Below are 45,127 nucleotides of genomic sequence, written 5' to 3'. Positions count from 1 at the left end.
CGGCAGGCGCGCGCCGCCAGCGCCCGGGCGCCCGCGCGGCCCGCGCCGGCATCGGCCGCGCCCGGCACATGCCGCGCATGTGCCGACGGCTGCCGCGGAACCGGCAGCCCCAGGCGGGCGTCGCCCGCCCAGACGTCGCCGACGAGCCGCGACAACGTTGCCTCCAGGCTCCCGCCAGGCAGCCGCCCGCCGGGCCAGCGCGCCGCGACCTGCAGCGCGTGGCCGAGCGGGAGCGGCACCGGCCACGCGACCAGCCGCACCGCCTCGCCGCCCGCGGCGTTCCCGGACCGGCCGGCGAGCGTCCATCCAGCCCCCTCCCTGACCAGCTCCGACTTCATCCTCTCCCCATCCTTCAATCCGTCTCCGAACCGGTCGCTCGGCGTCCCGCCCGCTCTTTGCTTCTCTATGCCGCTGCGCATCGCCGCCCGTTCCGAGCCGCTCATCTCACGGTTAGCCGCTCCTGCCCCACGATGCCCCTCAGGCGCCCAACCCGCTCCTTGCATACCCATCCCTTCCTCGGCCGGCCACCCTGCTCCATTCGCGCCCCGCTCATCCTCCCAGCGCCTCGCCGCCCGCTCCGCTTCTGCCCGATAGCCGGCATCGAGCCAATACGCTGCATCCACCTCGGGCGCGATCGACCAGCCCGCCCAGGAACCGGCGGGCGTCGCCGCTGCATATACCGTTACATTCATCGTCATGATCCTCCTCCATCGGCCGTCTTCCCGCAAACGCCAAAAAAGCACACTCCGGCTGCCTTCCGGCAGTCCAACGGGTGTGCTTCACGCGTTACGGTATTCAGTTGTGTCGATTATACCTCGCCCTCCTCCGGCGCGCAACGGTTCGAGCTCCGTCCCGGCATATCGCCCGTCCCTCGGCTGCTCCCGCCTCAGAACGGCAGCTTCGACAAATCCGCCGGATCGCGCAAATCGATGAGCACCGCATGATCCTTCTCGGAGACGATACCTTCCGCCTGCAGCATCCACAGCAGATGTGTCGGCTCGAACGGCTTGCCCGCCTTGGCCGCCGGCTCCCCGGCGCCGCCGGACCCCGATCCTCGCCGCCATCTCGGACGAAACCGTTTCCATTTTCCGGAGCGTCCAAATACGGTTGACGCTTCTTTCCCCAATGCCGGCGTATCGGCAGCCGCGCCTTCCGCCGCTTTCGCCGCGCTCGCCTCCAAGCCCGCGTCGCCCGCGAGCAGTCCGCTTCCGCCATGCACCTGCACGTTCATGCCCTGCTTCGCGAACGCCCGCGCGATCTGTATCGTATCGTCCTGCGACCCGTTATCCACGACGGTGACCTTCACGTCGGTCCCCGTCAGGTGCGAGAATCGGCGAAGCGAACGCATGTACCATTCCATCCGCGGCTCTTCGTTGCCGGCGATAAGCACGTAATGCTTCACGCTGCGCTCGCGGCCCAGGCGAAAGGCCGAGCACGCGTAGACGACGATCGCCGCCAGCACGTAGCAGCCCACGATCCATAACAGCACCGATATCAAAGGCGTCCACCTCCTTTTTACGACATCATATGCCGCGCCGCGCCCAGAGGTTACGAATGGCCCCTCGGGCGAATCGGCTTAAAACCGCGGGAGGCGCCGCCATACCGTCGTTCCGCCCGTTCCTTTTCCTACGCCGTCCGCTGCTGCCCTCTTCCGGTCATCGTTTGTACCCCCGGCACCGGCCCTTCCCCCGTATGAAAAAAAGGCCCCCGCCGAAGCGGAAGCCTTCCTCGCGTATGTATGCCTGACTTAAAGCGTGACCCAGCCGAACTTGATGGAATTGATAACCGCCTGCGTGCGGTCGTCGACTTCCATTTTCTGCAGGATGCTGCTGACGTGGTTTTTAACGGTTTTCTCGCTGATGAACAGGAATTCACCGATCATCTTGTTGCTCTTGCCTTCCGCCATCAGACGAAGCACTTCGGCCTCGCGGCGCGTAAGCGGATTGTCCTCGCTCGGGATGAACTTGACGCCGGTTTCGCGCGCTGCCGCCGCGCCCGAGGTCGAACCGATCTCGTCGAGGTACGTCATGCGGCGAAGCTGGTTGATCAGCTTGCCCGTTACTTTCGGATGGATGTACGCATAGCCGTTTACGACGGATCGAATCGCATTCGCCAACGCTTCGGCCTCCATGTCCTTCAAGAGATAGCCGCTTGCTCCCTTGCGAAGCGTCTCGAAGACATAGCTCTCGTCATCATGAATCGACAGAATAATCACTTTCACATCCGGGAAAATATCCCGCAGCCGTTCCGTCGCCACCACGCCGTTCTCGATCGGCATGTTGATGTCCATCAGGACGACTTCCGGTTTGGTCTGGTTGCAGAATTCCAGCACCTGGATGCCGTCGTTGCATTCGCCGATGACTTCCAGGTCGTCTTCCATATTCAGAATCCGCTTAAGCCCTTCGCGGAACAGCTGATGGTCGTCCGCGATCAGGACCTTGATTTTGCGCTTGCCGCTCGAAGCTTTGAATTCCATTCGTTAGTTACTCCTTTCTTGATTCCGCATTGATGGGGATATGAATCGTGATTTTGGTACCTTCGTTGATGGCGGATTCGATCTCCATCCTCCCTTCGAGCAATTCAACCCGCTCTCGCATGCCGATCAACCCGAAATGCGCGCTGTTCTTCGCCTTGGATTCGATCCGGCCCGGATGAAACCCGACGCCGTTGTCCTTGACGACAATTTTCACCATTTGCGCCTGATAGGTCATTTCCAGCGTCACATAGGTCGGGTTCGCGTGTTTGAACGCATTGCTGAACGCTTCCTGAACCATGCGGTAGATAGCGGCCTCCATGGCCGACGGGAGACGCAGCTCCTTGCCGAACGTTTCGAACCGCGTTCGAATCTTGTTTTTTTCCTCGTAATCTTGAATATATTTGCGAAGCGTTGGCACCAGACCGAGATCGTCCAGCGCCATCGGCCGCAGGTTGAAGATGATTTTGCGAATTTCTTCGATGCCTGAACGCACTTGGCTCTTCAAATCTATTAATTCGTCCTGTACGATTTGAAATTCCTGCTTCATCAGCATGCGTTCGGCAATTTCCGTCCTAAGCACTATATTCGCAAGGGACTGGGCAGGACCGTCGTGAATCTCCCGCGCGATCCGTTTGCGCTCTTCTTCCTGGGCCAAAATAATCTTGAGCCCGATTTGCTGTCGGTTCTTAGCGGATTCCAGAATGCGCGTCACCTGGTTCAAATCTCCCGCCAAGTACTCCAGCACCACGTTGATTTTGGACGCGATGGATTCCGCCCGCTCGATGGACTTCTCCACGTTGCGGACCCGCTTCTGCAATTCATCGCGCCGGGCCTTCAGATACGCTTCCTTCTCGCGGAACATCATCAGCTCCAGCTGGAGCTGCGTCGCTTTTTCGTACGCCGTTTTGATGTCCTCTTCTGTATATCGGACGAAGTCCCGGCTAACTTCAGTCAGCCGGATCCTCGCCCTGCGGTAGTCGAGCTCGAGCTTGTCGACTTTGTCGATGATGTCCCCGGTTTCGGCCAGTACCTGGTTCAGTTCCTGGCTGAGGGAATACATCTCCTTGCGCGCCGACTCGCAAATCTCGAAAATTTGATACTTGCTGTCCTCCATGACCAGGACGGCATTTTTGATGACGCGATCAAGATCGTCTACGCGAAAATCCATCCGATAGCGGCCCACTTTCTGCTTAATCTGCTAAATCTATCATATCATAGATTCAGAGACAGGCATCCCTATCATTCGACGGTAATCGTGCCCATTTTTCCATCCCAATTTACAACTAGGCCCAATTGCTCGGAGACGAGCCGGATCGGGACCAGCGTACGACCGCTGCGGGTCATCGGTGCGACTTCGGACTGCTTGCGCTCCCCGTTCAGCACATACTCCTTGCTGCCGACCCACATGTCCATCAGCTGGCTGCCGCGCAGCACGGAGACGCGCTTCAACGCGGCGTCCCAATCGACTTGGGCGCCCATCGCCTCGGTCACGAAGCGAAGCGGCAGGTACGTCGTGCCGTTCAGCAGCAGCGGCGCCACGTCGAGCTTATAGGCTTTGCCCGCGACCGTCGCGTTCTTGGAGCCGATCTTCAGGGCGATCTTCGCGCGCGGCGGCTCCGGCGCCAGCGCCGGGTATTGGAACGCGATGTTGTCGAATCCGATCGCGCCCGTCAAGGCGCGCTCGTCCTGGCCGTCCTCCAATGATGCGACGTACAGCCGCTTCAGCGTCACTGGCCCCGGCATGCCTTCACCCGCCAGGTTGACCTTGATCGTCTTCCAGCCGGTCCAGTCCACTTGCTTGGCCAGCGTGATCAGGTGAGCCGCTCCCTTGCCGTCGATGAATTCGGCGCGTACCCAGTTCAGGCTGCCGTCGCCCATGACGTCGATGCTCATGCCGGACGGGCTGCCATCCACTTTCCGGCCCGTGCCGTTCAGGACGGCATACGCGGCCTTTGTCCCGCTTCCGTTCGTAAAATCGTACTGAAGCTGCACGACGCTCGTACTATTGGTGCCGGGCAGTCCCGACACGACCGAGGCCGTTCCCCCTACACCATTCGTACCTTGGAACGAAATTGGATAGGTCTGGCTCTCAAAATCGTCAAACTTTTTATCCGCGCCCGTCGCGAGCACGGCCATTGTCGAAAATCCGTCGTAGCGGGCGATGACGTAACCGGCTTTCGCGGACGGACTCACCTCGCCGATTGTCAGCGTGCCGTCCTTCACGGTGCCCGTAAAGCCTCTCAGCTCCCACTTCACCGAGGATGCCGGAACGGACAGCTTGCGGCCGTCCTTCAGCGTCGCGCTGACCGGCAGCGACATGGACTTGCCCGCCTCCAGCACGAGCGAGCCCGCGCCGATCGTCATCGAGGCGATGTCGCTCCCGCTCACGATCTCGATCGGAAGCTTGTCGCTGATCGCGCCGGACTTGACCGTGATCGTCGTGGAGCCCGCCTTCGCCGCCGTGAACGTATTGCCCGAGAAGCTGCCGAGCGCGGAGCCGGCCTGCCAGGTCGGCTGCAGCGTGCCGGGATCGATCGGGTTGTAGTAGTTGTCGTATGCCTTCATCGTATAGGACGCTTGCTGGCCGACGAACAGCACGCTGCTGCCGCTGGCTTTGATGCCCATCAGCGAGCCGGCCGGCGCCGTCGAGAAGACGCCGAGCCCGTTCGCGACTTGCCGCTGCGTCGCGCCGTATTCCGTCGGGAACGCCAGCAGCGGCGCCGTCTCCCCGAGCGGGCGCGCGATCATCGTCGTGGAGCCGCCGCCGTCCAGATTCATCCCTTTCCAGACGCCCGCCTGCACCATGATCTGCTGCAGCTCCGCCAGCTTCACGCCGAGGCTGCTGTCGCTCGCTTCCACGGTGACGATGAACGCCTTCTTGCCGTCCTTCGAATACCCGAGCGCCGTGCGCGCGCGGTCGCTGTTCGGGCTGATGCTGCTCGTGCTGCGGGAGAAGGCCGCCGCCGCGCCGTTGTTGACCAGAATCGTATGGCCGCCGATCAGCATCTGCAGCTGGTTCGGATCGATCTTCTGGCCGGTCGACTGCGCGATCAGGTTATAGTTGACCGCGACCTGCGCCCCTACTTGCAGATGCGCGCGCGCATACTCGGCCGCCTTGCCGTGCGTGCGCAGAATGATGCCGTCCGCCGGAATGGCGCCCTTAATCATCGCGTTGTCGGCGAACTGCGTGACCACGCCGTTTTGCACGAGCACCTCCGTCGGCGTCGTGGAGCTGTCGCTCACGTCCGGCCTCGACTGCGTCCAGGCGCCTGTGTAGATATACATCGCGTTGGCGTGGCTGAAGCCGTTGCCGGGCTCCGTCTTGTACGCCGCCTTGTTGATGCCGGACAGCGGGAAGGCCGACCCGTCGGCCGCCGTCACCGCCCCTTCAAACCCATATGTATCGATCGTCGGCCTATGATCGTTCGTCAGCGCGAACGCGTACATGCCCGTCAGCTGCGAAGGGCTCGTCACGAGCTGCCCGCCCGTCACCTCCGCGCCGATCGGATTGCCTTTGCCGTTCGCCGTATTGAAATAATCCCCGTTCACGCCCGCGACCGCCCCGGTCTGGCTGACCATGCTGCTCACGGAGCCCACGCTCGTCACCGAACCCGCCTTGCCGTTCATGACGTCGAGCTTCACGTATGGATTCGTCAGATCCACCTCGATGACGTGTACGTACGACGGTTTCGCCCCTGCCTTGCTTACCCATGTATAATCGACGCGTTTCGCGCCGGACGTGATCATTTCCGCGTTCGTCTGCACCAGCTGCTTGACCGCCGCCAGCACCGCGTTCGCTCCTGTTCCGCTCTCTGCGGCCGCCGCGAAGGCGGGTACCGCGATCGTCAGCGGCTGCGCGAGCAGCGTCGCCCCCAATGTCCATATCAGCAATCGTCTGCCGGCTTTGCCCGGCGTCCGGTTCGGTTTCTGTTCGTCTCGCATGTCCCCTGCAACTCTCCCATCTCAAAGTCTAGTAATGTAGACTATGAAACTGCTGGAAAAGTTACGACTGATAGAATAGTCCTATCAGCAGGATTCGACCGACAAAAAAAAGCTATCCGAGCCGATTCGACCGGATAGCTGAAAATGTGCTAGATATCGAGAAAATCCACGTTGGCCAGCAGCCGCTTCACCATAACCGCCGCTTCGGCGCGCGTCGCCTTGTTCTTGCCGCCGAAGGACGTCGCCGTCTGCCCGGCGATGATGCCCGCTTGGACCGCCTTGGCGACGTCCGCCTGCGCCCAGGTGCCGATCTTGCCGCGGTCGGCGAACTTCTTCAAGGTATCCGCCGCGGTGCCCTTGAGCGCGTATCGGACGCCCGCCGCCGCCGCCGCGCGCACCATCATCGTCGCCATCTCTTCCCGGGAGATCGGATTGTTCGGCTTGAAGCTGCCGTCCGTCATCCCCTGCACGATGCCGGACGTCGCCGCCGCGCCGATGTACGCCGCGAGCGCCGTCGACGTGTTGACATCCTTGAACCTCGCCGCCGCCGACCGGTCGCCGCTGAGCCCGAGCCCTTTCGCGATGAACATCGCGAATTCGCCGCGCGTGATCGCTTTGTTCGGGGCGAAAGCCGTCAGCGCGCTGCCTTCGACGATATACTTGTTCGCCAGCAGCTGAATGTCGTTGCGGGCCCAATGCTTCGTCAGGTCGGTGAATTTGGCCGCGCCTTTCACGACGGCGTAGACGCTGTTGCCCTTCCGCTTAAACGTAACGACGGATTGACCGTTCGCCTGCGTCACCTGCGTCGGCACGTAGGACAGCTTGTTCGTCTGCGGATCCAGCCAGACGACCGCGACCTGTCTGCCGTCGAGGTTCGCCGAGGTCTTGATCGTGCGCGTGACGTAACCGCTCAGGTTGTCGACGGGCTTCGTCTGGCCGTTGTTCGTAACCGCCAGCTGGAAGCTGACCGGATTCACGTACGACAGGGCGCCCGCGCTGCTTAGCTGCGCGTTCAGCGCCGAGGCGAGCGTACCGGCGTTGGTGTCGATGGAGACGACGAGCTGGCCGACCGCCCCGGCCGCGTTCATCATCTGCGCCAGCTGGGCGAAATTAAGCGCGCTGAGCGGAATGTCGTACGTGACTGACTTGTAGGCTACGCCGATCGACGCGTTAGAGGCCTGCTTCTTGGCGTCCTCGAGCGCGCCGAGCGGCAGCGCGACGATCGCGGCGTTCTCCGTGCTCGGCACGGTGAAGACCACGCGCGGCACGGTGCCGCTGACGGAGCGGACCGCGTTGTACGCGGCCGTGAGCTTCTCGGCCGTCAGAGCGTATTGGTTCGCGGGAATTCCGGCCGGGGACACCGTCGACGTCTTGATCGCCGCGGATGATTTGATCCCCAAGCCGCCGCCTTCGGCCGCCTCGTAGTCGCCCGACGTGTTATCCGCCCAGGTCGTTTGGTTCGCCGCGACGACCTCCGTGAACGAAGCCGGCAGAACGCCTGTGACGGAGCGGGGTCCGAGACCCGCGTTGCTGTAGCTGACCTTCACCGTATCGCCGATCGCGACCGGCGTGTACAAGGACAGCACCACGCTCGACCCGCTGAGCGAAGCGTTCGATATCGGACGCGATACGTTGTTGACCTTGACCGCGAACTGCGACGCCGCCGGCGGATAGCCCGCGCTCAGCGCCGCCGAGAAACCGACGGTGACCGTACCGCCCTTCGCGATGATGCCGTTCAAGACCAGCGACGACGTCCCGCCGTTGTTGGCCGGCATGCTGCTGAACGTCGAAGCCGCGTTGCCGTACAGATCCGTGATCGCCGGCGTGCCGCCGACGTACGTGACCACGACGGAATCGCCCGTCGAGATCGCCGCCTGCAGCGACAGCAGCACCTGCGAACCGCTGACGCTGACGGAGTAGACGGACCGGGATGCCCCATTCACCGTCACGTAGAACGACGCCGCCGGCGGCACCAGCGCCGCATTCAACGCCTCGTTATAGGCCAGGGTGACGAGCGTTCCGGCTGCCGTCACGTATTGCAGCGCCGGTGCCGTCCGGTCCGTACCGTTCTGCACGTAGAAATTGCTGAAGTTGGGGGCCGCGTTGCCCGCCAAGTCGCGCAGGGGATAAGACTGCGCGTAATACGATACCGATACGGTCTGCCCCGGCGTCGGCGCCGTTCCGCTAAAGCCCAGGAACACGACGCTGCCCGAGCTCGAATAGGACGTGACCGAACGGTAACTGTTATCGACGTACACCGAGAACTGCGAATATGCGGACGAGTTGACCTGCGCGATCTCTTCGCTGAACGTCAGCACGATCGTGGTGCCGTTCAGCGAGCCGCTGACTTGAACAGGCGCCGTCGTGTCCGGCACGTTCGTGACGTTGATGCCCGAGAAGCTCGCCGCCGCCGTGCCGTCGAGATCTCGGATTGGATTCGCGCCTGCCGAGTAGGACACCTTGACGACCTGCCCGTAGGACACCGCGCTCTGCAGCGTCAGCGTCACGATGCGGCCGCTGATGGCGACGTCCGTGACCGAGCGCGCCGCGCCGGCGACCGTCACGTAGAAGTTCGCGGGCGCCGGCCTGGCGCTATCCCGCGTATCCAGGTTCTCGCTAAACGTAATCGCGATTTTGTTCGTGCCGACGAGCGCCGCGCCGGTCACCGTCGGAGGCCCGGACGACGAAGCGGACGTCCGGAACGCCCATCCGTACTGGTTCAGAATGCCGTCATAAGGGTTGCCGGCCAGATCGGTGACCGCCCCCGGCGCAATCTCCACGTAATATTCCGTATTGGCGGCCATCGTGCCGTTGACGGTAATATTCAGCTTCCGGTTGTTCGCCGGATCAATGGCATACGTGGTCGTCAGCGGCGAATTGCCCGTACCGCTCACCCGTTTGACCGTGATCGCCGCTCCGCTCGTGCCCGGCATGATCGGCTCGCTGAACGTCGCTTCGAGCTGCGTGCCTTGAAGCGGTACGTTCTGCGCCGCGTTCGCCGGGACCTGGAGCACGAGCATAGGCTTGTCGTTGTCCTGCGTCACCGTGAACGACCATGCGCCCGAGCCGGACAATCCGGCGAAATAATTCCCTTTGGCGTCGGAGAACGCTTGCCCGCTGATCTCTACGTAATACCGCCCGTTGTCCGCGTACGTTTTGCTCGTGTCGGTGACGGTGATCTTCGTCGTGCCGCCGCCCGTGACCATCGAGGACGTCACGGGAATGCTCGCGAACGCGTTGCCCGCGGGCAGCGAGCGAATGACGATATTGCCCGTTCCCGGATAGACCGGTTCGGAGAAGTTCATTTCCAGGCTGATCGTTTTGGTCGCCTGCGTGCCGAGCGGCTTCCGGTCCGCCAGCAACGCCGGCGGCGTCGTATCGTTGCCGGGATCCGTCACGAAGCTCCACGCCCGCGCATCGGATAGGCCTTGGTACAGCTTCGACCAATCGCCGGCATCCTTGAAGGCGCCCGCGTCGATCAGGACGTAGAACCCGGTATTCGGGGCCAGGTCGGAAGGCGGATCGATGACCACGTCCGTCCCTCCCGTCGAGGCGTTCCGCACGTAAGAGACGCTGCCCGAGTTGACGCTGATGGTTTGCACCGTCGTATTGTCGGCGACTTTATTGATCGTGATCATCCCCGTATTGGCTGCCACCGCGACGGGGAAACTCAGAATAAGGTTCGTCGACACGCTGACCGAATACGCGTTGTCCGCCGGCTTCAAGGTCGGCGTGCCGAGCGGCGGCGCCGTCGTCGTAAATCGCCATCTCGACCCGTCGATGCCGCCGAACGGATTGCCGGCCGCATCCTGAAACGCGCCGCTTGGCACGCGGACCTCATACGTGCTGTTGCCGTTCAGCACATTGGGCAGCGTGACGGTAATCGTCGGCGTCGAGCTGCCGCTTACGCCGATCGAATTCACGCTGATGGCTTGGCTATCCCACGATTGGGAGACGTTCTGTACCGTAATCGAGCCGCTCGCCGCGAAGACCGGCTCATTGAAGCTTAGCCTCAGCGTCGTGCTGACGCCCGCCTTTCCGCCGTTCGCGGGCGAGAACGGATTAGCCGCGTCCAAGGCGGGCGGCGTCGTGTCGGCCGCGGCAACCGTCGTGAAGCTCCAGCCGACCGCGCTCGTCAAGCCGGCGAAATTGGCGTTGTTGCTCTCGTTCGCGAACGCACCCGCGTCGATCGTGACGTAATAGCTCGTATTGAGCGCGAAGTTCGAGCTCGGCGAGATCGTGACGACGTTCCGGTTAACCCCCGTCCCGATCGAGACCCGGCTGTCGGTCGCCACGAGGTAGGATTCAAATAGCGCGTTGTCCAGCTGCTTGCGGATCTGGATCGTCGAGCTGCCCGTCCCCTTGCGGACGTTCTCGTCGAACGTCAGCGTCAAATTCGTGTTCGTCGGCACGTTCGCCGTGCTCGGCAGCGGCGCGATGTTGGCGATGACCGGTCCGTTCGCCGCCGCCTCCGCCCGCTTCGGGCCGGCGGCGAGACCGCCGCTAACAACCTGCAGCACCAACAGGGCCGCAACAAGAAAGGATACCGCTCTGCGCATTGAAACCATATTTCCCACTCCCCAACTAAAGACACTCGTATAATAGTTGTCGGCCGGGAGCGGGGCGAAATGAAGACGTTTGCCGAAAAAGGCGCTTTTGCCATCCAGGCTGTGCGTGCCGCGGGAAAATTAAAAAGCCGCTCCCGGTTAAGGAGCGGCTTCACTCGCGCGAGACCGAATTAACGAATCGCCAGCGCGTCGGCTTTCAATTGCTCGGCTTTATCCACGCGCTCCCATGGAGCGTCGATGTCCGTGCGGCCGAAGTGGCCGTACGCAGCCGTCTTGCTGTAGATCGGGCGGCGCAGATCCAGCATTTTGATGATGCCGGCAGGGCGCAGGTCGAAATTCTTCTGGATGACTTCCACGAGCACGTCTTCGGCGACTTTGCCCGTACCGTACGTATCCACGTTGATCGATACCGGGTTAGCTACGCCGATCGCGTAGGCCAGTTGAATTTCGCACTTCTCGGCCAGGCCGGCTGCGACGATGTTCTTCGCAACGTAGCGAGCCGCATACGCCGCGGAACGGTCGACTTTTGTCGGATCCTTGCCGGAGAATGCACCGCCGCCGTGGCGAGCATAGCCGCCGTACGTGTCGACGATGATTTTGCGGCCTGTCAGGCCGGCATCGCCTTGCGGTCCGCCGATAACGAAACGGCCCGTCGGGTTGATGAAGTATTTCGTTTCGGCATCCAGCCATTCAGCCGGTACGACCGGCGCGATGACATGCTTGCGGATGTCCGCTTGGATTTGCTCGAGCGTGATCTCTTCCGCGTGCTGCGTGGAGACGACGATGGCGTCGACGCGCTTCGGTTTGCCGTCCACGTATTCAATCGTGACTTGCGTTTTGCCGTCCGGACGCAGGTATTCCAGCGTGCCGTCCTTACGCACTTCGGACAGACGGCGCGAGATGCGGTGCGCCAGCGCGATCGGCAGCGGCATGAGCTCCGGCGTCTCGTTCGACGCGAAGCCGAACATTAAGCCTTGGTCGCCTGCGCCGATATCTTCGTTCTCTTGGCGAACGTCGACGCCGTCGCGGGATTCCAGCGCGGCGTTAACGCCTTGCGCGATGTCCGCGGACTGCTCGTTGAGCGACGTCAGTACGGCGCATGTGCTGTAGTCGAAACCGTACTTCGCGCGCGTATAGCCGATATCCTTGATCGTGCGGCGCACGATCGCCGGAATATCGACGTAATCCGCGCGGCTGCTGATTTCGCCGATGACTAATACCAACCCTGTAGCGACGGATACTTCGCACGCGACGCGCGCATAAGGGTCCACTTCGAGAAAAGCATCCAGCACCGCGTCAGAGATCTGGTCGCAGATTTTATCGGGATGTCCTTCCGTCACGGACTCGGACGTGAACAAATGGCGTCCTTTGAGAGACATGAACCTCAACCTCCTGTACTTCGTTGTTCTAAGTAAAGATGAATAACCAACCATGATTGCTGGGACTCTATAAGACATCGTCGTCCCATTCCGGGATCTAACGCTGAACGTTTCGATTCCAAAAAATGAACCTTTTCCGATGCGGAAAAGGTCTCATGAGAACTCTCTAAAACAGTATGATACCGAAGATGTCGCTTTGTGTCAATAACCGACAGCCGTTTGAAGAACTGGTATTTTACAGTCCTTTTAAGACCTGCTCGGCCTGTTGGACAAGCCTTTTCGTGATGTTGCCGCCGATATAACCGGCATCGCGCGTCGCGATTTGCGACCAGTTCACGTGAGCGCCGCCGGCACTAGGCGCACCGCCTAATTCGGAAGCGAACTCCGTATCCGCGCCGCCTGCGCCGCCCGTCATCAGACCCAGCTCGGCCGCCAACTCGTACTTCATTTGATCCAACGCTTGCGCACATTCAGGAACCAGTTTGCGATTGCTTCTCGACATTCGTAAGCACCTCCTAATGGGATGCTTCTAGTGTGCGCGGTTGTCCGCATTCCGAAGCGGATCACTTGTTGTCAGTACGGGTAAAAATAGTTACTTCGGCACCGCCTGCGTCGTATACGAACCGCGAACCATGACGGTCAGGCCCGTCTTCTGTCCCGATGCCGGCGTGACCCCGCGGCCGCCGCGCGGGAATAAGATGAGGTGATTATTCGGAACCGGCTTGCCGTTCGTAATGTCCGTGCCGTCCGTCAGGTCCGAAATACCGTTGCTGTCCGTGCTGTAGGCCGCCGCTTTGCCCGCCCGCACGATAAACTCCGCGCCGTCCTTCGCAATCAAAATTTTGCCGACCGGCACCGTCACGACCTCGACCTGCTGAAATCCGCCGCCTTGCCCGGCACCTGTCTGGCCTCCGCTTCCTCCGCCTTGCTTGGCGAGTTCCGCCTTCACCAGATCGGCGACTTGCTTATCGATATAGCTCTTCGTGACGATCGGGTCGTTCACGGAGCCCGGAACGACCGAAGCGCTGTCACCCTCCGCTAGCGTCGGGAGCTTCAACCCCATCCATAATGCCGCCCCGACGACCGCCACGGATAACGCCAGTTTCTTGCCCGTAAATCTCACGATTTCGTCCTCCTTGCCCATCTTTCGCGTTTTCGTTCCTGAGGTTAACAATACTAGACTTATATCGGCGCGTCGACTTGATTTCATGACGAAGAGCCGGTTTTTGTACCGGCTCTTCTATCCATTGGTTTCATGCATCGCGATCGTTCTTCTACGGTGTCGTCGTAAACCAGTTCATTTCTTTGCTGGCCAGCAGCAGCTTGCTATTTTGGAAGACGTCGTAGACGTTGACTTTGTACGTATCGTAACGCAAGATTTTGGACTGAATTTCTGTATCGCTGAATGAGATCGTCAACGGATTGTTTTCCGATACCGCCAACGCTTGCTCATTTTCTCCGGCCGTCTCCAATCCAAATTGCTGCGAGTACGTGACATGGTTATTATCTTGGTTCACGAATTCGATCAATAGCTTATGATCACCGGATATCACTTCGTAATCGTTGTTCTTTGCCAAGTTGTAATCCAAGGTCATTTTCAGACCGTTCACATCGTATAGGCCGGCGACGCTTAAGAATGCGTTGATGTAATGCAAGCCTAACGTGTACCCCGCAAATTGAATATCTCCAAGGTCTGTTTTGGTCACAGGACCAGAAGCACTCAACGGATACGAGACCATATTAACGAGCACTGGATTGGTGGTCCCGCCGTCGGTACCCGTGTCTGCGCCGCTACCTCCCGTACCGCCAGTAGTACCCCCGCTGCCGGAACTTTGTGTCCCGCCTCCCGTTTCCGTCGAGAGCGTTTGACCCAAAATCAACTTATAAGAGGTTGTGTCGAAGCTCTTCGGAATCGAGGCAAATGCACTCAGCAAGGCTTTCCCGTTCGGAGAAAGCTTATCTTTTACCGTCGCGAATTGAACCGGTACGACGATCCCCTTCTGATCCACGATATAGCCGCCCAACGGGGCGATCGCTGCCGAACGCAGCTCATTGTTCACCGCTTCAAATTCAGCATAGAAGTTGTTTTTTGTCGCACCGTTAAAGATCGCTGTACGCAGAACGTTGACAGTAGACCGTTTGCCAATACTGTTAATCGCATACGTATCCTCAGGCCTTTTTGACGGAATCACACTCAGCTGCTGCGCGCTGAATTGATAGAGCTGCTTGCCCGGTTTGTCCTGAACAGGCTCTGTGCTGACGAATGCTATTTTATCGATAGACGTCGTATACGGAATTTCGGAATATACGACGAACTCGGTCGTTACCCCTGGACCGATCGTGATTGAGTTATCCATAGCAACGGCTTTTTGTTCCGTCCCGATCCTGACGCCATTGACCATAAAGTAACCGCCCAGGCTCGGAATTTGTACCGTCGCCGTACTCCGATTCGTAACGGACAGCGTTGCGACCAGGATGTCGTGATCGCTCGATGGAGCACGCTGGACCGTATTGAGTTTAACGGAGAAATCTTTGTAAGTGAACGATCCGCCAAGCGATCCTTGCTGCGTCGCTGTCTGAAGGGCATACGTTCCGATGATATAAGGCTTCTCTTTATCCGTCGCTTGCGATTTGACAACCAGCTTGGCGTTGGTCAAGTTGACATTCGTCGGAATTTGCCCGGCCAACGAAATCGTTTTTTCAATTTTAGGCAAGAGGACGGCGTTTTCTTCTTTTTCATACGTGAGCGGATAACTCGTGCCCGATGCCGTGACGATGAAATAGTCCAGTGCCGGACTCGCAATCGAAGCCGTGCCGATATTCGTCATTCGGAATTCAAGCGAGATGTCTTTGCTGCTCGTGCCTTGAGAGAGAAAAGCTTGACCTGCGTTCGTATTGGTCGGAGAACCAGACATATACACCAAGCGCGTCTTGCCTACCGGAGCCGCGGCCAACGGCTTTGTCGCAGGTAAAGCAAACACGCCTACCGGCAGTTGGACTTTGCTAGCTTCATCGTTTTGTGCGACGACGAGCGATAAAGCCTTGCCGGCTACGGCAAGCGGAATAGTCGCATGCAGCGTAACGATTTTCCGTTCCTTCGGCTGAATCGTCGTCGTTTGATCCAACCCGGCGGCCGTGACGTTATAAACCGAGAGACTATCGGTTTGAACGAAGAAATTCATTTTAGTTAAGTCGCTGGATTGGAAGCCGACGTTCTCCACGAGCAGATTGACAACCAAGTAGGCATTCGTGGCGTCCGTTGTTATGTAAGATTGCTTGATCGCGCTCCGAATTTTATTGTGATCATACAGCATCGTCGCATCTTTAAATGCAGCGACTTTATCGGTCCCTTTCGCCGGGTATTGAATCGTTCCTAGCATCCGCTCGTAATTGGCCACCGAGAAATCCCACTTCAGAACCTGGAAGGAGAGGTCCGTCAGTTTGGTTTGGCTATCAACAACGGTATAGTAGGTCAAATATTGCGTGGTTTTCGCCGGAATGTCCTTAATGTCTTTATCGGCGTCAATTGGAGTCGTTTTAAACGTTTTACCGGACTTCGTTTTCACGCGAAGCCAATAATCAATGAGGTTTAACGAGGAATTGCCATTATTCGTGAAGCTCACCGAATAAACGAGCACCTTCCCTTGCCCCTGCATGAGGAAATGCACATCTCGTATGTTCAAGTACGCCGATGAACTCAGCTTGACGATCTTGCTGGAAATCGAACTCGTACTGGTGCTGGCTGCTGCGGCAACCGGCGTTACCGTTAAGTCCGCATTTTGAAACAATAAAACCGAACTAGCTAAAGCGGCGACGCCAACCTTTACCCATTTGTGAGCCACGTTCATCCCTCCTGGAATCTATACACTATTAGACGCGTCATAGATGGGTTTTGTTTCATATCTCGACGCCCCTGATTTGATAACTTTGTTTAATTATAGCGTAGAGAAATGAAGAAGGTATGAATAAGTTGCAAACAAAATGCAAAAAAACAGGCGAGGTTTCCCTCGCCTGTTCTCTTTGCGGCTATTAGTTAGCTGCTTCGACTACAACTACTGCAGTGTCTTGCGTGTTGTTAGAAGCGACGTAAGTAATCGTCGTGCTGCCAACTTTCAGACCTTTCAGGTTGTTGTCAACAATCGTTTTGTCGTTAACGAGGATCGAACCAACCGGATTCGCAATTACTTTACCGTATTGGTCTTTCACCGTTACCTTAACGGTAGGAGTAGCGCCAACTTTCGTCGTGTACTCGTCTTTGTCGAACTCGACTGTTTTAACTACCGGTGCATCTTCGGAAACCGTTACTTCTTGGTCAGCAACTTTCGCGCCGTTGAAGTAAGCCGAAACCGTCGTTTTACCTGCTTTCAAGCCGTATACCGAAGTACCGGTTGTTTTCAGGACCGACTCGTCAAGCACGGTTACGAAGTCAGGTACGTCGGAAACCAGTGCTACCGTTACGCCGCTTGCTGTTTTACCAACAAGAGTAACTTCCGCAGCGTGAGTGGCTTTCGCGGAACCGTCGGATTTACCATAAAGCGTACCGATCGAGTCGATAGCGTAGGAAGTGATCGAGCTGGATGCTACAGCACTTACAGTGAACGTGTGGTTCGTGATGCCCGTGTTAGCATCAGAGGAAACCGTGATCGTTGCAGTACCTGCAGCTTTAGCAACCAGTTTGCCATTTTCGTAAGCGACAATGCCAGGAGCGCTGCTTGTTACGGCGAAGTGACCTGCAGCAACATTGGAGACACGACCGTAGTTGTCGATCAGCGTGATGTTGTCTTGGTCGAACTCGTTGCTTGCGCCGACTTCGTACGAAGTAGCTACGTCTTTGATGCCGTTAACGGCAGTATACTTAGCTTCGTCGCGTACTTCGATACCAACGCTGGAAGTTTGTTGAACGCCATCTACATAAACATAGATGTTCGTGGAGCCCGTTTGGTTGAACTTGAACTCCAGTTCGCCCTTAGCGTTCTTAACAGGCGTGATTTCAGTGCCGAAAGCATTGAACTTCACGTTTGCCAGCGAAAGATCCTTAGGCGCGATTGGGTTGCCGAAAGTATCGATAGCTGTGTAAGGAAGAACAACTTTTTCGCCTTTAACAATGACCGAGCCGGAGTTGCCGAGTTGGAAAGTTTTCACTTTCGCTACATCGTTAACTACCAGTGCCAGGTTAGCCGTAGCTTGAGTAGCCGGGTTAGTAACCGTGATATATACAGTACCCGCTTTAGACAGCGTGTTGAACGTGATTACGCCGTTCGTATCAACGGAGAAACCATTTACGATGGCGCTGTCGCTGATGAAGAATACCAGACCAGCGTAGGACAGGCTGTTTTGACCATTCGCAAGTGTTGCAGTACCTGCAGGCAGTTTAACCGTAGCGCCGTTTGCATCTACCAGCGTCATTGGAAGAACCAGACCCGTTTGGTTGATGGAAACGCGAGCGCTGCCGTTCAGCGGCTTAACTTCGTCGATTTTGATCGACGTTGCTGCGCTGCCGTTCGTTACTTTCAGCGTTTTGTTGATCGACAGACCTGCTGCTGGGTAAACGGCAGTTACCAGGATGTTGTCGTTCAGAGCAGCTTCGTCAGCTGCGCCTGCTTGCAGGTTCAGCGTGTTACCGTTGCCCAGTTGCTTGCCCTTCGTTACGTTGTAGGAAGAGATCGTTGGGCTTACGGACATTGCTTCACCAAACTGGTTGTAAACTTTTACGCCCAGATCTTGGTTAGCCGCCGGTTGAACCGTCGTTGCCGTGATGTCGATTTTCTTAGCTGCTTCAGCTTCGATCTTCAAGTTGATCGGATCGCTGCCTTTAACAGTCAACGTGAAGTCGCCAGTTGGCAGGTATGCAGCAGACAGTACAGCGGTCGTGTTGTCTTCCGAGTACGTTGCTGTTACAGGATAAGAAGTAGGACCGGACTTCAGTTCATACGTCAACGGAGCTTTATCTTCAGCACTTGCCGCATGGTTGAAAGTAACCGTGATTTTTTTGGAGCCGGATTGAACTGCCTTAACTGCTTTCAGTTCTTTTTCAACTGGTTTCGCCAGGTCGTAAGTAACTTCTACCAGCAATTCGCGAGTTGCGTTTGTTTGGTAGGAAGGAAGCTCAGGAAGGAGGCCGGCTTTAACAGCTGCAGCTACATAACCTTTTGCCCATGCGGACACTTTGCCGGATACGTCGCCTTCAACTGGCTCGAGGCCTGCAACGAGGTCAGCAACTTTCGCGATTTGCTCGATCGTTACTTGACCGGATGGACCGAACTTGTTAGCGCCCAGACCGTTCATCAGTTTAGCTTCCGTGGAAGCGCCGATGAATGGAGCAGCCCAGTGAGTAGCCGGAACGTCCGTGTAGATTTTTGCTGCTGCTGCGTTTTCCGTCAGCTTAGCGAGCTTCGTAAGTACTTTCGCGAACTCAGCGCGAGTCATTTGCTTGTCAAGACCTGCGGAACCATCTGGATAACCGTTGAAGATGCCGAGTTCTTTCAGAGCGTCGAACTTTTGTTGTGCAGTCAGGTCAGTCGTTGCTGGAGCCGTGTCAGCGAATGCAACGGACGCCGTCGTCAGCGTCATAGCTGCTGCTACTACGAGGGATAAACTTTTTTTCATAACCTTTTTTTCTCCTCCTCTAAATTGCTTCGGGTCTTGAGAGTTTTGTTTAGGATATTGTTTGCTCGAATGTCTCATTGTCCGATTCACCCCCTTTCACGAGTTGAGCATATTCATATAAATTATGTCTGCAAAAAGAACTCCTTGTAAGAACTTGTCGCAGAATCTTGTAAACAAAAGAAGACATGAAAAAAATGGTAGAGTCCAAACGCCACTTTAACATTATACAATGGGCACTTACTAGCGTAAAGAGCTAATTCACAAATCATTCCAAGCTCCATCAGAGGCCAGATAAGCTTCCTTACCGCCGTCTCCATGTATTTAAACGCACAGGTTTCTAAAAAGTTGCGATGCCGGAGAAAAATCTTTTAACTTCTTTTTTCGGCGCCGCTTTTCCAGAAATTTGTCGACAAATCGCATGAATCGGGAGGGCTCGTCTACCACGCCTACCAATTATAGACCGAATGACCTATAGACGTCGATAGATAACATTTCCCATGTATAGCGAACTCCACTAAACGTTAGAAATCGATGCAGGATCAAGAAGACTGCCCGGGGTTCTCCCAGGCAGTCCGATGTCATCCAATTCAGTTGAGTTTAGGGAGCCGCTTCAGGTCGGCCATCATTTTACCGATGATGATCGACGCGTCCGAGCGAAGCAGGCTGGAATTCGGCTCGAAGGTATAGCCTTTCTTCAAATCTTTCGGATCGATCGGCGAACCCTGGATGTACCCCTTCTTCGCGATGGCGAGTACGGACGCCTTGGCATAGTAGTTGATGTCGGCATAGTCTTTAAATAACTTCTGCAGCGCCGTGTCGATCTTCTTCGGATCGGTCTCCAGCTTCAGGTTGAGCGCGCGGGCCAAGAAGACGGCCGCATCGCCGCGGGAGAGATTCGCCGTCGGCTCGAATGCCCGCGGCTGGGTGCCGCGGATGATGCCTTCGCGGGCAGCCGTTTCGATGTAGCTGTAATCCCACAGCGCGTCTTGGTTAATGATCGGCGGCACGTCGTCGAAGTGCGGCTTGCTTAATTCGTAGTTAAGCGGAATATCGATCGCCTTGACGACCATCCGCGTAAACTCGCCGCGCGTCGTATACATGTCCGCACCGAAATCGTCGAAGTTGGCCGCGTTCATAATGCCCTTGGAGAAGATGGCCTCCATATAGTTGCGGGCATACGGGTGGTTCGTGACGTCCGAGAACGAATACGTCATCTTCGCGACGACATAGTAGCCGAACTGGTCGAACGGAACGGTAATCGTGTTCTTCTTGGTATCCACGGTTCCGCCGAGGTTGACCCAGAACTTGTTCTTCACGTCGTAGCGGAACACCGTCACGATCGTCCCCGCGGTGTTGCGGATGTTCGGATCGAACGACAGCGACAACGTGCCGCGCTTCGATGCGATGAGCTCGCGGTCGTCCGGCCGCTCGTCATAGGTCGGGATTCTCGTGCCGCCCGGACCGGTCGCGCCCGGATACTGGTATGGATCCACGCCCATCTTCAGCGGGTCGTACGTCGGCGTCGTCGTGTCGTCGGCCAATCCGGCGTCGATCCAATAGACCGGGCTGGACTTCGAGAAACGCGTCGGGAACGAGACTCTGAAGCGCGTACCGAAGTTCTGCATGATCAAATCGAAATCCGGCGGCGGGCTGTCGTATTCCCGCCGGTCGACGACGCCGTCTTCGGGATTCGCGATCGCGAACAGCAGCTTATGTCCCGTGAACACCTGGTTCTTCAAATCTGCCGGAACGTTGAAGTCTCTCCGGATCAGTGCGGCGCCTTTCGGGAACGTCAGCGTCACCGCGCCGTCGAAGATCTTGTTGGACGTCTTCATGTCATCCAGGAACTGCGCGCCCGGAATGTTCGTCGGCGTGTACGTGACTTCGAGATAATTGCTGACTTTGTCCGACGCGCTCTCGATGGTGAAGCTGATCTTGTTTACGCCGGGCTTCAGGCCATTGATGGTCGCCTTGAACGCATTCGGGTATTCGATGCCGTTGGCCGGATTGTTGTCGGCGTCGTACGCGAATTTCTCGGCAGCCTGCTTATTGATCGTGACTTTGTCGGCGCCTTTGGCGTTGATGATGACGTCGACGAAGTTCTTGTTCACGATGCCCTCCGCCGGCAGGTACGGACGAAGAATCTTGTACGGCAGCACGGTCGGATCGACTTCCAGGCGATAGGTCGCCTTCGGGCCGGTCTCGCCGCTGTTGTACACGTTAAACAGATAGACGCTGGAGCTGCCGTCGGCGTTCAGTTCTTGCTTCTTGAGCAGGAATTGGAAGGCCTGCGTGGCGAGATCGTAGCGAACGACGAGGTTGCCGTTAATGCTGGCATTGGCCGGATACATCCCGATCGGCGTATCGCCGTCGACGATTTGGAACGGATCCGTCAGCTTCCACGTCAGCGGAGCCGCCAGCGTTGCGCCCGTGATTTTGAGAATATAATCGCTCGCGGGTACATGGCCGCTGTTATCCGCGGTCAGCAAGAATGTCATTTTATCGCGCACCGCTTGCTCTGACTTGCCCAAGTCGATAAAGTCGAACGTGCCGAAAATGTTCATGAACGGCTCCGTCGTCGTATAGAGCGCGCCGTTCTTCGCGAAGTTCGGATCGTTCAGGATCGGCTTCGGATCGCTGATCGTATCGGTGAACGTGAACGGGTAGACACCCGAATTGTTCGCCGGAATGATCGGCAGGTTGGTCGGCACCTTATTGACCTTGACGACTTTTTCGTAGTAGCTCTTCGAGCTTTGGAACACGAATTTGATTTCGTTCTCCCCGTTGAACAACGCGTTCAGGGCTTTGACGTAGACATCCGGATCCGCCGAATCGTCCAATTCGAACTGCGTGTTGTCCGTCCCTGCTCCGGCCGGCCTCAACGGAAACGGCACGTTATTGATATAGAAGTACACCGTTCGCGGTTTGTTGTTCCCCGTATCGTAATTAATCTCTGCCGTGTTGTTAATATTCTGCAAGACGCCTTTGAAATCGCCCAGCTTATTATGAATCAGATCCATTACGCGGTCTGCGTTCGTCGAATCGTCCAAGATCGTCATACCGTCGAAGATGGTGTTGTAGCTGACGTACGGGCCATAGAGCATCGTGAACTTCGCGGTGCCCGTATTTCCCGTGCCGACTTGGACCGTAATGGTCTGCGTGCCTTCGTAAGGCATCTTGTAGAATTCCAAGATGACGCGCGTAAACACTTGCGGCACGCCGTTAACGGTCCGCGTCACCGTGGAAATGTCGCGTTGGGCGTATTGGCCGGACGGAAGCGTTTCGCCTGCCGAAGGCAGCCCGACTTTCGTCGGCTTCGTCGTATGACCGAAATTGTCCGCGATGCTCGTAATGGTTACATCATCGGAACCTGCCGGGTTGCCGACCAGTACTTCGATGCCAACCGGCAGCCCGTAAATGTTTTTGCCGTCGAGCGGCACGCCTTCAATGCCTTGGTAGTTGTTCGGCTTGTACCCCGGCAAATAGTTGATTTGGCCGATGTACGGCTTATCCTTGTCGTGCAGCGTGAAATAGAGCGCATCTGTCCCCTGCTCGGTCGGCGTGAGATTCAAATGGGCGTTTTCTTCGTTGCGCGCCGTCAGTTTCAAGTTGTACAGCACGTCCAGCGACTTAGCCGAGATCGCGCCGAGATCGATCTCGTATTGGAAGATGAAAAACTTGTCCGTCGCCGACGGCGTACCGACGATCGTCACATTGCTAATCGCGGACGTAAGGTCGGCATAGGAGGCATCCGTTGCTTTCTTAATCGCCGCTTTCAAGGAAGCCAGCGACCTGGTCGGATCCGGGTGAGGCAGCGTCGCCTTGGTCGGCGGCGTCGTCGATGGATCGGTAATTTCCTCGTACACGCTGTTCGGCACGATGACTTTACCCGTGACCTTCAGCGTGTTGCTCGTGGTCACCACGAAGTTCGGACTGTATTCCAGCGCCGCCGACTGCACGGTCGTGCCGCCGTTCATTTCGTTGAGGTTCACATCGTAAAACGTGACGCTTCCGTTATAGAACGCGATGTCGCGCGTCGTCTCGATGACTTGCGTACCGTTCTTGACGCGAATCGTCACGAGGTTCTTGCCCTTCTGCAGCGTGATCGGCGCCGCGGCGAACGAGTTTTCGTTGCTGCTGTTGACGGAGTACGTCTTGCTCGCGCCGTTGACGATAATCGTCACCTGCTGCGCGTTCGGCGCCTTGCCCGTAATGCTGATATCGGCCGTATCCCGGCCGCGCGACGTATTGGATTGCACCACGGTCGTGCTGCCGTTATCGCCGATCGGGAAGCTGTTGCCATCCAGATTCGCCGTCAAATCATACAGCATCGGTCCGTTGCGGTACTCTACGTAGATCGAGTTGGTCACCTCTCCGCCGCCTTGCGTGCCTTTGAACGTGATTTTGTTCAAGCCGGGAAAGAGCTGAATATTGAAAATCTGCACGTTGAACCCGTTCACCGACACGTTGCTGGTGAGGTTCTCCCGCGTGCTTCCCACTTTATCCGGATTGGCGGGGTCGATGATCTGGTACACGCTGTACGAGATCGAGGTCGGGTCGACGTTGTTGATCGTACCGGTCAAGGTAATCCGTTCGTCCGTCGTAACGCGGGGCGAGCCAATCTGGTCGCTCTCGGTCGGGAACGTGAAATTGCCTGTCGCGGCGTTGGCGGTTTCGAGCTTGCTGGCCGGCACCAACTGGATGACCAGCGCCACCAAGACGAGCCATATGCCTAATTTCCTAATCACGGTAAGCCTCCTCACTGATTCCACAATCAGAGTTTGATGTATCTCTGTTATCGGCTTCCTACACCCGAAACTTTAGTCGCACGCCGAAAACCCGGGCGCCCTCGCGGCTGAAATACGCAAAAAAGCCCCTTTCCCCGAGGGGAAAGGAGCTTCGATCATGCCGGAATGTGATGTTATTTTGAACGTGATTGTTCCGTCCGCAGCAGCCGTCGCTGCAGGAAGTTGATCAGCGGCCGCCGCGACTTGTCGACGATGCCGATCAGCTCCGCGCCGATCTGGAGGAAGAACACCAGGACCAGGATAACGCCGAACGTAATCCAATTCGCCGCGTCCGACTCGACGAGCGTCGATTGCAGAACCGCGCACAACCCGAAGAACGCCGCAATTGCGTAAATGATCAGCACCGTCCGGCGGTGGCTGAACCCGAGCTCGCGCAGGCAGTGGTGCAGATGGCCTTTGTCCGGCGCGAAAATCGGTTTCTTATTGACCCAGCGGCGCACGATCGCAAAGAACGTATCCGAGAGCGGAACGCCGATGATGAGCAGCGGCGTCACAAACGAAACCATCGTGACCTGCTTGAAGCCGAGCATCGAGAGCGTCGCAAGGCCGAAGCCCAAGAATAGCGACCCGGTATCGCCCATGAAGATCTTGGCCGGGTGGAAGTTGTAGACCAGGAAGCCGATGACGCCGCCGAGCAGCAGCGCGCTCAGCAGAATGACCGGCGCGAAGCCCATGACCGCGGCCATGACCAGGATCGTGCCGATTGCAATACCGGACACGCCGGCCGCAAGCCCGTCCAAGCCGTCGATCAGGTTAATCGCGTTCGTGACGCCGACGATCCAAATGATCGTAAGCGGGATGCTGATCCACGACGCGACCGGCTGCATCGCTTCGCCGAACGGAATGTTCAGCAGGTCGATTTTGACGCCGAAGCCGAAGACGACGACGCACGCGGCGATGATTTGGCCAAGCAGCTTGACCTTCGCCGACAGTTCGAACCGGTCGTCCAGGGCGCCGATCAAGACGATGATGGAGCCGCCCGCGAGCAGCGCGTTGACTAAGTTCTTATCGTAGCTGCGGAAGAGACCTTCCGGAATAAACGGTTGGATGGCGAAGTATGCACCGATAAATGCGGCATATATACCTAAACCGCCCATACGCGGCATAATTTTCGTATGCACTTTTCGGTGATTCGGCTTGTCGATCGCCCCGACTTTGAAAGCCAGCTTGATGACGAGCGGGGTGAGCGCCAGCGCAAGACATAATGAAATTATGAATGCGACGGTGTAGAGAACGACGTGACTCATTTCCATCTCCCTTTCATAGCTATCGCCGGAATGAATTATACGCGTTTTGAAAAAGAAACTCCACTCTCATTTTCAAGCAATTTACACGAAATAAGCAACGATTTCGCGTGCTTGGGCATGGTTTTGCGACATTTTCTCTCTCATACAACGCTTTCGCTTCGTTTTTCAGGCGAATAACTAGATGTCCGCAGGAACCAAAGACTGGATGAGTGGTGGCGTCTATATCTAGATTAACGAATTTTCGAGACGATTTGTTTCGCCGGGATGCGCGCTTCTTGCTGCAAGCGGTCGATCGCGGAACCGTGCGACGTCCGCCACAGCGCCGGATCGTCGAGCAGCCGGCCGACCGCGGCCGCGAACGCGCCGGGATCGAGCGATTCCGTCGTGCCGACGGCTCTAAGCCCGAGCCGGTTCAGAAACTGGTCGATCTTCGGGTCGTACGACAAGCCGACGAGCGGCACGCGTTGATTCGCCGCATAGATGAGCGCGTGCAGCCGCATGCCGAACAGCGCGTCGCACCGGCTGACTTCAAGCAGCATCTGCTGCGGATCGTCGCCGGGCTGGGCGATTTCGGCGACGCTGGCGCCGAGCTCGCCCAGCTGCGCGATCACCTGCCGGGACGCCTCGGCGTCCGCCGGCGTGTGGAACGGCAGGAACCGCAGCCGCACCGCCCGGCTGCGGGCCAGCGCGCCGAGCGCGGCGGCGGCGCGCGCCAGGTCGGCCCCGTCCTTGCGCCAATGCCGCAAGGACACGCCGACCACCGGCAGCGGCGAATTCCCCGCCGCCGCCGGCGGCGCGCTCGCGCCCGCCCGGTCCGCCGGCTCCGCCCCGGCGGACCCTTGCCCGCTTGCGGCATGGCCCGCAAGCGGCTGCGCTGCCGGGAGCGGCAGCGCCATGACCGGATCGGGCACCACGTCGATCCGGTCGCGCGGCACCCCCATCCGCCCGAGCAGCTCGGCGGATTCCGCGTCGCGCACGGACACGTACGCGCTGCGCCGCATCACGCCCCGAATGAGCCGGTCCATCCACCGGCGATTCACGGGGCCGATGCCCTGCGCGTAGATGAACGTCGGCTTGCGCAGCAGCTGCGCCAGCTGGATGATGCCGGTATAATACGGAATCGTCGCAGCGCCGGTCGCGTCCTGCAGCAGGCTGCCGCCGCCGCTGATGAGGCCGTCGCTGCCGCGAAGCGCGCGCACGATCTCGCCCAGCTTCATCCGATGGACGGCCTCGACGCCGTACATCGCGGTCGTCCAGGCCGGATCGGCCGACAGCACGACCGGTTCGATCCGCACGCCCTGCGACGCGCCTTCTTCTGCCAGCGCGAACAGAATCGATTTCAGCACGGCCTCATCGCCGCTGTTGCGAAACCCGTAGTAGCCGGAGATGACTACCCGACGGATTTGGGAGCCGGTTTGGCCTTGACGAACCGCGGTGCCCATAGCTTCCATGCTCCTTCCAAGACCTGCCACACGCCGATCAGCACCAAGCCGATCAACGCGCCCAGCACCAGGCCGAGCAAGTCGCGAATAATGGATATCGCCAGCGGCGTATGAATATGCGCGAACGTATCCACCATCGACAGCTGGCCGATCGATCCTACAATAAATAATACCCACGCCGCGCGGTAGCGAAGCGCAAGGAATAATCCGGCAAAAAAGAGCGGGTGCGACAACAGGAATTCTTTCGTCCTCGGACGCACGCCGAACGTCGTCTCCAAGAAGTTGCGGAACGCAAGCTCAATGGCCGAAGCCGAGCCCTCGTTGCCGGTCCGCGACAAGTAGTACAAGCCCAACATACCCACGACCGCGGCGACCGCTACCCACAGCACCGTGATCTGCATCTTCAGCAGCTTCCGGATATTGCCGATGACGGAGTCGCCCGTATAAAGCAGCAGGTAGAGCGCCGTCAAGGCGATTGGAGCGAGATGCAGCAGGCTGACGCCGCGGAACTGCTCCAGCACGAGCTTGTACGTGATGTTGTTCAATAGCCCGACCACGAACGGAATACCGCACAGCGAGATAACCGACGTCGTCGCGAAAATGGCCACGGCCATCAGGAGACGGCGCCACGCCGTGATCCCGGGGAACAACCAGCGGAGCTGCCCGTCCGCGCGGGCCGCGGCGTTGCCGTCCGTCGCGCCGATCGGCCGGCGGTTGCCGACGGTATGCGTCCGCACGCGGCGGATCGCCCAGATCATGGCCAGCGTCGGCGCGCTGATCGCGGCGCCGAGCGCCAAGCCTTGCTCGAAAACGGACTTGGACAGTACGTAGAGCCCCGCGCTGCCGACCAAGCCGATCACGAATACCGGAATGGCGACGCCCGGCAAGAAGACTTGGATCAGCAGCGCGATGAACGCGATCGCCCCGAGCGCGACGAGCGCCTTCAGCGGCTTCAGCCAAGACGGCGACTCGTATTCGAACGGCAAGGCCGGTCCCGGCTTATACCCGAGCTCGTCCAGCTTCGCGAGGAAGCCGTCCTTGCCCTGCAGCGATTTGTAGATGTTGTCCATCGGATCCGTGATGGACGACTTCGCGGCATTGCTGGCCGGCGCGGCATTAATGTAGAACATCCGGATGCTGCGGTCCTTCACGGCCAGCTGGAACCGGTCCGCGATGTCGATCGGCTTCATGGCCGCGGCATCTTTGTCCGGGAGCGAGTACAACCGGGCTACATTATAATGCGTCAGGTACGCGAGCGTGCCCAAGCCCTGCTGAGGCTTAGAATTCTCAATGGTCGAGATTCCGATACCATGCTTGTTGAGCGTCTCGGCGAAATGCGTCAGCGTTTTCTTCTCGGCATTGTCCGCAAAGCCCTTGACGGCGTTGCCGTCGAACAGGATCCGCGTGACGCCGAGCGCCTCGTAGGACGCCAACAGCTTGTCCACGTCTTCGGCGTTGTACGGAATGCGGTCGGACAAGCGCGGCACGATGCGGAAGCCGGCGTCGTGAAGCATTTGAACGGCGGCCGGGTCCGGCTGCATCGTCTTCAGCATGGCGTCTTCGACCGGCGTCTCGATCTTGAGGCCGTTATTGTCCTTGAAGCTCCACGGCGCCGTGGCGATGCCCCATTGCTTGAACGTGTTCTCGATCACGGGGCGAAGCGCGTCTTCATCCTGCTTGGAATTGAACAGCAGGTACGTGTAATTCTCGTCCTGCTTCAGCGGCTTGCCCTGCAGGTCGCTCAGCGTGGCCGAGCTGTACAGCGAGATGCGCCCGCCCCATTTGAGCTCTTGCAGCGACGTTTCGTAGACGGCCATCGAGCCGATGCCGGCCGCTTTCATCTTGACCAGCTCGTCCCGCACGTATTGCTGCGGATGATTTTTATAAGCCGCTACTTGAAGCAGGTCCCGGTAGTCGAACACGAGCTCCACTTGCTTGGACGAACGCTCGACCTTCCAGCGCTCCGCGCCGACGGGGATGGCCGCGATGATGCCGATGATGATCAGGACGCTTAATACGGCGACTGCCTTGCGATTCCATTGGTGCCAATTCGGACGCACAACTTCCACTCCTTAATATAAATCCTGGCGGGGCTTGCGCCCCGCCAGGAAGCTTCTGCTTAAGCCTTGCTGTCGACGCGCGCCATAACGGCATCCTTCAGCGCCTTGATGACATCCTGCGAATGACTCAGCGATTGGCCGCGCACGGCGAAATACACTTTGATCTTCGGCTCCGTGCCCGAAGGACGCAGACAGAACCACGAACCGTCCTCCAGCAAATACTTCAGGACGTTCTCGGCTGGCAGACCTTCGATGCCCGGCAGGTAATCCAGCACCTGCGTTACGCGCACGCCGGCCACTTCGGCAGGCGGGTTGTCGCGCCAGTCTGCCATGATGCCGGCGATCTTCTGCACGCCGTCCACCCCTTTGAGCGTCCGGGACTCCAGGCCCTCCAGGTAGTAGCCGAACTGCGCGTACAGCTCGAGCAGCACGTCGTACAGCGTCTTGCCTTGGCTCTTATAGTACGCGCCAGCTTCGCTGATGAGCAGCGACGCAACGACCGCATCCTTGTCGCGGGCGTACGTGCCGGCCAGGTAACCGTAGCTTTCCTCGTAGCCGAACAGGAAGGAATGCTCGCCGGTATGCTCGAACTTCGTCATTTGCTCGCCGATATATTTGAAGCCCGTCAACGTGTTGATGACCGCCGCGCCGTAGGATTTGGCGATGTCCGCGCCCATCTCGCTCGTCACGATCGTCTTGATGACGGCGCCGTTCGCCGGCAGCTGGCCGCGCTCCTTCAGCGTGCCGAGCAAGTAATGGACCATGATCGCGCCGGACTGGTTGCCCGAGAGCACGACGAACTCGCCTTCGTTGTTGCGGACGACCGCGCCCATCCGGTCGCTGTCCGGGTCCGTGCCGATGATGAGGTCCGCGCCGATCTCCTGTCCGAGCTTGATGGCCAGCGTGAATGCTTCGCGCTCTTCCGGGTTCGGCGACTTGACCGTGCTGAAATACCCGTCCGGCTGCTCCTGCTCCTTCACGATATGCACATTGGAGAGACCGACAGCTGCAAGCACGTTGCGGACCGGCATGTTGCCCGCGCCGTGGAGAGGCGTGTAGACGACCGTCAGCGCATCGCCGAGCCCGTTTTGCAGCAGTTCGCGGTTCAGGCTTTGCGCGGCGACCGTGCGCACGTAATCCTGGTCCTCCGCGTCGCCCAGCCAGCGGAGCAGCCCCTTCGCTTCGGCTTCCTCGCGGCTCATCCGCTTCACTTGATCGAACCCGGTCACGGCTTGGATCGCGCCGATGACCTGCTCCGCGTCAGCCGGCACGAGCTGGCAGCCATCGGAGCCGTACGCCTTGTAGCCGTTATACTCCGGCGGATTGTGGCTGGCCGTGATGACGATGCCGCTCGTCGCCTTCAGCGCGCGAACGGCGAACGACAGCTGCGGCGTCGGGCGAAGCCCTCGGAACAAGTACGCCGTGACGCCGTTCGCGGCCAGTACGAGCGCGGCGTCCAGGGCGAACTCCGGCGAATTGTTGCGCGAATCGTGGGCGATGACGACCGACGGCGACGACGATTTGGTCAGCGTCCAGTTCGCCAGGCCTTGCGTCGCTTTGCCGACGGTGTAGACGTTCAACCGGTTCGTGCCGGCGCCCATCACGCCGCGAAGGCCGCCGGTGCCGAACTCCAGATCGCGGTAGAAGCGGTCCTCGATTTCCTTGTCGTTCCCCCGAAGAGTTGCCAGTTCTTCTTTCGTAGCGGCGTCAATCGAAGGATCAGCAAGCCAAGCCTCGTAGCGTGCAACAGCAGTTTGGTTCATCTCCAGCATCCTCTCCATAGGTTTTTTTATTTGATATCATTCAATCGCCGAAGGCCGCGGAACCGTCAATTCTTATTCCGGATCCTTCAGCGCGAACATAATTTCGCCTTCGGCCACGATCTTGTCTCCGACTTTGGCGGTAGCTTGTCCTTTGCCGATCGGCCCTTTGAGACGCGTGATCTCCACTTCCAGGATCAACGTATCGCCCGGGGTTACCTGGCCGCGGAAGCGGAAGTTGTCGATGCCGGCGAAGAAGCCGATCTTGCCGCGGTTCGCTTCCACTTTCAGGATCGCGACGGAGCCGACCTGCGCCAGCGCCTCGACGATCAGCACGCCCGGCATGACCGGGTACGCCGGAAAATGGCCGGTGAAAAACGGCTCGTTCATCGTGACGTTCTTCAGCCCGACCGCGCGCTTGCCGTCCTCCACCTCGAGGATGCGGTCGACCAGCAGAAACGGCGGCCGATGCGGAATGATTTCCTGGATTTGTTGAATATCGAGCATTCGCGAACTCCCTTTCGTCCTGCGTGTTATAAATTGCTTATTATTGTGCCACAATAAGGCCATCCTACACGAACTGCAGTCGTGGGGGTTAAGATAAGGGAGATTGAGCGCGCCGCTTCACGCCTGCGTTCAGTCTCCTTTTTACGTTCACCCTAAGCCTCTCGCGCGTGGTTCTCTCCGTTGTCCCCGGCCGGGACGCCGCGGTCCTCCGCCTTCTTCTCCTCGCGGTTCAACGCCAAGAACAGCCCGATGTAAATGGAAGTCGTGACGAAGGAGAAAGCGATGACGCCCCATAGATACGTCCGCGCCCACGGCATTTCAAAGAAGATGAAGAAGATGGCCGCGTAGTAAAGCACCGTGGTCAGCTTGCCCATCCAGTTAGCGGGTACCGTCTTTTTCCCCCGAAAGTGAAAATACGCCGATCCCGCGATCATGCCCGCGTCCCGAACGAAGATCGCGGCTCCCGCGCTCCACGGAATATGGCCCGTCAGCAGCAGGGACAGGATCACGACGATCATCATCACTTTGTCGGCCAGCGGATCCAGCATAGACCCGACCGTCGTCACTTGCCCGTACTTGCGCGCCAGATACCCGTCCAAAATATCGGTGAGCCCGGCCAGCACCACGACCAGGAACGCCCATTTCATATGATTCGTGACGTCCGAGACGAACACGGCCACATACACGGGAATGAGCGCGAATCGCAGCAGGGTGAGCAAATTCGGAACATTCATCAAATGCTTACGCCTCCTTATGAACTAAGGGCGATCGGCTTGCTCGGACGGCAGGCGGGGGCATGGATGGCCCGGGTCGTTGCCGTTCAGGGAAAGCCCGCGTATTCCGGTCCCCCTGGCGCGACAGACATTCTTACCCATTATACCGCTACGCTGGAAAAAATAAAACCTGCCCCCGAGGGCCCTCTCCGGCGCCGGTCGCTTCCCCGCCGCCTGGCCGCCCCGCCTGTACGTTAAACTAATTTTGTCAGAAATCGCGTCATGCCTTCATAATCCGGCCCTCCGAGCCGTTAATTAAAGAGACTAGACGAACCGGTTGTCCGGCCTTTCGCCGGCGTCCCGTTCGCCCTTTGCCATCGAAGCCGCACGGTCTGCAAAAAACGCTTCTATTAATAAGGGCACATTCACGTACTTGGAGGTATTGAATCCGCATGCGCAAGAACGCATCTGCCGCTCCCGTCCCATTCAAGCCCTGGCTTACGGCCCTGCTCGCCATCGTCCTGACGCTGTCTTCCTTCGCAAGTCTCGCTTACGCCGAGGATACCGTCACCGGCCTTTCCTTCGACAACCCGCCGTCCCCGGCCCGCCTCTATATCGACGACGACGCGCTGCAGCTGGACGCGCTCGCCTCGATCTCCGGCTCCGCTTCCTTGAAGAACGTCACGACGGATGCCGCCTGGTCCACCTCGAACTCCGCGATCGTCAAAGTGACGAGCGGCCTGCTCACCGCGGTCGCCAAGGGGTCCGCCACCGTTACCGCGACGTACAAGGGCTTCAAGGTGTCTTTGCCCGTCTCCGTTGATTATTTATATGACAGCGTGACGATCAAGAATGACGGCTCGGCCGTAGATTCCGCGGTTGACGTCAAGCTCGGCGACAAGCTCGCCTACGGCCTCTCCGCCGCGAAGAGCGGTTCGTCCGACCGGGACGTCACGAAAGACGCGGCGTGGACCAGCTCCAGCACGGGCGTCGCGACCGTCGAGGACGGCGAGATCACGCTGCTCACGGCCGGCACGACGACGATTACCGCCAAATACAAGGGCCGCTCGGACACGGTCAAGCTGACCGTGACGTCGCCGTACAAGTCGCTTTCGGTCATGCCGGGCGGCCTGATGGAATTCACGTACGGCGATAACGCCAAATCGCTGACGGCCACGGCGCTGACAACGGCAGGCGCCACGGAGGACGTGACAAGCGAAGCTGCCTGGACGACCAGCAGCGCGTCCGTCGTCACGGTCGACAAGGGCGTCGTCACGCCCGTCGGCAACGGTACCGCCACGATCACCTCGACTTACCTCGGCGCGAGCGGCAGCGTGACCGTCGTCGTCCGCCCGGCCTATGAAGCGATGCGTCTGACGCCGAAGGACGACCAGAACCTGACGCTGAAGGACGAGCCGGTCGCGTTCACGGCCGTCGTCCAAAACGGCGGCGAAGAACCGATTACCGTTACGGACATCGCCGACTGGACGTCCAGCAACGTCTATGCCGCCACGGTCGATAAAGGCGTCGTCACGCCGAAGGGGATCGGGAGCACCGTGATCAAGGTGTCCTACAAGGGCGTCACGCAGCAAGTGAACGTCACGGTCTACCCGACGGTCGCGAGCATGACAGCTGCGAAGGACGCGATCGACGTGTTCCTGGATGACGCCGTTACGCTGCCGAAGATTACGGCGACGACCCTCGCCGACGAGAAGGTGGACGTCTCGAGCCTCGTCAATTGGACCAGCAGCAACACGGACGTGTTCGCTAAAGTCGACGGCAAATGGAAAGCGAAGAAGACCGGCACCGCCACGCTGACCGGCAGCATCCGGTCCAAAACCGTGACGATCAAGGTCACCGTGCACGAGCAGCCGCTGCTGCTGACGGCCGACCAATCGAACCTGTCCGTCGTGCTCGGCAAAGAAGCGAAGCTCCCGGCCATGACGATGACCTACGCAAGCGGCGACGAAGAAGACGTCACATCGCTCGTGACGTGGAAGAGCTCGTCGCCGAACCTGATCGTCAAGACGCCGAACGTGAAGGGCATCCAAGCGTCCTCGGTCACGCTGACCGCTTCCTACCTTGGGAAGTCCGCGACGGTACGCGTCACGATCGAGGAAGAAATCAAGAAGCTGCTCGTCGACAACAGCGCGCCCGTATTCAGCCCGGGACGCAGCTATACGCTTAAAGTCACTGGCGTCTACAAGAGCGGCAAGTCCGTCTCGCTCACGTCGAAAATGAACTGGACGATGGATCCCGAAGCGCTGGCGGCGGTCAAGGGAAGCTCCATTAAGACGTTAAAAGAAGGCACGGGCAAGCTGACCGGCTCCTACCAAGGCAAGTCCGTCGTCCTCTCTATCACCGTCGTCGGGAAGCTGAAGAAGCTGATCCCGACGGTTAAAACGCTGACGCTTGCGCCCGGCGCGAGCCAAGCGGTGAAAGTGACCGGCGAGTACGAGGGCGGCCGTAACGGCGACGTCACCAAAGCCGCCGCGTGGACGACCGGCAACAACCGGGTCGCCACCGTTCAGGACGGCGTCATTACCGCGGCCGCCAAAGGCACCACGTACATCCGCGGCACGCTGGAAGGCAAGACGGTCAGCATCCGCGTCACCGTGAAACCATAATCGCCTAGGCTGCGGTCCAAGGCGCCTGATCCCGAAACGCAAAAAAGCCTGCCCGGAGAAACCTGGCAGGCTTTCATGCGTTCTTGCGGCGTCTAGCCCGCAAAAACCAAGTCGTACATATGCTTCCATGTCGCGATTTGGAAAATTTCGCTCCCCGGGTGCTTGCCGAGCACTGCATACCCGATATACATCCCGCCGAGCACGGCCAGGATGCACAGCACCGGCACAATGCTCTTCAGCAGCGTCCAGCGCAGCGCGCGCACCGCCGGATGGCGTTTCTTGCGCGGCTTCGCTTTCGCCTTCGCCGAGCCGGCTTCCCGCTCCGGCCGCCTAGCGCCGCTGCGGGCTTTATCTGACGCCGGTCCAGTCAGGCCGCCCCGCTCCGCGGGCGCGATGCTTTCCAGGCCGGCGGCCGTTTCTTTTTTTGAATCCATAGGCATTCACTCATTTCCTAAGCGCGCAGATTGTTAGCCAGTCCCATCATTGTATCGCTTGAGGTCAAGGCTCTGGCGCTGAGTTGATAGGCCCGCTGCACACTGATCAAGTCCGTCATTTCGTCGGCTAAAACGACGTTGGACTGTTCGAGGTATCCTTGCTTGATGGCGATCTTTGATCCGGCACCGGCCGTGACGTCATGCAGGACGTCGCTTGCCTGTACGCCGTCAGCCACCGCGAACAGATTGTCCGCAACCTGCGTCAGCAGTCCCGGTTTGTCCGCCTGCACCAGCTTCAGCCGGCCGAGCTGCATGATCGTGCCGCCCGGAAGCGTGCCGAAGACGATGCCGGAGGCGTCGATTCGGACGTCTTGGACGTCGGGCGGGATTTCAATCGCTTGGTTATCGGCGGAGGAGACCGGATAGCCGTCCTTCGTCGTCAATATATTGATGCCGTTGCGGGTAAACGTCGTATCGAACGAGCCGCCGCGCGTGTAGGCGAGGTGCCCGGCCTCGTCGACCTGCACCTGGAACAACGCGTTGCCCTCGATGGCGACGTCGAACGGTTGATCCGTCTGCCGAAGCGGCCCTTGGGAGAAGTCCGGTTCGATCATCGTAAGACGCGAGCCCCAGCCTTGGTTGAAGCCGAGCGGCGTCAGCCGTCCGGGCTGCTCGAACGCTTGGGGCTGTTCCTTCAGCGTCGTCAGCAGATCCTCGAACGTGCCGACCTTTCGTTTGTAGCCTACCGTATTCACGTTCGCGATGTTGTCCGCCAGCATGTCGAGCTTCTGCTGCAAGCCGCTCATGGACGCCATCGCGCTGATCATCGAGCCGTTCATTCCCATAGCCTCCCCTGCCTTGCGCGCCAGTACGCCGCGTTAGACGCGTCCGATTTCATTGACCGCTTTATCCATGCTTTTATCGTAAAACTGAATGACCTTCTGGTTCGCTTCGTACGCGCGCGCCGCCGACATGAGGTCGACCATCGATTGGGCGGCGTCGACGTTGGATCGCTCCACGTAGCCCTGCCGCACTTCGACGCGGTCTCCCGCGTTCACGGGACGCACGCCCGTCTCGCCGTCCGCCAGCTTGAACTTGCCGTCGCCTTCGCGGACGAGCTTGTTCGGATCGTCCACGCGCGCGATGAGCAGCTGTCCCGCGCTCGCGCCCGTCAGCGGATTCACGAGCCGGTAGTCGGCTGTGATCGCCAGGTCATTGACCGTGACGCCGTCCGGCAGCCGGAACGGCCGACCGTCCGCGCCGAGCACCCGGGAGCCGTCCGGCATCGTCAGATAACCCTGCTCGTCCGGTTGGAACTGGCCGTCGCGCGTATAGCGGGTCTCGCCGTCCCTGTTCTGCACCGCAAAGAACGCTTGCGGCTGGAAGATCACCCCGCCGTCGGCCGTCAGCGCCTTGCCGGAGGCATCGAACGCCACGCCCGGCACTTGGATGTCCGAGACGATGGCGAAATCGCTGAAGCGGTTCGTCTGCATCAGATCCCCTTGCAAGTTGACCTGCAGGCTCTCTTCGGCGAAGACGCCGGTGCTCAGCCTGCCGACCGTTTGGCCGTTGTCCACGTCCCGCGACCCCGTCATACGAAGGAGCATATCCGGGAAAGAATGGGTAACCGCATAGTTCTGTTTATAGCCCGGCGTATTCATATTGGCGATATTGTTGGTGATGGTATCATGCCTGTTCTGCTGCGAAATCATTCCCGCCGCAGCCGCGTACAGTCCTCTTAGCATGGCGAAACCTCCTGGCGCTTGCCGATCGATCCGATCGCGCGCGTTATCCTACCGATAATATCGGATAACGCCGCTTCGCGTTGAATAGACGGGATCTATGCCTGAAGACCTATTCTGCGACCGATGCCCCTCGGCGCGCCCCCCTATGGCGCCCTACCCGAACACCGGCTGTCGATCTATTCGCGTCTATGCGGTTCGATGCTAACGCTTGGAGGCTCCCGCCCGCCGAGGCGTGCGGTCCAGATGGTCAAGCAGCAGGCCTGTCCCTTTCACGACGCAGTGCATCGGATCTTCGGCGATCAGCACCGGCACCTTCAGTTCTTCCGCGAGCAGCGCGTCCAGACCGCCCAGCAGCGCGCCGCCGCCCGTCAGGATGACGCCGCGGTCGATGATGTCTGCCGAGAGCTCCGGAGGCGTCCGCTCCAGCACGGATTTGGCCGCCGAGACGATGGAGGATACCGGTTCCCAGAGCGCCTCGCGCACTTCGTCCGAGTAGATCGTGACGGTCAGCGGCAAGCCCGTGACCATGTCGCGCCCGCGGATATCGATCTCGTCCCGGAACCCATTGTCGTACACAGTGCCGATCTTGATCTTGATGTCCTCGCTTGTCCGTTCTCCGATCAGGAGCTTGTACTTGTTTTTGATATACTTCGAGATCGCCTCGTCGAACTTGTCCCCTGCGACCTTGATCGACGACGCGGTAACGACGTCGCCCATCGAGAGCACCGCCACGTCCGTCGTGCCGCCGCCGATGTCGACGACCATGTTGCCGCTCGGTTGGTAAATGTCCATGCCGGCGCCGATGGCGGCCGCTTTCGGTTCTTCCTCGAGGAACACGTCCTTGGCGCCGCTGCGCTCCGCGGCTTCCCGGATTGCTTTTTGCTCGACGGACGTGATGTTCGTCGGCGCGCAAATAAGAATGCGAGGGCGGCTGTACCAGGAACGGCCGCCGACGCGATCAATGAAGGCCTTCAGCATGATTTCCGTAATTTCAAAATCGGCGATGACGCCGTCGCGAAGCGGTCGGATGGCAATGATGTTTCCAGGGGTCCGTCCTACCATCCGATACGCTTCTTCACCCACGGCAAGCACGCGCTTGGTTTCGCTTTCGATCGCCACGACCGAAGGCTCATCCAGTACGACGCCCTTCCCTCTCACGTGAATGGACACATTTGCCGTTCCCAAGTCTATCCCGATATCCTTGCTAAACATAAGTCTGAAGTCCTCCAGCGCGAATAATAGTCGAGTGCAATCCACATCCCGTATAGTATTCGCTGAAGGGTACGAAAATCCTCTATTTTTGTAGAAAAAATCGCTTACGATTTTGCCGCGGCCAGGACTTCGCGCTTGCGTCCGGAGCTCTTCTTATACTTGATCTTGGTGGCTTCTCCTCCCCTAAGGTGCCGGATCGATTTGTGGTATTCCAGGATATGCTTCACCTGGTCCGCCAGATCGGGATTGATCTCCGGCAAGCGCTCGGTCAAATCCTTGTGCACCGTGCTCTTGGAGACGCCGAATTCTTTCGCGATCGTTCGTACCGTATGCTTCGTCTCGACGATGCAACGGCCGATTTTTATGGTCCGTTCTTTGATGTAATCGTGCACGCTCCCGCCTCCCTACTCGAGATAGTTTGGTACATTATATGAGGGGTACGGGTATATATTCTTTATGTCCAAGCGTGACAAGCCCAAGAATTGCGATTATTTTCAAACAAGTCTCCGAAACGCAAAAAAGAAGGCGGGAAATTCCCGCCTTCGGAAGGGTTCGCGGCCGGTTGCCGCCTTGCCGTAACGCTTATTGCTGCGCGTCCGCGCTCGCTGTTTCGATCAGCGTGGCCGGGTTAACCGGCTTGCCGTCCTTGCGCACTTCGAAGTGCAGATGGACGCCGAGGTCCTTCTCCAGCTCGCTGCGGCCCGCTTTGGCGATGACGTCGCCCTGCTTCACTTCGTCGCCGACTTTGACCTGCACGTCGCTCAGGCTGTTGTAAATCGTCACGAGCCCGTCGGCATGCTTGATTTGCACCACGTTGCCGTTGACCGGATTCTTCTCGGAGACGGTAACGACGCCGCTGAGTGCTGCCATGACGTCGAACGCCTTGTCGTCCTTGCCGAGGTCGACGCCCATGTTCGGAACGAGCGTGTTGTCCGGACCGTCGACCCAAGCGGCCAGGCGGTCTTCGTTGCTGGCCTTGGCATCGTAGAACGGCGCTACGACGTCGAGCTGGCTCTTGTCGCCCGGCCATTTCATGACTTCGCTCGCCGATTGCTGGATCGCCTTGTCGGTCTCTGCCGGCGGCTGCTCGTCGAGCGTTTGCTCATCCGTTCCCTCTTGCGTGGTATCTACGGTCGTGCTGGCCGGTTTCTCTGTCTCCCCGGCTCCCCCATAGAGCCACATTAAGGTTACGATGATTGCTGCGGCGGCTAGAAACGCTGATGGTGCTGCCCATTTTTTAGCCATCAGTTTTCTCCACGCAGACGGTTTGACGGCATTGCCTCCCAGAACGTTTTTGGGAGCTTCTTCATTGAACTTGGATTTGTTATCACTCATTGTTCAATCACCTCACTAGCCATTGTTGCCACAACCTAGCAGTTTATACGTGAGGGATTGACATTTTTTGAGATTGTTAGAACTAGCGGTTCGCGCGCTAGTCTAGCACGCCGGACGCCTGCACGACCTTCGTGCCCGTGTAGTAGTGCGCCAGAATTTCCCGCGCCGTTGCGCCTTCCTTGGCCATGCCGTCAGCGCCCCACTGGCTCATGCCGACGCCGTGGCCGTAGCCCTTCGTCGTGATAGATATCTCATTTCCGTCGATCGTCCACGAGAAATCGGAAGAAGCGAGAGACAGTTTCTCGCGAATCTCTCTACCGGTCAGCGTCTTGCCGCCGGCTCTGACGTCCTTCACCCGGTCGCCGGGCGTCGTGCCCAGGAGCCGCATGCTCCGGACCTCGGCCGTCGTCAGGCCGAGCTTCGCCGCCGCGTCCTTCAGCTTCATCGTCACGGTCTGCTCGTACTTCGGCGAGATCGCCTTGTCCCACGGGCTGGCCACGCTCCGCAGGTACGGCAGGTCGAGATCCCAGTAATCCGAGGCGTTCTCCGTGTAGCCGTTGCTCGTGGAGAAGAACGACGCCTCGATCGGCTGCCCGCCGTAGGTGACGATCAGCCCCTTCGTCTGCTCCACCGCTTCGTTCAGCTTGCCGAGGTTCGCGTCCTTCTCTCTCCCGTTCCACCGCTTCAGCAGCTCGCCCAGCGAGACGTACGCCTGGTTCATGACCGTGTCGTCCACGTCCGCTTCCCGCTCCCGCTCTCCGCCGAGCCCGCTCCGGTCCCCGGTCAGCAGCCGCCGGTAGATGTACGTGCGGGCGGCGATGGCCTGCGCCTTGAGCGCCTCAAGCTCGAAGTCGACCGGCATTTCGCCGGCCAGTACCCCGCGCACGTACAGCTCGATCGGTATATGTTCGATCCGTTTGTCCTTCGTCAGATACACCGACACCCACAGCCGATCATACGCGCTCAGCTGCTTGACCTGCTTGTCCGCGTCCCCCGCGCCGGCGTCCTCCGCACCGGCCGCCGCCGGCATATCCGGCCGCGCTGCGGCCCCGGCCCTGGCGTTCGAGCCGCCTTGCGGCGCCGGCGCGGCGGTCTCGGCCTCTTGCTCAGGCCGCGCCGACTCGGCCGCGGTCCATGACGCCTCCTCGCGCTCGGACGCGGCCGCGTTCGGCGACAGCCAGTGGACCGCGGCCTTCACGAGAAGCACGAGCAGCAGCCCCCATAGAAACCCGAACCACCAGCCCCTTGTCCATAATCGACGACGATAAGAGCGTCCCGTCCTCCATCTTGCCCGTTTCATGCGCGGCTCCTTTCGCGGCTTCGATTGTAGAGTCCTTCCTTCCCGCCTACTACAGTCTATGAACCGAAAAGATAGGATAGTACCGCGAATCGGGCTTTCACCCGGCCGGTCTGGCGTGCAAACGAGAAAAGACCCTATTTTCGCTTCTCCCGAAAGAGGAGTGAAAATAGGGTCTTTTGGTAGGCGGAGGGTTACGCCCAAGTCGGCTGCGCTTTAATGCGAGGCAGCTCTTTCTCCCGCTTCGCCGGCTCTTGCGCCCGCGCCGCCACGATCGCCGGTTCCGGCTCTTCGAGCACCGCGGCCACGCCTTCCAGCACCTTGGCGTAGAGCGGTTGAGCCGTTTCCGCCTCTTGATCGCGGTAGATGTCCGCGCCCAGCGCCGCCAGCTTGCCCGTAATGTCGACATATCCGCGGTCCACGTGATGGATGCCGCTGATCTCGCTCTCGCCGTCCGCGCAGAGCGCCGCGCACACGAGCGCGGCTCCGGCGCGCAGGTCGGTCGCCGTGACTTTGGCACCGGTCAGCCGCGTGCCGCCGGTGACGATCGCGGTACGGCCATCCACTTTAATATGCGCGTTCATCTTTTGGAACTCTTCCACGTGCATGAACCGGTTCTCGAATACCGTCTCCGTTACGATGCTCGTGCCTTCGGAAATCATCAACAGCGCCATCATCTGCGACTGCATGTCGGTCGGGAAGCCCGGGTACGGCAGCGTCTTGACGTCCACGGACTTCAGCCGCTTGGCCGCCGTGACGCGGATGCCGCTGTCCGTCTCGACGACGCCGACGCCCATTTCCTGCAGCTTCGAGATCACCGGCGCCAGATGGTCGGCGATCGCGCCCTCGATATGCACGTCGCCGCCGGTCATGGCCGCCGCGATCATATAAGTACCCGCTTCCACACGGTCGGGGATCACGGTATGCACAACGCCGCTGAGCGTCTCGACGCCTTCGATTCGGATCACGCCCGTGCCCGCGCCGCGGACGATCGCGCCCATGGCGTTCAGGTAGTTGGCCAAATCCACGATCTCCGGCTCCTTGGCCGCGTTCTCGATCGTGGTGATGCCTTCCGCGAGCGCGGCCGCCATCATGATGTTCTCCGTGGCGCCGACGCTGGCGACGTCCAGATAGATCTTGGCGCCCTTCAGCCTGCCTTCGGAACGCGCTTCAATGAAGCCTTGGCCGAGCACGATCTCCGCGCCCATCGCTTCGAAGCCTTTCAGATGCTGGTCGATTGGACGGGTGCCGATAGCGCAGCCGCCGGGAAGGGCGATGCGGGCGCGGCCGAGGCGGGCAAGAAGCGGCCCCATGACGAGGAACGAAGCGCGCATCTTGCGCACCCATTCGTACGGGGCTTCGAACGATACGAGCCGTTCAGCGGAAATGCGCATGGTCTCATTATCATATGTCAGCTTTCCACCCAGCGCGGAAAGCACTTGTTGAAGGGTCATGACATCATCGAGATCAGGTACGTCGTGGATGACGCTTTCGCCGTTCTGGGCGAGTAACGTGGCAGCGAGAATCGGCAGTACGGCGTTTTTTGCGCCGCTTACGCGGACAGATCCGGATAGTCGCTTGCCGCCGCGGACGATTATTTTGCTCATCTTAAGGTTTCCCTCCGCGTGCAGTAGATTCTTTTAATTGAGGAAATATTTGGTAGATCGATCCATACCCAAATTACATCTTACCATCCGCTTACAGGAATCGACAAGCGTTATTTTCTGCCTGTCGAAAGACGGATTTTTGACCTATTTTTGGCCCATTTTTATATCATTCGCAAGCGATTTCGACTTTCGGACCGTTATCTATTCCCCATTGTTTACATGTTTCCGGGTTGTTATTCGACAATGCCCTTGAGCAGCCCCGACCAGTTCCAGTAAGCCAGCACGAAAGACGCGAATCCGTGGCCGAGCACGATCGACAGGACGATCTGCAGCAAACGGGCCTGCCCTCCGCGGGGACGCTTCAGAATCGTGTCCCATTTCAGCTCCTGCAGGACGATCCAGGCCAGCGCGATGCTGAACAGCTCGATGACGATCGACAGCAAGGCATGCATGCCGGCCGTTGCGGCGACTTGTTCCATGTTCATGACTCCCTATTCTCTCCTAGATTCCCGGCGTTCAAAGCCCGCAGCAGCACCGCGGCGAATTCGGCCCGGGTCGCGCCGCGCTCCGGCTCGAACCGTCCGTCGGCGTAGCCGCCCATCAGCCCGAGCCGCTTGACGGCGGCGACTGCCGGCGACGACCACCGGTCCGCGGGCACGTCGGCGAAGGCCGGCCCGGCCGGGCGGGCGGTCCGCACGTTCAGCGCGCGCAGCAGCACGACGGCCATCTCTTCGCGCGAGATCGGGCGTCCGGGTCCGAACGTCCCGTTCGGATACCCGCCGATCCAGCCGGCGTGCGAGGCGTTCGCGACCGCCGCGTACGCCCAGTGGCCCGCACCGACGTCGCGGAATACCAGCGCGCGCGCGCCGCCCGCGGCGGGCGGGAACGCCCGCGTCAGCATCGATACCGCCTCCGCCCGGCTTACGGGCCGGTCCGGCTCGAACCGGTACGCCCCGCTGCCGCCGACGATCCCCTGCTTCCGGAGCGCCGTGACCGCCGATTCGGCCCAATGGCCGCCGATGTCCCGGAATCCGGCGGCCAGCGTCTCGGCCGTAACCCGTAGTCCATAGTATTGCTTGTCGAACGGGGCGCTCGCGGTCACCTTGATGTAATACAAGCCGGCCGCCAGCACCTTCTCCCGCGACATGGACGCGGCTCCCGGCGCGGACTGCAGCACGTAGAGCGGCTGCGACCGCTTATCGAACAGCTCCGCCTTCATGACGATGCCCGCCGGGATGCCCCCGATCCGCAGCGTCGTCAGCCGCTCGCCGCTGATCCGCAGCTGGTACCAATCCGCGTCGCCCGCTTTGCCGATCACCCCGGAATAACCGGAGCCCGGCGAGACGTTCGTCGCCGTGTACGCTTTGTCGTTCGGCTCGTTCGGATCCGTGTGCCGCGTCTCGAACTGAACGTTCAGCGCGTACTGCGCCGGCACCGGGCTGGCTTGGGCCGAGATCGCGTTGCGCACGCGGATGTAATACGTGCCCGGCGTTACGTTGATGGGCGGGGAGGCCTCGCCCTCCCCTTCGCCGTTCTCGTCCTCCTCGAGCAGCGTACCGCCCTGCCGTTCGTAGGCAAGCCCCAGGTCCAGCCGCGCCGAATCCGCCGTCGCCGACAGCTTGAGCGTCCCTCCGGCCTCGAAGCGGATTGCGTACCAATCCTCGTCGTTCGTCCGGTGAAAGTTCCCTACGATCCGCTGCGACCGGGGCGCCAGCGTGTAGGCTTGGTAAGGCTTGTCGTTCACTTCGTACGCATCCGGCGCGACTTCGAAGGAGGAGGTCAGCAGGTAAGCCAGCCGCTGCCCGCTCGCCCCGTCGAACAGCCGCACCTCGAAATCGTTCCTCCCTTTCTTGACGTGCCATGTGACCGTTTGGTTGCCGAACTTCGCATCTTGCGTCCCCCGGGACGAGGCGTCGCCGGCATGCGTCACCCGCAGCGTCGGGGCGCTCTCTCCCGCCACGGGCAGGCTCTGCACCTGAATCGCAACAGTGCCGTCGTACGGCGCCTCGACGCGGAACCAATCCGCGTCCTTGCCGCCGCTCAGCTCCGCGGCGATCTGCTTGCCGAGCGGAAACAGCTTCGCGGTCTGGCGGGTATCGTTCGGCTCGTAGGCGTCCGGCCGCAGCGCCGCCGCGACGGCCTTGTCGATCCGGAGCAGGCCGTAGCCGCTGCGGTTATCGAACCCGGGGGTGCCGATGTCCTTCGCCGACTGGCGGAGCACGGCCCGCACCTGATACGGTTTGTAACCCGGATGCAGCGCCCAGACGAGCGCCGCCGCCGCGGCCGCCTGCGGCGCGGCCATGGAGGTGCCCTGCTCCTGCTTATAGCCTCCGCCGACCGCCGTCGTATATACGCTCCACGGCGCGGCGACATCGATTTCCGGTCCCGCGTTCGACCGCGTCTCCGGCGCGCCGCCCGCCGTGGCGCCGGCTACCGCCAGCACCGTCGGATAAGCGGCCGGGTACTTCACCTTCGCTTTGGTCTCCAGCGTCCCGCCGTCGTTGCCGCTCGCCGCGACCAGCAGCGCCCCTTTCGATTCCGCGTACGCCGTCACTTCCTTCAAGTACGGCGAATAGCGGTACAGGCCGACCGAGAGCACCAGAATGCGCGCGCCGTGGTCGACGGCGTAGGTAATCGCCTCGCCGAGCCGTTCCTCGTCGCCGAAGCCGTCGGCGTCGAGCGCCTTGACCGGCATGATCCGGGCATGCCACAAAATGCCGGCGACGCCCGTCTTGTTATTGCCCTCGGCGGCGATGACGCCCGCCACCGCGGTACCGTGGCCGTTGTCGTCCTCCGGCGGCTTGCCCGGCGTCACCAAGTTCGTGCCGGGGACTAGATTGTCTTTCAAATCGGGATGGTTCAGGTCCACGCCAGTATCGATCAGCGCGATCGTCAGATCGGTCTGCTCCCGTACCTTGCTCCACGCTTCCCGGGCGCCGATTTGCGCCAGGTACTGCTGCTTCGGCAGCTCCGGATCGTTCGGGGCCGGCTCGGCCGCGAGCATGCGGACGGCGCCGACCGGCTGCACGTAGGCGATCTCCGGCCGGCTGCGCAGCCGGAGGAGCCACGCGTCCGCGTCCGCCCCGGCATCCGCGGGGCGGACCACGTCGATCGCCGCCCCGGGCAGCGCCAGGCGGCGCAGCACCCGCGTGCCCGGCAGCGGCTTCGCCTGCGCGGGGTCGCGCCACTTGATGAGCCAGGCCTGCGGCTGCGGCTCATCGCGGCCGCCGCCGGCGGCCGGATTCGGGACGGCAGACCCACCGGGGCCGTCCGTCGCCGCCGCAGGCGGCGGGGCCGCGGGAGCGGCCCCCGCGGCGGGCGCAGCCGCCCCCGCCGGCATTCCCGCGAGCAGCAGCGCCGCG

Annotated in this window: 29 protein-coding genes; 1 reads left to right on the top strand and 28 read right to left on the bottom strand. The window is 59.8% G+C overall.

Features of this window, described 5'->3' with window-relative positions:
• The 18 genes from ACFPB1_RS22310 to ACFPB1_RS22225 form a co-directional block, all read right to left on the bottom strand.
• Positions 1-692 (bottom strand): hypothetical protein (locus ACFPB1_RS22310; protein ID WP_379228331.1); only part of this gene is annotated, 692 nt, incomplete at its 3' end.
• A gap of 194 nt (positions 693-886) precedes the next feature.
• Complete coding sequence (locus tag ACFPB1_RS22305) at positions 887-1,489, bottom strand: glycosyltransferase family A protein (protein ID WP_379228332.1); 603 nt, start codon at positions 1,487-1,489, stop codon at positions 887-889.
• A gap of 258 nt (positions 1,490-1,747) precedes the next feature.
• Positions 1,748-2,476, bottom strand: coding sequence for a response regulator (locus ACFPB1_RS22300; RefSeq protein ID WP_379228330.1), 729 nt, complete (start codon positions 2,474-2,476; stop codon positions 1,748-1,750).
• 7 nt (positions 2,477-2,483) lie between these two features.
• Entirely contained in the window at positions 2,484-3,644 is a 1,161-nt protein-coding gene (locus tag ACFPB1_RS22295) for a sensor histidine kinase (RefSeq protein WP_379228328.1), read from the bottom strand.
• Positions 3,645-3,715: 71 nt separating this feature from the next.
• Positions 3,716-6,418, bottom strand: a complete 2,703-nt coding sequence (locus tag ACFPB1_RS22290) for a stalk domain-containing protein (RefSeq protein ID WP_379228327.1) — start codon at positions 6,416-6,418, stop codon at positions 3,716-3,718.
• A 149-nt stretch (positions 6,419-6,567) separates the two neighbouring features.
• Positions 6,568-10,977: an Ig-like domain-containing protein gene (locus tag ACFPB1_RS22285; RefSeq protein ID WP_379228326.1), complete on the bottom strand. Its 4,410-nt coding sequence runs from the start codon at positions 10,975-10,977 to the stop codon at positions 6,568-6,570.
• A gap of 179 nt (positions 10,978-11,156) precedes the next feature.
• A complete protein-coding gene (metK, locus tag ACFPB1_RS22280; RefSeq protein ID WP_379228325.1) occupies positions 11,157-12,365 on the bottom strand; it encodes a methionine adenosyltransferase in 1,209 nt (402 codons plus the stop codon).
• Between the two features lie 235 nt (positions 12,366-12,600).
• On the bottom strand, positions 12,601-12,867 hold the full coding sequence (locus ACFPB1_RS22275; protein WP_379228324.1) for a small, acid-soluble spore protein, alpha/beta type: 267 nt from the start codon (positions 12,865-12,867) through the stop codon (positions 12,601-12,603).
• Between the two features lie 90 nt (positions 12,868-12,957).
• A complete protein-coding gene (locus tag ACFPB1_RS22270) occupies positions 12,958-13,488 on the bottom strand; it encodes a hypothetical protein (RefSeq protein WP_379228323.1) in 531 nt (176 codons plus the stop codon).
• 151 nt (positions 13,489-13,639) lie between these two features.
• Positions 13,640-16,207 (bottom strand): hypothetical protein, encoded by a 2,568-nt coding sequence (locus ACFPB1_RS22265; protein WP_379228322.1) that lies wholly within the window; start codon positions 16,205-16,207, stop codon positions 13,640-13,642.
• A 187-nt stretch (positions 16,208-16,394) separates the two neighbouring features.
• A complete protein-coding gene (locus tag ACFPB1_RS22260; protein WP_379228321.1) occupies positions 16,395-18,971 on the bottom strand; it encodes an S-layer homology domain-containing protein in 2,577 nt (858 codons plus the stop codon).
• 587 nt (positions 18,972-19,558) lie between these two features.
• Positions 19,559-23,719, bottom strand: coding sequence for an S-layer homology domain-containing protein (locus ACFPB1_RS22255; protein WP_379228320.1), 4,161 nt, complete (start codon positions 23,717-23,719; stop codon positions 19,559-19,561).
• Between the two features lie 173 nt (positions 23,720-23,892).
• Positions 23,893-25,026 carry a glycosyltransferase family 4 protein gene (locus ACFPB1_RS22250; protein ID WP_379228318.1) on the bottom strand — a complete coding sequence of 378 codons (1,134 nt, stop codon included), beginning with the start codon at positions 25,024-25,026 and terminating at the stop codon, positions 23,893-23,895.
• 230 nt (positions 25,027-25,256) lie between these two features.
• Positions 25,257-26,468, bottom strand: a complete 1,212-nt coding sequence (gene csaB / locus ACFPB1_RS22245; RefSeq protein WP_379228316.1) for a polysaccharide pyruvyl transferase CsaB — start codon at positions 26,466-26,468, stop codon at positions 25,257-25,259.
• Positions 26,417-28,528: a DUF5693 family protein gene (locus tag ACFPB1_RS22240; RefSeq protein WP_379228315.1), complete on the bottom strand. Its 2,112-nt coding sequence runs from the start codon at positions 28,526-28,528 to the stop codon at positions 26,417-26,419. The genes csaB and ACFPB1_RS22240 overlap by 52 nt, the downstream gene beginning before the upstream one ends.
• A gap of 59 nt (positions 28,529-28,587) precedes the next feature.
• A complete protein-coding gene (locus ACFPB1_RS22235; RefSeq protein WP_379228314.1) occupies positions 28,588-30,300 on the bottom strand; it encodes a phospho-sugar mutase in 1,713 nt (570 codons plus the stop codon).
• Between the two features lie 63 nt (positions 30,301-30,363).
• Positions 30,364-30,795, bottom strand: coding sequence for a 3-hydroxyacyl-ACP dehydratase FabZ (fabZ, locus tag ACFPB1_RS22230; RefSeq protein WP_379228313.1), 432 nt, complete (start codon positions 30,793-30,795; stop codon positions 30,364-30,366).
• A gap of 152 nt (positions 30,796-30,947) precedes the next feature.
• Entirely contained in the window at positions 30,948-31,529 is a 582-nt protein-coding gene (locus ACFPB1_RS22225; RefSeq protein WP_379228312.1) for a CDP-alcohol phosphatidyltransferase family protein, read from the bottom strand.
• Positions 31,530-31,960: 431 nt separating this feature from the next.
• On the opposite strand from ACFPB1_RS22225, the gene ACFPB1_RS22220 reads away from it, so the two are divergent.
• Positions 31,961-34,135 carry an Ig-like domain-containing protein gene (locus tag ACFPB1_RS22220; RefSeq protein WP_379228311.1) on the top strand — a complete coding sequence of 725 codons (2,175 nt, stop codon included), beginning with the start codon at positions 31,961-31,963 and terminating at the stop codon, positions 34,133-34,135.
• 92 nt (positions 34,136-34,227) lie between these two features.
• Here ACFPB1_RS22220 and ACFPB1_RS22215 read toward each other — a convergent pair whose 3' ends face one another.
• The 10 genes from ACFPB1_RS22215 to ACFPB1_RS22170 form a co-directional block, all read right to left on the bottom strand.
• Entirely contained in the window at positions 34,228-34,575 is a 348-nt protein-coding gene (locus ACFPB1_RS22215) for a DNA-directed RNA polymerase subunit beta (RefSeq protein ID WP_379228310.1), read from the bottom strand.
• 11 nt (positions 34,576-34,586) lie between these two features.
• Entirely contained in the window at positions 34,587-35,408 is an 822-nt protein-coding gene (locus tag ACFPB1_RS22210) for a flagellar hook-basal body protein (protein WP_379228309.1), read from the bottom strand.
• Positions 35,409-35,447: 39 nt separating this feature from the next.
• A complete protein-coding gene (locus tag ACFPB1_RS22205; RefSeq protein WP_379228307.1) occupies positions 35,448-36,314 on the bottom strand; it encodes a flagellar hook-basal body protein in 867 nt (288 codons plus the stop codon).
• Between the two features lie 201 nt (positions 36,315-36,515).
• Positions 36,516-37,526, bottom strand: coding sequence for a rod shape-determining protein MreB (mreB, locus tag ACFPB1_RS22200; RefSeq protein ID WP_379228306.1), 1,011 nt, complete (start codon positions 37,524-37,526; stop codon positions 36,516-36,518).
• A 104-nt stretch (positions 37,527-37,630) separates the two neighbouring features.
• Entirely contained in the window at positions 37,631-37,918 is a 288-nt protein-coding gene (gene spoIIID, locus ACFPB1_RS22195; protein ID WP_090575384.1) for a sporulation transcriptional regulator SpoIIID, read from the bottom strand.
• Positions 37,919-38,108: 190 nt separating this feature from the next.
• Entirely contained in the window at positions 38,109-38,771 is a 663-nt protein-coding gene (locus ACFPB1_RS22190) for a peptidoglycan DD-metalloendopeptidase family protein (protein WP_379228305.1), read from the bottom strand.
• Positions 38,772-38,958: 187 nt separating this feature from the next.
• Complete coding sequence (gene spoIID / locus ACFPB1_RS22185) at positions 38,959-40,161, bottom strand: stage II sporulation protein D (protein ID WP_379228303.1); 1,203 nt, start codon at positions 40,159-40,161, stop codon at positions 38,959-38,961.
• A 191-nt stretch (positions 40,162-40,352) separates the two neighbouring features.
• Positions 40,353-41,765, bottom strand: a complete 1,413-nt coding sequence (gene murA, locus ACFPB1_RS22180) for a UDP-N-acetylglucosamine 1-carboxyvinyltransferase (RefSeq protein ID WP_379228302.1) — start codon at positions 41,763-41,765, stop codon at positions 40,353-40,355.
• 233 nt (positions 41,766-41,998) lie between these two features.
• Entirely contained in the window at positions 41,999-42,250 is a 252-nt protein-coding gene (locus ACFPB1_RS22175) for a DUF1146 family protein (protein ID WP_379228301.1), read from the bottom strand.
• The coding region (locus ACFPB1_RS22170) for a S8 family serine peptidase (RefSeq protein WP_379228299.1) at positions 42,247-45,127 on the bottom strand (2,881 nt) is incomplete at its 5' end. The genes ACFPB1_RS22175 and ACFPB1_RS22170, both read right to left, overlap by 4 nt.

Source organism: Paenibacillus sp. GCM10023250, assembly GCF_042653205.1.
Classification (GTDB): domain Bacteria; phylum Bacillota; class Bacilli; order Paenibacillales; family Paenibacillaceae; genus Paenibacillus_Z.
Note: the sequence above shows the minus strand (reverse complement) of the source record. Positions and strands in the feature narration are given on the sequence as shown.

Bases quoted from the DNA above. Each gene is read 5' to 3' on its own strand.
- ACFPB1_RS22300 (WP_379228330.1), bottom strand. From the start codon at position 2,476: ATGGAATTCAAAGCTTCGAGCGGCAAGCGCAAAATCAAGGTCCTGATC.
- ACFPB1_RS22295 (WP_379228328.1), bottom strand. From the start codon at position 3,644: ATGGATTTTCGCGTAGACGATCTTGATCGCGTCATCAAAAATGCCGTC.
- ACFPB1_RS22290 (WP_379228327.1), bottom strand. From the start codon at position 6,418: ATGCGAGACGAACAGAAACCGAACCGGACGCCGGGCAAAGCCGGCAGA.
- ACFPB1_RS22285 (WP_379228326.1), bottom strand. From the start codon at position 10,977: ATGCGCAGAGCGGTATCCTTTCTTGTTGCGGCCCTGTTGGTGCTGCAG.
- metK (WP_379228325.1), bottom strand. From the start codon at position 12,365: ATGTCTCTCAAAGGACGCCATTTGTTCACGTCCGAGTCCGTGACGGAA.
- ACFPB1_RS22275 (WP_379228324.1), bottom strand. From the start codon at position 12,867: ATGTCGAGAAGCAATCGCAAACTGGTTCCTGAATGTGCGCAAGCGTTG.
- ACFPB1_RS22260 (WP_379228321.1), bottom strand. From the start codon at position 18,971: ATGAAAAAAAGTTTATCCCTCGTAGTAGCAGCAGCTATGACGCTGACG.
- ACFPB1_RS22250 (WP_379228318.1), bottom strand. From the start codon at position 25,026: ATGAGTCACGTCGTTCTCTACACCGTCGCATTCATAATTTCATTATGT.
- csaB (WP_379228316.1), bottom strand. From the start codon at position 26,468: ATGGGCACCGCGGTTCGTCAAGGCCAAACCGGCTCCCAAATCCGTCGG.
- ACFPB1_RS22235 (WP_379228314.1), bottom strand. From the start codon at position 30,300: ATGCTGGAGATGAACCAAACTGCTGTTGCACGCTACGAGGCTTGGCTT.
- fabZ (WP_379228313.1), bottom strand. From the start codon at position 30,795: ATGCTCGATATTCAACAAATCCAGGAAATCATTCCGCATCGGCCGCCG.
- ACFPB1_RS22225 (WP_379228312.1), bottom strand. From the start codon at position 31,529: ATGAATGTTCCGAATTTGCTCACCCTGCTGCGATTCGCGCTCATTCCC.
- ACFPB1_RS22220 (WP_379228311.1), top strand. From the start codon at position 31,961: ATGCGCAAGAACGCATCTGCCGCTCCCGTCCCATTCAAGCCCTGGCTT.
- ACFPB1_RS22215 (WP_379228310.1), bottom strand. From the start codon at position 34,575: ATGCCTATGGATTCAAAAAAAGAAACGGCCGCCGGCCTGGAAAGCATC.
- ACFPB1_RS22210 (WP_379228309.1), bottom strand. From the start codon at position 35,408: ATGAACGGCTCGATGATCAGCGCGATGGCGTCCATGAGCGGCTTGCAG.
- ACFPB1_RS22205 (WP_379228307.1), bottom strand. From the start codon at position 36,314: ATGCTAAGAGGACTGTACGCGGCTGCGGCGGGAATGATTTCGCAGCAG.
- mreB (WP_379228306.1), bottom strand. From the start codon at position 37,526: ATGTTTAGCAAGGATATCGGGATAGACTTGGGAACGGCAAATGTGTCC.
- ACFPB1_RS22190 (WP_379228305.1), bottom strand. From the start codon at position 38,771: ATGGCTAAAAAATGGGCAGCACCATCAGCGTTTCTAGCCGCCGCAGCA.
- spoIID (WP_379228303.1), bottom strand. From the start codon at position 40,161: ATGAAACGGGCAAGATGGAGGACGGGACGCTCTTATCGTCGTCGATTA.
- murA (WP_379228302.1), bottom strand. From the start codon at position 41,765: ATGAGCAAAATAATCGTCCGCGGCGGCAAGCGACTATCCGGATCTGTC.
- ACFPB1_RS22175 (WP_379228301.1), bottom strand. From the start codon at position 42,250: ATGAACATGGAACAAGTCGCCGCAACGGCCGGCATGCATGCCTTGCTG.